40 protein-coding genes and 1 tRNA gene (2 of these 41 running past the window's edge) are annotated in these 57,671 nt (G+C 69.9%); 25 read left to right on the top strand and 16 right to left on the bottom strand.

The window, feature by feature from the left end; translation table 11 throughout:
* From ACZ6ZD_RS18860 to ACZ6ZD_RS18850, 3 genes are all read right to left on the bottom strand, one after another.
* Positions 1 to 577 carry the 5' portion of a creatininase family protein gene (locus ACZ6ZD_RS18860; RefSeq protein WP_465673729.1) on the bottom strand. Its footprint begins 152 nt before the window's first position, so the window shows 577 of its 729 coding nt (coding positions 1–577); it begins with the start codon at positions 575 to 577; its stop codon lies beyond the left edge, outside the window.
* A complete protein-coding gene (locus tag ACZ6ZD_RS18855) occupies positions 574 to 1,527 on the bottom strand; it encodes a Gfo/Idh/MocA family protein (protein ID WP_465673727.1) in 954 nt (317 codons plus the stop codon). The genes ACZ6ZD_RS18860 and ACZ6ZD_RS18855 overlap by 4 nt, the downstream gene beginning before the upstream one ends.
* 94 nt (positions 1,528 to 1,621) lie before the next feature.
* On the bottom strand, positions 1,622 to 2,146 hold the full coding sequence (locus ACZ6ZD_RS18850) for a GNAT family N-acetyltransferase (RefSeq protein WP_465673725.1): 525 nt from the start codon (positions 2,144 to 2,146) through the stop codon (positions 1,622 to 1,624).
* A 50-nt stretch (positions 2,147 to 2,196) separates the two neighbouring features.
* Between ACZ6ZD_RS18850 and ACZ6ZD_RS18845 the strand changes: the two genes are divergently transcribed.
* From ACZ6ZD_RS18845 to sfnG, 3 genes are all read left to right on the top strand, one after another.
* Complete coding sequence (locus tag ACZ6ZD_RS18845; RefSeq protein ID WP_465673723.1) at positions 2,197 to 2,298, top strand: putative leader peptide; 102 nt, start codon at positions 2,197 to 2,199, stop codon at positions 2,296 to 2,298.
* A 61-nt stretch (positions 2,299 to 2,359) separates the two neighbouring features.
* Positions 2,360 to 3,577 carry an acyl-CoA dehydrogenase family protein gene (locus tag ACZ6ZD_RS18840; RefSeq protein WP_465673721.1) on the top strand — a complete coding sequence of 406 codons (1,218 nt, stop codon included), beginning with the start codon at positions 2,360 to 2,362 and terminating at the stop codon, positions 3,575 to 3,577.
* A complete protein-coding gene (sfnG, locus tag ACZ6ZD_RS18835) occupies positions 3,577 to 4,689 on the top strand; it encodes a dimethylsulfone monooxygenase SfnG (RefSeq protein WP_465673719.1) in 1,113 nt (370 codons plus the stop codon). The genes ACZ6ZD_RS18840 and sfnG overlap by 1 nt, the downstream gene beginning before the upstream one ends.
* 99 nt (positions 4,690 to 4,788) lie before the next feature.
* Here the strand turns inward: sfnG and ACZ6ZD_RS18830 are convergent, their stop codons facing one another.
* Both ACZ6ZD_RS18830 and aceE read right to left on the bottom strand, forming a co-directional pair.
* Positions 4,789 to 5,991 (bottom strand): hypothetical protein, encoded by a 1,203-nt coding sequence (locus ACZ6ZD_RS18830; RefSeq protein ID WP_465673717.1) that lies wholly within the window; start codon positions 5,989 to 5,991, stop codon positions 4,789 to 4,791.
* Positions 5,992 to 6,166: 175 nt separating this feature from the next.
* Positions 6,167 to 8,935: a pyruvate dehydrogenase (acetyl-transferring), homodimeric type gene (gene aceE / locus ACZ6ZD_RS18825; protein WP_465673715.1), complete on the bottom strand. Its 2,769-nt coding sequence runs from the start codon at positions 8,933 to 8,935 to the stop codon at positions 6,167 to 6,169.
* A gap of 254 nt (positions 8,936 to 9,189) precedes the next feature.
* On the opposite strand from aceE, the gene ACZ6ZD_RS18820 reads away from it, so the two are divergent.
* The 6 genes from ACZ6ZD_RS18820 (at position 9,190) to ACZ6ZD_RS18795 (ending at position 22,642) form a co-directional block, all read left to right on the top strand.
* Entirely contained in the window at positions 9,190 to 9,630 is a 441-nt protein-coding gene (locus ACZ6ZD_RS18820) for a DUF3052 family protein (RefSeq protein ID WP_171670674.1), read from the top strand.
* 1 nt (position 9,631) lies between these two features.
* Entirely contained in the window at positions 9,632 to 10,096 is a 465-nt protein-coding gene (locus ACZ6ZD_RS18815) for a redoxin domain-containing protein (protein ID WP_465673713.1), read from the top strand.
* Between the two features lie 21 nt (positions 10,097 to 10,117).
* Positions 10,118 to 10,194 (top strand) — tRNA-Val (locus tag ACZ6ZD_RS18810).
* Between the two features lie 298 nt (positions 10,195 to 10,492).
* Positions 10,493 to 11,092 carry an ABATE domain-containing protein gene (locus tag ACZ6ZD_RS18805; protein WP_465673711.1) on the top strand — a complete coding sequence of 200 codons (600 nt, stop codon included), beginning with the start codon at positions 10,493 to 10,495 and terminating at the stop codon, positions 11,090 to 11,092.
* Positions 11,085 to 11,918: an aminoglycoside 3-N-acetyltransferase gene (gene aac(3), locus ACZ6ZD_RS18800; protein WP_465673709.1), complete on the top strand. Its 834-nt coding sequence runs from the start codon at positions 11,085 to 11,087 to the stop codon at positions 11,916 to 11,918. The genes ACZ6ZD_RS18805 and aac(3) overlap by 8 nt, the downstream gene beginning before the upstream one ends.
* Before the next feature lie 302 nt (positions 11,919 to 12,220).
* A complete protein-coding gene (locus ACZ6ZD_RS18795; protein ID WP_465673707.1) occupies positions 12,221 to 22,642 on the top strand; it encodes an amino acid adenylation domain-containing protein in 10,422 nt (3,473 codons plus the stop codon).
* A 322-nt stretch (positions 22,643 to 22,964) separates the two neighbouring features.
* Here ACZ6ZD_RS18795 and ACZ6ZD_RS18790 read toward each other — a convergent pair whose 3' ends face one another.
* A complete protein-coding gene (locus ACZ6ZD_RS18790; protein WP_465673705.1) occupies positions 22,965 to 23,918 on the bottom strand; it encodes an ROK family protein in 954 nt (317 codons plus the stop codon).
* Between the two features lie 198 nt (positions 23,919 to 24,116).
* Between ACZ6ZD_RS18790 and ACZ6ZD_RS18785 the strand changes: the two genes are divergently transcribed.
* Together ACZ6ZD_RS18785 and nagZ are read left to right on the top strand one after the other, a co-directional pair.
* Positions 24,117 to 25,046, top strand: a complete 930-nt coding sequence (locus ACZ6ZD_RS18785) for an ornithine cyclodeaminase family protein (protein WP_465673703.1) — start codon at positions 24,117 to 24,119, stop codon at positions 25,044 to 25,046.
* Positions 25,047 to 25,068: 22 nt separating this feature from the next.
* Positions 25,069 to 26,550 (top strand): beta-N-acetylhexosaminidase, encoded by a 1,482-nt coding sequence (nagZ, locus tag ACZ6ZD_RS18780; RefSeq protein WP_465673701.1) that lies wholly within the window; start codon positions 25,069 to 25,071, stop codon positions 26,548 to 26,550.
* Here the strand turns inward: nagZ and ACZ6ZD_RS18775 are convergent.
* A complete protein-coding gene (locus ACZ6ZD_RS18775; protein ID WP_465673699.1) occupies positions 26,534 to 28,069 on the bottom strand; it encodes an ROK family protein in 1,536 nt (511 codons plus the stop codon). The two genes, nagZ and ACZ6ZD_RS18775, sit on opposite strands and share 17 nt — an antisense overlap.
* A gap of 93 nt (positions 28,070 to 28,162) precedes the next feature.
* Here ACZ6ZD_RS18775 and ACZ6ZD_RS18770 point away from each other — a divergent pair, with 93 nt between their 5' ends.
* Genes ACZ6ZD_RS18770 through ACZ6ZD_RS18750 form a run of 5 tightly spaced genes read left to right on the top strand, consistent with a single transcriptional unit; the run spans position 28,163 to position 34,275 of the window.
* Positions 28,163 to 29,791: a glycoside hydrolase family 13 protein gene (locus ACZ6ZD_RS18770; protein ID WP_465673697.1), complete on the top strand. Its 1,629-nt coding sequence runs from the start codon at positions 28,163 to 28,165 to the stop codon at positions 29,789 to 29,791.
* 22 nt (positions 29,792 to 29,813) lie between these two features.
* The gene (locus tag ACZ6ZD_RS18765) at positions 29,814 to 30,947 is read left to right on the top strand and encodes a Nif3-like dinuclear metal center hexameric protein (protein ID WP_465673695.1); all 1,134 of its coding nucleotides are present in this window, start codon (positions 29,814 to 29,816) and stop codon (positions 30,945 to 30,947) included.
* 60 nt (positions 30,948 to 31,007) lie between these two features.
* Positions 31,008 to 31,721: a zinc ribbon domain-containing protein gene (locus tag ACZ6ZD_RS18760; RefSeq protein ID WP_465673693.1), complete on the top strand. Its 714-nt coding sequence runs from the start codon at positions 31,008 to 31,010 to the stop codon at positions 31,719 to 31,721.
* Positions 31,718 to 32,842: a bifunctional RNase H/acid phosphatase gene (locus ACZ6ZD_RS18755; RefSeq protein ID WP_465673691.1), complete on the top strand. Its 1,125-nt coding sequence runs from the start codon at positions 31,718 to 31,720 to the stop codon at positions 32,840 to 32,842. Before ACZ6ZD_RS18760 ends, ACZ6ZD_RS18755 begins: the two co-directional genes overlap by 4 nt.
* 5 nt (positions 32,843 to 32,847) lie before the next feature.
* Positions 32,848 to 34,275, top strand: a complete 1,428-nt coding sequence (locus ACZ6ZD_RS18750; RefSeq protein WP_465673689.1) for an RNB domain-containing ribonuclease — start codon at positions 32,848 to 32,850, stop codon at positions 34,273 to 34,275.
* Here ACZ6ZD_RS18750 and ACZ6ZD_RS18745 read toward each other — a convergent pair.
* Positions 34,264 to 34,830, bottom strand: coding sequence for a TetR/AcrR family transcriptional regulator (locus tag ACZ6ZD_RS18745; RefSeq protein WP_465673687.1), 567 nt, complete (start codon positions 34,828 to 34,830; stop codon positions 34,264 to 34,266). The genes ACZ6ZD_RS18750 and ACZ6ZD_RS18745 overlap by 12 nt on opposite strands.
* Before the next feature lie 46 nt (positions 34,831 to 34,876).
* Here ACZ6ZD_RS18745 and ACZ6ZD_RS18740 point away from each other — a divergent pair, with 46 nt between their 5' ends.
* Positions 34,877 to 35,353 (top strand): GNAT family N-acetyltransferase, encoded by a 477-nt coding sequence (locus ACZ6ZD_RS18740; protein ID WP_465673685.1) that lies wholly within the window; start codon positions 34,877 to 34,879, stop codon positions 35,351 to 35,353.
* On the opposite strand, the gene ACZ6ZD_RS18735 is transcribed toward ACZ6ZD_RS18740, so the two are convergent.
* Entirely contained in the window at positions 35,350 to 36,507 is a 1,158-nt protein-coding gene (locus ACZ6ZD_RS18735) for an alpha/beta hydrolase (RefSeq protein WP_465673683.1), read from the bottom strand. The genes ACZ6ZD_RS18740 and ACZ6ZD_RS18735 overlap by 4 nt on opposite strands.
* A gap of 68 nt (positions 36,508 to 36,575) precedes the next feature.
* Between ACZ6ZD_RS18735 and ACZ6ZD_RS18730 the strand changes: the two genes are divergently transcribed.
* Positions 36,576 to 37,064 (top strand): VOC family protein, encoded by a 489-nt coding sequence (locus tag ACZ6ZD_RS18730; protein ID WP_465673681.1) that lies wholly within the window; start codon positions 36,576 to 36,578, stop codon positions 37,062 to 37,064.
* On the opposite strand, the gene ACZ6ZD_RS18725 is transcribed toward ACZ6ZD_RS18730, so the two are convergent.
* The gene (locus ACZ6ZD_RS18725; RefSeq protein WP_465673679.1) at positions 37,061 to 37,963 is read right to left on the bottom strand and encodes an aldo/keto reductase; all 903 of its coding nucleotides are present in this window, start codon (positions 37,961 to 37,963) and stop codon (positions 37,061 to 37,063) included. The genes ACZ6ZD_RS18730 and ACZ6ZD_RS18725 overlap by 4 nt on opposite strands.
* A 90-nt stretch (positions 37,964 to 38,053) precedes the next feature.
* On the opposite strand from ACZ6ZD_RS18725, the gene ACZ6ZD_RS18720 reads away from it, so the two are divergent.
* Positions 38,054 to 38,551 carry an NUDIX hydrolase gene (locus ACZ6ZD_RS18720; protein WP_465673677.1) on the top strand — a complete coding sequence of 166 codons (498 nt, stop codon included), beginning with the start codon at positions 38,054 to 38,056 and terminating at the stop codon, positions 38,549 to 38,551.
* Here ACZ6ZD_RS18720 and ACZ6ZD_RS18715 read toward each other — a convergent pair whose 3' ends face one another.
* A complete protein-coding gene (locus tag ACZ6ZD_RS18715; protein ID WP_171669880.1) occupies positions 38,552 to 38,728 on the bottom strand; it encodes a hypothetical protein in 177 nt (58 codons plus the stop codon).
* Between the two features lie 63 nt (positions 38,729 to 38,791).
* Positions 38,792 to 39,484 (bottom strand): helical backbone metal receptor, encoded by a 693-nt coding sequence (locus ACZ6ZD_RS18710; protein WP_465673674.1) that lies wholly within the window; start codon positions 39,482 to 39,484, stop codon positions 38,792 to 38,794.
* Positions 39,485 to 39,777: 293 nt separating this feature from the next.
* Here ACZ6ZD_RS18710 and ACZ6ZD_RS18705 point away from each other — a divergent pair, with 293 nt between their 5' ends.
* Positions 39,778 to 40,386, top strand: coding sequence for a histone H1-like repetitive region-containing protein (locus ACZ6ZD_RS18705; RefSeq protein ID WP_465673672.1), 609 nt, complete (start codon positions 39,778 to 39,780; stop codon positions 40,384 to 40,386).
* A 53-nt stretch (positions 40,387 to 40,439) separates the two neighbouring features.
* Here ACZ6ZD_RS18705 and ACZ6ZD_RS18700 read toward each other — a convergent pair whose 3' ends face one another.
* Positions 40,440 to 40,628: a hypothetical protein gene (locus tag ACZ6ZD_RS18700; protein WP_465673670.1), complete on the bottom strand. Its 189-nt coding sequence runs from the start codon at positions 40,626 to 40,628 to the stop codon at positions 40,440 to 40,442.
* Positions 40,629 to 40,683: 55 nt separating this feature from the next.
* Between ACZ6ZD_RS18700 and map the strand changes: the two genes are divergently transcribed.
* The 5 genes from map (at position 40,684) to ACZ6ZD_RS18675 (ending at position 52,472) form a co-directional block, all read left to right on the top strand.
* Positions 40,684 to 41,532 carry a type I methionyl aminopeptidase gene (gene map / locus ACZ6ZD_RS18695; protein ID WP_465673668.1) on the top strand — a complete coding sequence of 283 codons (849 nt, stop codon included), beginning with the start codon at positions 40,684 to 40,686 and terminating at the stop codon, positions 41,530 to 41,532.
* Positions 41,529 to 41,912, top strand: a complete 384-nt coding sequence (locus ACZ6ZD_RS18690) for a GNAT family N-acetyltransferase (RefSeq protein ID WP_465673666.1) — start codon at positions 41,529 to 41,531, stop codon at positions 41,910 to 41,912. The genes map and ACZ6ZD_RS18690 overlap by 4 nt, the downstream gene beginning before the upstream one ends.
* 26 nt (positions 41,913 to 41,938) lie before the next feature.
* A complete protein-coding gene (locus ACZ6ZD_RS18685) occupies positions 41,939 to 42,223 on the top strand; it encodes a hypothetical protein (RefSeq protein WP_465673664.1) in 285 nt (94 codons plus the stop codon).
* 201 nt (positions 42,224 to 42,424) lie between these two features.
* Positions 42,425 to 48,484 carry an RHS repeat-associated core domain-containing protein gene (locus ACZ6ZD_RS18680; protein ID WP_465673662.1) on the top strand — a complete coding sequence of 2,020 codons (6,060 nt, stop codon included), beginning with the start codon at positions 42,425 to 42,427 and terminating at the stop codon, positions 48,482 to 48,484.
* A 64-nt stretch (positions 48,485 to 48,548) separates the two neighbouring features.
* A complete protein-coding gene (locus tag ACZ6ZD_RS18675; protein WP_465673660.1) occupies positions 48,549 to 52,472 on the top strand; it encodes an RICIN domain-containing protein in 3,924 nt (1,307 codons plus the stop codon).
* 42 nt (positions 52,473 to 52,514) lie between these two features.
* Here ACZ6ZD_RS18675 and ACZ6ZD_RS18670 read toward each other — a convergent pair whose 3' ends face one another.
* From ACZ6ZD_RS18670 to ACZ6ZD_RS18660, 3 genes are all read right to left on the bottom strand, one after another.
* The gene (locus ACZ6ZD_RS18670; protein ID WP_465673658.1) at positions 52,515 to 53,981 is read right to left on the bottom strand and encodes a S10 family peptidase; all 1,467 of its coding nucleotides are present in this window, start codon (positions 53,979 to 53,981) and stop codon (positions 52,515 to 52,517) included.
* 69 nt (positions 53,982 to 54,050) lie between these two features.
* Entirely contained in the window at positions 54,051 to 55,178 is a 1,128-nt protein-coding gene (locus ACZ6ZD_RS18665) for a ThuA domain-containing protein (protein WP_465673656.1), read from the bottom strand.
* Between the two features lie 8 nt (positions 55,179 to 55,186).
* Positions 55,187 to 57,671 carry the 3' portion of a carbohydrate-binding protein gene (locus ACZ6ZD_RS18660; protein WP_465673654.1) on the bottom strand. 329 nt of this gene lie beyond the right edge of the window, so only the last 2,485 of its 2,814 coding nucleotides appear in the window; the start codon falls outside the window, past its right edge; its stop codon occupies positions 55,187 to 55,189.

Raw genomic sequence — 57,671 nt, 5'->3', positions numbered from 1 at the left:
CGTCCACTGCTGCGACGGTCGGGGTCTCCGGCCTCGGCTGTCGCTCGGCGACGAACTTCTCGTCCTGGGCGAGCATCAGCGCCGTCTCGAAAACACCTGCGTGCCCAGGGACTGGGGCATCGGTCTTGTGGGCCAGCCGCCAATAGTCGACGTGAGCGACCTGGACGGCGTACCGGTTGCTCGCCGCTGCTGCGGCAGCCTGGCAGACGCCGACGTTGCCGCCGTGACCGTTGACGAGCACGAGTCGTCGGCCGCCGCAGGCGTGCAACGACCGGGCCAGGTCGAGCAGGATGCCGAGCAGCGTCTCGGGGCTCAGCGACAGCGTGCCCCCGAAGGGGAGGTGATGGTCGGAGGCCCCGAATGGGAGCGGCGGGGCGAGGACGATCGGGCGGGCCGCCTGCTCGTGGGCGATCGCCGCGGCCCGTTCGGTGACGGCCTGCGCGATCATCCAGTCCGTCCCGGTGGCCAGATGCGGTCCGTGCTGCTCGGTGGCGCCGATCGGCAGGACGACGATTGCCTCCGGCAACGTTTCGGTCAGAGTGGCGCGGTTGCTGTGGTGCCAGTGGAGCAAGGTCATCCGGCCCTCCCGGCGAGGAGTTGAGCAGTGGTCAGCGCGGCGATGCCGTCGTCCAGGGACGGCTCGGCGGGCGCGCCGATGGACAGGGCGACGAAGCGGTTGAGCTGACGCTCGAAACAACGCGTCGTCCGGTCGCCGGGGAAGCGGACGACGCGTTCGCCCTCCGCTGTGGCCAGCCGCAGGTCGAAGGTGAAGCCGTCCAGGACGGCCAGACCGCGGTCGCCCAGCACGGTCAGCTCACAGCGGGGGAGCGAGCTGGTCAGCCAGCCGAACTCGACCAGCGCCTGGTGCCCGCCGGGGTAGCTCAGGCGTCCGCCGACCAGGTTCGGCGCGGGCAGGCCCGGCCGGGTCCGGACCGACCAGGCGTCGTCCAGGCCGGTGGGCGGGCCGCCGAGCAGGTGAGTCAGCCAGTCGAAGAGGTGCGCGCCCTCGTGGACGACCGGCATCCCGTGTTCGAGGGTCGCGGTGATCCGGGCGGTGTGTTCGGCGTCGTCCGGACGAAACTGCTCGTCGTAGATGTGCGCGCGGACCAGCACCGGCGAGCCGAGCGTCCCGTCCGCGATCCACGCGGTCAGCTGCGTGATCGCCGGATCGTGCCGGTACGTCAGCCCGACCTGCACCCGCGCCCGCTCCGCCGCGCTGAGCTGCTCGTAGATCTTCGCCGCCTCGATCGAGGTCGCCACCGGCTTCTCGGCCAGCACGAACAACCCCTGCCGCGCGAACTCGACCGTCAGCTCCGGCGTCACCCATGGCGGCGTGGCCAGCACCACCCCATCCACAGCCCCGACGTCGACAACCTCCCCAACCGGCACCCCAAGCCCCGCCACCGCCGCACGCCGGCCCGGCTCCGGGTCCACCAGCTGCACCAACTCCACCCCCGGATGCGCCGCCAACGCCGGCAGATGCGCCGCCCGGGCAATATCCCCCAGCCCCGCCAGTGCGATCCGCATCGTCACCTATCCTTCGAAATATCGTAGATGCTTTCTGTTTCCCGAAGTTTAAGCGATCTCCCGCCGTCCCGGCAACGGGGCCCGGGGCGTTTCGTCAGAGCGAGATCCAGTACCGCCGCGTCATCCCGAGCCAGGTCTGCCGCACGTCCGCCAGGACGCCGCCGTTGCGCTCGATCGTCCGGGCCGACGCCGGGTTGTCGTCGTCGCAGGTCACGAGCACTTTCGCGAGCCCCTGCTCGCGCGCGTGGATCAGGACCTCGCCGAGTGCCCAGCCGGCCAGTCCGCGGCCGCGCGCCGACGGGCGAACGCCGTACCCGATGTGCCCGCCGCCGTCCAGGAGCTTGTCGGTCAGCCGGTGCCGCAGCGTGATCGCGCCGAGGTACTGGTCGCCCTCGACGATCCACCAGTACGTGGCCGGCACGGATCCGGGCGGCAGGGGAGTGTCGTCGTCGCTGCGCTCTCGCAGGTGGCCTACCCAGGCGGCGAACCCCTCCGGCGTGTCGACGTCGTGCTCGTCCTCGTGGAAACCGGAACCGGCCTGGGTGCCCGAGCCCCATTCGGCGCGGGATTCCAGCCAGGACTTTCGCAGTTCGGCGTTCGGTGCGATCAGTGTTGGCATGGATCGAGCGTAGGTCCAGGGGGTGAGACGGGACAGCGACTTGTTGACGAATGTCTAGTTCGTCGGTCGACAATGGGGTCATGACTCGCGAGTTGATCCTGGTGCAGCGGCGCCATATCGACCTGCTGCGCGTCGCCTCCCAGGCGTGTTGATTCCAGCGGTCGGCCCCAACCCCACCCTTTCGGAATCCCCTGGGAACAAGGAGAAACACGTATGTCCACGTCAGAGCTTCGCCCTGCGCTGTCCGATGTCACGCCGAGTACGCCGCAGGAGTGGGTCCAGCGGGCCGCTGAGGTCGCGGCGGTGCTCGCGGTCGACGCCGCGGAACGCGACCGGGCCGGCGCCACGCCGTACGAGGAGGTCCGGCTGCTGAAGGAGTCCGGGCTCGTCACGCTGCTCGGGCCGAAGGAACACGGCGGTGGCGGTCAGGACTGGCCGACCGCCTATCAGGTGATCCGCACGGTCGCGGCCGCCGACGGCTCGATCGGGCAGCTGCTCGGCTACCACCTGCTGTGGTTCTGGGCCGCGCGGCTGGTCGGGACCAAGGAGCAGATCGCGGCCGTTGAGGAGCAGGCGACCGCGAACAAGTGGTTCTTCGGCGGCGCGGTGAACCCGCGGGACGCCGATGTCGTCGTCACCGACGAGGGCGACACGCTCAGCTTCAACGGCCGCAAGAGCTTCTCGACCGGGAGCAAGGTCTCCGACGTGACCGTGCTCGAAGGCACCCTCGACGACAGCGGGACGCACGTCTTCGTGATCGTCCCGTCGGATATCGACGGCCTGACCTTCCACGACGACTGGGACAACATCGGCCAGCGGCTGACCGAGAGCGGGAGCGTCAGCCTCAACCAGATCCGCGTCGGCTGGGACCAGGCGGCCGGCTTCGTCGGCAAGACCTTCCAGCCGCGGGTCTACAACACGCTCAACGTCCCGACCATCCAGCTGGTGTTCGTGAACTTCTACCTCGGCATCGCCCGCGGCGCGCTGGAGACCGCGGTCACCTACACCCGCGAGAAGAGCCGCTCCTGGCTGCACGGCGGCCATTCCCAGGCCGTCGACGAACCGTACGTGATCGACGCGTACGGCGACCTCCAGTCGAAGCTGTGGGCCGTCGAGGCGCTGGCCGACGCGGTCGCGCTGGAGGCCCAGGTCATCCACGACAACGCCTGGGAGGTCACCGAGCAGCAGCGCGGTGAACACGAGGTCCGCGTGGCCGCGGTGAAGGCCCGGGCGACCGACGTCGCACTCGAGGTGACGAGCCGGATCTTCGAGGTGACCGGCGCCCGGTCGACGGCGAGTATCGAGGCGCTCGACCGGTTCTGGCGCAACGTCCGGACGCACACCCTGCACGACCCGGTCGCCTACAAACGCCGCGAGGTCGGCCGCAACCTGCTCGTCGGCGAGCTGCCCGAGCCGACCTGGTACTCCTGATGTCGACCGAGCGCGTCACGGACGCGATCAAGTTCGCCTACTGGGTGCCGAACGTCAGCGGCGGCCTCGTCACCAGTGACATCGAGCAGCGCACGAGCTGGGACTACGAGTACAACAAGCGCCTCGCGCAGACGGCCGAGCGGGTCGGGTTCGAGTACGCGCTGAGTCAGGTCCGGTACACGGCGAGCTACGGCGCCGAGTTCCAGCACGAGTCGACCAGCTTCAGCTTGGCGTTGCTGTTGGCAACCGAACGGCTGAAGGTGATCGCCGCCGTCCATCCGGGGTTGTGGCAGCCCGGCGTCCTGGCCAAGTTCGGCGCGACCGCGGACCATTTATCCGGCGGGCGGTTCGCGGTGAACGTCGTCAGCGGCTGGTTCAAGGGTGAGTTCACCGCGCTGGGCGAGCCGTGGCTGGAGCACGACGAGCGGTACCGGCGATCGGCGGAATTCCTGCAGGTACTGCGGAAACTGTGGACGGAGGACGCCGTCGAGTTCGCGGGCGACTTCTACCGGATCCGCGACTTCACGCTGAAACCGAAGCCGGGCGTCGTCCCCGAGCTGTTCCAGGGCGGCAACTCGACCGCCGCGCGGGACAACGCGGGCCGGCACTCGGACTGGTACTTCTCCAACGGCAAGGACTTCGACGGCGTCACCGAGCAGCTGCTCGACGTCCGGCGCAGCGCGCGGGACGCCGGCGGGCGCGAAGTGAAGTTCGGGCTGAACGCCTTCGTCATCGCGCGCGACACCGAACGGGAGGCGCGGGACACGCTCCGCGAGATCGTTGCCAAGGCCAACAAACCGGCCGTCGAAGGGTTCCGGGACGCCGTCACCCAGGCCGGTCGCTCGGCGCCGGACGGTAAGGGCATGTGGGCGGACTCGTCGTTCGAGGATCTCGTCCAGTACAACGACGGCTTCCGCTCCCAGCTGATCGGGACGCCGGAGCAGATCGCCGAACGGATCGTCGCCTACCGCCGGCGCGGAGTCGACCTGATCCTCGGCGGCTTCCTGCACTTCCAGGAGGAGATCGAGTACTTCGGCGCTCGCGTGCTCCCGCTGGTCCGTGAGCTGGAGGCCGCCGAACGCACCGCCGAGCTGGAGCTCGCCGCGGTGTAGACCGGCCGCGGAGCGCCCACTGTCGCCAGCGCTCCGCGGCCCGAAAATTCTCTCTGGTTGCGGGCCCGCCTTCCGGTGCACGGGAAGGCGGGCCTGCGGTTACGGCTTGACCGGGGCGCCCTTGGCGTCGGCGGCGGTGCTGCTGAAGCGGAAGTTGCCTTCGAAGCGGGTGAAACCCGGGCCGGAGGGGACGGCCAGCGGGCCCCAGCCGGTGGACCGGAAGCGGTTGTTGACCGCGCTCACGTTCCCGTACGACGCCTTGCCGGTCTTCTCGACGTACAGGTTGTAGCCACCGCCCTCGATGTAGTTGCCCTCGATGTGGACGTTGTGGATCGGCAACCAGGTCGGCTGGACGAACAGGCCGCCCGTCTCGTTACCGCTGGAGCAGTCCAGCCGGTTGTTGACGAACTTCACCGTGCGCCCGGGCGCGTCCCGGAAGTCGCGGATGGTGGCTGCCTCGTTGTGCGACTCACCGTGCGAGCGCAGTCCGTAGACGTAGTTCTGCTCGGCCAGTGCGGAGTGCGTCGTCCCGGTCTCGAAGAAGCAGATGCCGGAGCCCATCCCGTGCATCAGGTTGCGCTGCAGGGTGCCGACGCCGAGGAAGGCGCAGGACCCGGCGATCTTGGCCGCCGGCAGTTGCGAGGCGTCGATCTCGGAGTCGCGGATGACGACCTGGCCGTCCTTGGTCGCGCTGCAGTTCGCGGCGCAGACGGTCGTGGTGACGAGGAACGCGTTGTGGTAGCCGGTCGACTTCGGCTTGATACAGGACTTGTCGACGGTGATCCGCCCGTTGCTCAGATCCAGCGGCTGCTCGATCCGGACCTTGGACAGCACGCTCCCGGCGGCCGGTTTGGCGCTCCCGGTGTACAGCGGGAGGGAGGCGCAGCTCAGCCCGTGCGGCGCGAGCCCGACGTTCTTCGTGGTCAGCTGCCAACCCAGCAGCCCGACCGGTTTCGTCGTCGGCGGCACGGTCGGCTTCGTGGTCGGCGGCGGCGTGGGCTTGGTGGTCGGCGTGGCCGTCGGCTTCGGGGTCGGCGTGACCGTGGGCGGCTTCGTCGGCGTCGGCCGGACGGCCTCGTAGCGGCACGTCACGGTCTGCCCGGCGACCGGGTTCTCGACCTTGGGACAGACGAGCCGCAGCCGCGGCTTCGGGGTGGCCACCGCTTGCGCGGTCTGGCCGGTCTGGGCGCTCTGCGGCGCCGTTTGCTTGGACGCGGCGTTCGAGTTGAGAACCACCGCGGTGACTCCTGCGCCGGCGATCAGGGCGGCGATCAGCGGGAGGAGAACGAACTTCCTGGACAATCGAATGGCTCCGGTTCGAGGACGATAGTGCTTTTGACTCCCCGTATCCCCGTGCGTCCCGGAACCTAGCAGTGCCTGCCCGCGCAGTCATCTGGCTTCGATCCTGATCGAAGGGCAGGACAAACCACAGCGGCCCGCAGCACGAGGCTGCGGGCCGCTGGCAGGACGTCGGCGATCAGGCGCCGGCGCCCTCCTGCTTCACACCGGCGACCGCGGTCGGGTCGTCGATCCGGTACTTGCGGGCCGCCTCGGCGGCGACCTCCGGCTTCACGTCACCGCGCTTGGCGAGGATCTGCAGCGCCGCGACCACGACCGACTCGGCGTCCACCTGGAAGTGCCGCCGCGCGGCCGCCCGGGTGTCGGCCAGGCCCCAGCCGTCGGTGCCGAGCGAGGTGTAGTCGTTCGGGACCCAGCGCGAGATCTGGTCCTGCACCGCGCGCATGAAGTCGCTGACCGCGACGACCGGGCCCTTGGTGTCCTTGAGCTGCTCGGTGATGAACGGCACCTGCTCCGGCTCGTCGGGGTGCAGCAGGTTGTGCTCCTCGGCCGCGACGGCGTCGCGCCGCAGCTCGTTCCACGACGTCACCGACCAGATGTCGGCGGCCACCGAGTACTCCTCGGCGAGGATCTGCTGCGCCTTGCGGATCCACGGCAGCGCGACACCCGAACCGAGCAGCTGGACGCGCGGCACGTCGTCACCCGAGGCCGTCTGGTACTCCTCGAAGCGGTACATCCCCTTGAGCAGGGCCGCGACGTCGAGGTTCTCCGGCTCGGCCGGCTGCGCGACCGGCTCGTTGTAGACGGTGAGGTAGTAGAAGACGTCCTCGCCGTACGGCTTGTCCTTGTCCAGCCCGTAGCCGTACATCCGGCGCAGGCCGTCCTTGACGATGTACGCGACCTCGTAGGCGAACGCGGGGTCGTAGTGCACGGCCGCCGGGTTCGACGAGGCGAGCAGCGGCGAGTGACCGTCCGCGTGCTGCAGGCCCTCACCGGTCAGCGTCGTCCGGCCCGCGGTGGCGCCGATCACGAAACCGCGGCCGAGCTGGTCGCCGAGCGCCCAGAGCGAGTCGCCGGTGCGCTGGAAACCGAACATCGAGTAGAAGATGTAGAACGGGATCATCGGCTCGCCGTGCGTCGCGTACGACGTCCCGGCCGCGATCATCGAGCCCATCGCGCCGGCCTCGCTGATGCCCTCGTGCAGCAGCTGGCCCTGCGGCGACTCCTTGTAGGAGAGCAGCAGGTTGCGGTCGACGGCCTCGTACTGCTGCCCGTGCGGCGAGTAGATCTTGGCCGTCGGGAACATCGAGTCCATCCCGAAGGTGCGGTACTCGTCGGGCGCGATCGGGACGATCCGGTTGCCGATCTCCGGGTCCTTCATCAGGTCCCGGAAGAGGCGGACGAGCGCCATCGTGGTCGCCACCGGCTGGTGGTTGCCCTTGCTGAGCGGCTTGTAGACGTCGTCGCCCGGGAGCTTCAGCGTCTTCGGCTTGACCCGGCGCTCGGGCAGGAACCCGCCGAGCTGGGAGCGCCGCTCCATCATGTACTGGTACTCCGGCGAGTCCTTGCCGGGGTGGAAGTACGGCGGGTTGTAGGCGTCCTCGAGGTCCTTGTCCTCGATCGGCAGGTAGAGCCGGTCGCGGAAGGTCTTCAGGTCGTCCGAGGTGAGCTTCTTCATCTGGTGGGTCGCGTTTCGGCCCTCCAGCGCCTCGATCGTCCAGCCCTTGACGGTCTGGGCGAGGATGACGGTCGGCTGGCCGACGTGCTCGGTCGCGCTCTTGAACGCGGCGTACACCTTGCGGTAGTCGTGCCCGCCGCGGGGCAGTTTGCGCAGGTCGTCGTCCGACAGGTTCTTGACCATCTGCGTGAGCCGCTGGTCGCCGCCGAAGAAGTTGTTCCGGATGTAGTCGCCCGACTCCACCGAGTAGGTCTGGAACTGGCCGTCCGGCGTGGTGTTCATCTTGTTCACCAGGGCGCCGTCGTGGTCCTGCGCGAGCAGCGCGTCCCACTCGCGGCCCCAGACGACCTTGATGACGTTCCAGCCGGCGCCGCGGAAGTAGGCCTCCAGCTCCTGGATGACCTTGCCGTTGCCGCGGACCGGGCCGTCCAGCTGCTGCAGGTTGCAGTTGATCACGAAGGTGAGGTTGTCGAGCTCCTCGCGGGCCGCCAGGCCGATCGCGCCGAGCGACTCCGGCTCACCCATCTCGCCGTCCCCGAGGAACGTCCAGACGTGCTGCTGGCTGGTGTCCTTGATCCCGCGGTGGTGCAGGTAGCGGTTGAAGCGCGCCTGGTAGATCGAGTCCAGCGCGGCGAGCCCCATCGAGACCGTCGGGTACTCCCAGAAGTCCGGCATCAGGCGCGGGTGCGGGTACGACGACAGGCCCTGGTGCGGGCCGCGGGAGACCTCCTGGCGGAACCCGTCCAGCTGGTCGGCGGTCAGCCGGCCCTCGAGGAACGCGCGGGCGTACATACCGGGGGAGGCGTGCCCCTGGATGAAGATCTGGTCACCGCCGCCGGGGTGGTCCTTACCGCGGAAGAAGTGGTTGAAACCCACCTCGTACAGGCTCGCGGCGGACTGGTAGGTGGCGATGTGACCGCCGACCTCGAGCCCCTTGCGGTTGGCCTTGCTCACCATCACCGCGGCGTTCCAGCGGATGAAGGCCCGGATCCGGCGCTCGATGTGCTCGTCGCCGGGGAACCACGGCTCGCGCTCGGGCGGGATCGAGTTGATGTAGTCGGTGCTCCGCAGCGCGGGGACGCCGACCTGTCGCTCCCGGGCTCGCTCGATCAGCTTGAGCATCAGGTAGCGCGCTCGCGCCTTGCCGCGTTCGTCCAGCACGGCGTCGAGCGACTCGACCCACTCGCGTGTCTCGTCGGGGTCGATGTCGGGGAGCTGGGTGGGCATCCCCTCGGTGATGATGGCTGGTGGTTCGTGTCCGGAAGCCACGGTGTCCTGCCGTTCTCTCTGGTTGTCTTCACCGCAATCCTGTCACCTGTTCGGAATGCGTTCTACTTCGGTCCTCCCCGAGGCGTGAATACGGTTGCCGGAGCGTGAACTGAGCGGACACGGACGGTACCCACCACGCGGATACCGGACACGTCACGGATACCTCGTGCATACTTGCGCGACGCGGTACGTCACGATGGACTACTGCTACTGACGTCTACCCCCGGGCAATCGGGGACCACGGAGGAGGACCTGTGAGCGCGACCGCGGACCACGCGGACGGCAAGGAGCAGCCGAACATGGCCGCCCGGCTCGGCCTGGAGGCCGGCTGGATCGTCCAGGAGATCGGCTACGACGACGACTGCGACGACGATCTGCGCGACGCGATCCGGGAGGTGACCGGCGAGGAGTTCGTCGACGAGGACACCGACGAGGTGGTCGACGTCGTCCTGCTCTGGTTCCGCGAGGAGGACGGCGACCTGGTCGACGCCTTCTTCGAGATCCTCACCGACCTCAAGGCCGGTGGCGTCGTCTGGCTGATGACTCCCAAGGTCGGCCGGGACGGGTACGTCGAGGGCAGCGAGATCGCCGAGGCCGCTCCGACCGCCGGGCTGTCCACGACGAGCACGCTGAGCGTCACCGACGACTGGTCGGCCACCAAGCTGGTGGTGCCGAAGTCCGGCCGCCGGGGCTGAGGTGACCGCTGCCGTCGGCAGCCGGGCACGCGACTTCACGACCCGCAACCAGCACGGCGAGCAGATCCGGCTCTCGCAGTACGCCGGCCGCCCCGTCGTCCTGGTGTTCTACCCGTACGCCTTCAGCGGCGTCTGCACGAGTGAGCTGAGCGCGCTCCGGGACCGGCCCGCCCTACTCGGCGCCGCCGAGTTCCTGGCCGTCTCGTGCGACCCGATTTTCACCCTGCGCGCGTACGCCGACGCCGAGCGGCTGGAATTCGGCCTCCTGACCGACTTCTGGCCGCACGGCGCCATCGCCACCGCCTACGGCGTCTTCGACCCCGCCCGCGGCGCCGCCCGCCGCGCCACCTTCGTCATCGACGCCGCCGGCGTCATCCGCTGGACCGTCCTGAACCCGAACCCCGACGCCCGGAACCCGGACGACTACGCCGCGGCGCTGGCCAAACTCGACGCCGATCTCTTGTAAGCTTCTCCGGTCGCATCACGCGGGCTGTTAGCTCAGTTGGTTAGAGCACCTCGTTTACACCGAGGGGGTCGGGGGTTCGAGTCCCTCACAGCCCACCACGCCAGTTCAAGCAGCCGTCGCGCTCGCGGGTGGAGTTGCCGCCGCCTTCCCCGCCGCAAGCCCCAACTCCTACGACAGCAGCAGTGCGTGTGGAGCCAAAGCTCGTGCCCTGGCCAACAGCGACTCCATCACCGAATGGGAGTGCAAGCAGCGCGGCAATCTGTGGGACCTGTACGTGACCTGGGCCTGACCCGCCCCGACTTTCCGGCGACCGCCCGCGCCGGACTGTTCGGCGTACGCCAGCTATGCTGACGGTTAAATAAGTCATTCACCGTCAGTCGAGCTGGGAGGTGTTGCGTGCGCCAAGAGGTGGCCGAGCTGCCGTTGCTCGGCGAGACGTTCGCGGTCGAGCTGGCGAACACGCTCTATCGCGAGGGGCAGGACGAGTTCGACTTCCTCGCCGACGGTGCGGCCGTGGCGACGTGGTTCCGGTATGCGGCGGATGCGGCAGGCATCGTCGTACCGGCGGATCTCGCGCCCGATGTGGCTGCGGCGATCCAGCGGGTCCGGGACGCCGCCCGGCTGGTCCTCGGCGAAGTCGCGGACGGCGTCCGCTCATCCGATCGGGACGACGCTGCCGACGTACTACGTCATGCGGCGGGCCATGCTGGCGCGTATCTCGCGCTCGACGTCGGGAGTGACGCGCCGTCCTGGTCCCTGCGCTACGAGGGCAGCGACCCCGACGTGTTCGTGGCCGCGACGGCAGGTCGTTGCGTGCTTTTCCTTGGAAGTGCCGACGTCAGCCGCGTTCGTCGTTGCGAACGCCCGGCGTGCTCGATGTTCTTCGTGCAGCGGCACCGCGCCCGCCGCTTCTGCCACGAATCATGCGCGCACAGCATCCGCCAGGCGCGCTACTACCGGTCCACGCTGCAGCTCCCGAGGAAGACTCATGACTGAGACCGCATTTGTCACTCGGGCCGATCTGGCCGCGGACCTTCGTCGACTCGGCCTGCGGCCTGGTGACAGCGTGCTGGCACACGGCGCGCTCAGCCGGGTCGGCCGGCTGCTCAACGGTCCGGACGCCGTTGTCGGCGCTCTCCTCGACGCCGTCTCTCCCGGTGGCGTCGTACTCGCCTACACCGATTGGGACGCGCGCTACGACGAGCTGCTCGATGCTGACGGGCGGGTGCCGGAGCGCTGGCGTCCGCACATTCCGCCATTCGACCGGCAGGCGTCCCGCGCGTCGAGGGACAACGGCGCGCTGCCCGAGTTCCTGCGCACCTGGCCACAGGCATTGCGCAGCGGATCGCCGGGCGCCTCCTTCGCCGCCCTCGGCGCGCGAGCTGACTGGTTCACCGAGGATCACCCGATCGACTACGGCTACGGCCCCGGCTCGCCGCTGGCGAAACTTGTGGCCGCCGGTGGCAAGGTCGTCATGATCGGTGCGCCCTGGGACACGATGACGCTGCTGCACCACGCCGAGCACCTGGCCGAGCTGCCGGGCAAGAAGGTGATCCGCTACGAGGTGCCGTTCGCGACCGCTGACGGTGTCGAGTGGCGACTGGTCGAGGAGTTCGACACCAGTGATCCCGTGGTCGACGGACTGGACGACGACTACTTCGCCGATATCGTCACGTCGTTCCTCGGCACTGGGCAGGGTGTCCGCGGCACTGTCGGCGCCGCGGACAGCATCCTGGTCGAGGCCCCGGCGATCTGCGCGTTCGCCGTGCGCTGGCTGGAAGAACGCCTCGGGGCCGTATCCGAAGGGCTCGCGACTCGTTGAGAACGGTGTCGGCGGGGCGGTGGAATTCTTAACTCTTCGCTGCCTGGAACGGGCTCGGTTTCGGCCCGTCCCGGCTGGTAGGGTTCACGGCTGTCGGTCGGCACGATGACGCACTGGGTCCGCCTGGTCACGCCGTCGGTCCGGCAGTCCGAAAGTTCACGGGGCAACGTGTCGGTGAGAGCGAGACGGGTGTGCCCTGAGCCCGGCTCCGTCCAGTTGGGGAGGCGCTTGTCCGTGGGTCATCGACCGGCTCGCGTCGTCGTGGTGGGCGCTGAGATGACTCCGTTGGCGGTGCGTCGGGCGTGGTGAGGAGCAGTGCGGACCGGCCGGCGATCAGCACCGGGCCGGCGTTGATGATCCCCGCGGGTTACCCGCGTGACCTGCCGAGCGCGCTGCTGCGCGCGGCCCGCGATTTCAGCGGCGCCGGCGTGGTCGAGATCGGCGCCGACGGGCGCGAGACCAAACTCGATTTCCCGACCCTGCTCGAGCTGGCCGCCCGGATCCTGGCCGGCCTGCGGGCGAACGGCGTCCGGGCCGGCGATCCCGCGGTCGTGCACTGCACCGAGCCGGTCGGGTTCTTCGCCGCGTTCTGGGCCTGCACACTCGGCGGCATCCGGCCGCTGCTGATGGCCCCCTCGCTGGAGGGCGACCGGACGGAGTCCGGCCGGGAGCGGCTGCGGACCGTCACCGACCTGCTCGGCTGGACGGTGCTGATCGGCCGCCCGTCCGACCTGCCCGACGACCTGGGCCTCCCGGTGCTCGACCCGGACGCCCTGGCCGGGCACGAGCCGACCAACGAGTTCCACCGCCCGGCCGCGGACGACGTCGCCGTCCTGATGCTGTCGTCGGGGACGACGGGCGCGCCGAAGATCGTGCAGCTCACGCACCGCGGGCTGGTCGAGTTCGCCGCGGGGACGCCGGCGATGCTGCCGGTCCGGCCCGGGCAGACCACGCTGAACTGGCTGCCGCTGGATCAGAGCGGCGCGTTCCTGCTCTACCACCTGCTGCCCGTGTTCACCGGCTGCACGAACATTCACGTCAACACCCGCTGGGTGCTCGACGACCCGCTGCGCTGGCTCGACCTGATGGACCAGCACCGGGTCAACCACTCCTGGTCGCCGAACTTCGGCTACCGGCTCGCCACCCACGCGATCGCCGGCGAGCCGGATCGGCACTGGGACCTGTCCGCGCTGCGCAGTCTGGTCAGCGGCGGGGAGCAGATCACGGTCCCGGTGATGTCGGAGTTCCTCCGGCTGACGAACCGGTTCGGCGTCGTCCCGGAGACGTTCGTGGCGGCCTGGGGGATGACCGAGACGGTCACCGGGATCACGTTCGCCCGGCCGGGGCTGACGCCGAACGTGCACCGCGTTCGCGTCCCACCGACAGGTGTCGTCGAGTGGGTCGACCAGCGCCCGTCCAGCGGGAAGGTCGCCGTCGCGCGCCCCGGCAAGCAGCGCGCGGAGGCGCCCGGCGTCCTCAGCCTGGTGTCGGTCGGCGCGCCCGCCCCCGGGACGACGGTGCGGATCGTCGCCCCGAACGGCGCCGTCCTGCCCGAGGGCCGGATCGGCCAGCTGCAGGTCGCCTCCGCGCGCGTCACCCCCGGCTACCTGGGCAACCTCGAAGCCGACCGGACGGCGTTCCCCGTCGGCAACTGGCCGGCCCGCAAATGGCTGTCGACCGGCGACCAGGGCTTCATCACCGGCGGCCAGGTCGTCATCACCGGTCGCGACAGCGAACGCGTCATCATGAGCGGCAAGCTCTACTACGCCCACGACATCGAAGCCGTCGCCGCGACCGTCGTCGGCGCCGAACACGGCCTGGTCGCCGCCTGCGGCGTCGCCGACACCGAAGCCGGCACCGACCGCCTGGTCGTCTTCTACGCGCTCACACCCGACTCCGTCCCCGGCATGGACCAGGCGATCCGCTCGCTCATCCAGTCCCGCCTCCAGCTGGCCGCCGAGGTCGTCGGCGTCCCGCGCCGCGACTTCCCGACCACCCCCGGCGGCAAAGTCCTCCGCCCCCTCCTCAAACAACGCTGGCTCGACGGCACCCTCGAAACCCCGCCCCACCCCCACATCGAACCCGCCGGCGCCACCCCCTTCTCCGGCCCCACCGGCCAAGGCCCCGAGTCCGCCACCGCCCACACCCAAACCACCCCCGCCGACGAAGACCCCACCGAACGCACCACCGAACTCCCCGTAGTCCGCCTCGCCTGGCAACGCACCCTCGCCAACTCCATCCCCACCCCACCCCAACGCCCCACCCAACTCCTAACCCCCACCGAGCACCCGACCCCCACGGACGTCGACACACCTCCGGCCGAGGCCCCCGCCGCAGATCAGCCCGTAACAGCCGAGTCCGCCGTCGCCGAGCAGCCGCCCGCCGCAGACGAGCCGGCCCCGTCGACGAAGGTCGAGTCGGCCGAGGTCGCGAATCCGTCGATCGCCCAGCCTGAGGCCGCCGCCGGTGAGTCGCCCGTCGCGCAGGAGCCCACCGCCGACGTCGACGCACCTCCGACCGAGGCCCGGGCCGATCAGCCGGTAGCAGTTGAGTCTGCTGTCGCCGCGGAGTCGACTGTCGTGGACGACCAGGCCGCGTCCACGGACGTCGAGTCGGCTGAGGCCGCGGCTCAGTCGGTCGACCAGCCCGAGTCGGTCGAGTTTGCCGCCGCCGGGGAATCGCCCGTCGCGCAGGATCCCACCGCGGACGTCGACCCAGCTCCGGCCGAGACCTCCGCCGCCGACCAGCCCGTAGCAGGCGAGTCTGTCGTCGCCGAGCAGCCGCCCGCCGCGGACGAGTCGGCCGTCGAGCAGCCCCCGTCCACGGACGTAGAGCCGACCGAGGTCGCAGATCCGCCGGTCGACCAGCCCGAGGCCGCCGACGGGGAATCGCCCGTCGCACAGGAGCCGGCCGTGGACGGCGAGTCCGCTGCTGGGGAGTCGCATGTCGTGGACGAGTCGGCCGTCGAGCTGGTCCCGTCCACGGGCGTGGAGTCGGTCGCGCATCCATCGGTTGACCAGCCCGAGGCAGTCGAGTCCGCCGCCGGTGAGTCGCCCGTCGCGGGAGAGTCGACCGTCGACGTCGAGTCTGTCGCGGGCGTGGAGTCGGGCCAGGACGTGGATCCCGCCGTCCGCGCGCCTGAGGTAGTCGAGTCAGCTGTTGCGGAGGAGCCGACCGACGAGCCGGCCCCGTCCGCAGACGTGGAGTCGGTCGCGGGCGTGGATCCGTCGGTCGACCAGTCCGAGGCGGCCGAGTCTGCCGCCGCCGGGGAGTCGCCCGCAGCGGATGTCGACGCACCGGCTTCGGCCGAACTCGCCGACCCTGCCGTCGCCTACCCCGAGTCCGCTGACACCGATGAACCGACCGCAGCGGACGTCGACGCGGATCCGACCGAGGCCGCAGTCTCTGCCGTCGACCAGCCGATGGAAGTTGAGTCTGCTGTCGCCCCGGAGCCGACTGTCGCGGACGAGCCGGACCCGTCCTCGGACGTGGAGTCGGCCGAGGCCGCGGATCCATCGGTCGACCAGTCCGAGGCGGTCGAGCCTGTCGCCGCCGGCGAGTCGAACGTCGCGCAGGAGCCGGCCGTCGAGCTGGACGTAGATGGCGAGTCCGCTGCTGGGGAGCCGCCTGTCGCGGGCGAGTCGGCCGTCGAGCAGGCCCCGTCCACGGACGTGGAGTCGGCTGAGGTCGCGGATCCGTCGGTCGACCAGCCTGAGCCTGTCGCCGCCGGGGAGTCGAACGTCGCGGACGTCGACGCGGATCCGGCCGAGGCCGCGAGCCTCGCCGTCGATCAGCCGGTGGCAGCTGAGTCTGCTGTCCCCGAGGACGCCGCTGTTGCGGAGCCGGACGCCGAGGCGGATCCGTCCGCGGACGTCGACTCTGTCGCGGGCGTGGAGTCGGGCCAGGACGTGGATCCCGCCGTCCGCGCGCCTGAGGTAGTCGAGTCCGCTGCCGGGGAGTCGCCTGTCGCGGAGCAGTCGGCCGTCGGGCCGGACGTGGAGTCGGTCGAGGTCGCGGATCCTGCAGTCGGTCAGAGCGAGGCGGTCGAGTCCGCTGGTTCGGGGGAGCTGGCCGTCGAGCAGGCTTCGTCCGCGGACGTCGAGCCAGTCGCAGGCGTGCAGTCGACGGTGGACCAGCCCGAGGAAGGCGAGTCTGCCGCCGGGGAGTCGCCCGTCGCGGAGGAGTCCGCCGCGGATGCGGATGCGGATGCGGATGCGGATCCGGCCGAGGCCGCGGTCCCGGCCGTCGATCAGCCTGGGGCGGTCGAGTCCGCCGTCGTGGGGGAGTCGGCCGTTGCGCCGGACCCGATCGCGGACGCCGAGCCTGTCGCGGGCGTGGAGCCAGGCCTGGCCACGGATCCGTCGGTTGGCCAGCCCGAGTCTGCCGTCGCCGGGGAATCGCCCGTCGCGGAAGAGTCGGACTCGGACGTGGAGTCGGTTGAGGTCGCGGGCCTTGCCGCCGACCAGCCCGAGCCGGTTGCTGTCGCCGAGGACGCCGCTGTCGCGGAGGAGCTGGCTGCCGCGCCGGACGTGGAGTCGGTCGAGGGCGTGGATTCTGCGGTCGGTCAGGCCGAGGCGGTCGAGCCTGCTGTTGCTGGGGAGTCGACGGTCGCGGAGGAACCGGGCGTCGAGCCGGGCCAGTCCGCGGACGTGAAGCCGGTCGAGGTGGCGGGCTCTGCGATCGGTCAGCCCGAGGCAGCTGAGTCTGCTGGTGCGGGGGAGTCGGCTGTAGCGGACGAGTTGTCCGTCGAGTCGAGCCTGGTCGCGGACGTCGGGTCGGTCGCGGGTTCGGCGCGGGGCGCGGGTTCTGGTGTCGACCGGCCGGTGGCTGTTGAGTCTGGTGTCGCCGGGGAATCGGCCGACGCGGAGGATTCGGCTGTCGGGCCGGGCCCGTCCGCGGGGGCTGTCGTCGGGCAGGCTGCGGCTGTTGAGCCGGGAGCGGTTGTGGGCGCGGGGGCGGCTCAGGTTGCGGGGGCTGGTGTGGGGCGGGCTGTGGGGGCTCGGGGTGGGAAGGCGGGGGTTGACGGGGTTGCGGTGGTGGGGTTGGCCGGGAGGTTCCCGGGGGCGGAGACGCTCGAGGGGTTTTGGGACAACCTGGTCGGCGGGGTCGAGAGTGTGGGCCGGGCCGGTGGGGTGCTGGATGATGTGGAGTCGTTCGACGCGAAGTTCTTCGGGTTGAGCGACCGTGAGGCCGAGTTGATGGACCCGGCGCAGCGGTTGTTCCTCGAGGTGTGTCACCAGGCGCTCGAACACGGTGGTTACGGCGGTACGACGAATCGGGTCGGTGTGTTCGCCGGTTCCGGGATGAACCTGTACGGACGCCAGCCGCAGCCGCGTGATTCGCTCGCGGCGCGGGTCGCGTACCGGCTCGGTCTTACTGGCCCGGCCATCGGCGTCCAGTCGGCGTGGTCGTCGTCGTTGGTCGCGGTGCATCTGGCCTGTCAGGCCCTTCGTTCCGGGGACGCCGATCTCGCGCTCGCCGGTGCCGCCGCCGTCCAGGTGCCGCAGGCAACGGGTCCGGAGCCGAGTGACGTGCTGTCGCCGTCCGGCCATGCGCGCGCGTTCGATGCGGCCGCCGACGGCACGGTCGGGGGGAACGGCGTCGCCGCCGTCCTGCTCAAGCGCCTCGACCAGGCTGTTGCGGACGGCGACACCGTGTACGCCGTCGTCCGCGGCACCGCGGTCAGCAGCGAGGACACCCCGGGTGGCAACCAGGCCGACCTGATCGAGCGCGCCCTCCAGCGCGCCGGCTTCGCGGCCGACTCGCTCAGCTACCTGGAGGCGAACGCGATCGGTAGCGGTCCGGCCGACGCCGCCGAGGTCCGCGCGCTGTCGGCGGCCCTGCGCCGGCACACCGACAAGATCGGTTTCTGCACGATCGGCTCGGTGAAGCCGAATATCGGCCACCTCGACAGCGCCGCCGGGATGGCCGGCCTGATCAAGACGATCCTGATGCTCCAGCACCGGATGCTGGTCCCGACGATCAACTACCGCGAGCCGAACCCGGCGCTCGGCCTCGACGGCAGCCCGTTCACGATCGGTACCGAGGCCCGCGACTGGGAGTCCGGGACGACGTTGCGCGCCGGCGTCAGCGCGCTCGACGAGGGCGGCACGAACGCTCACGTCATCCTCGAGGAGCCGCCGCGCCAGGTCCGCCGCGGTGACGACGGCCCTGTCGTCCTGCCGCTCTCAGCCCCCGACCCGGATGCCCTGACCGACCTGGTCGAGCTCTACCGCACCGACCTCGGCCACGGCACCGGCCACCGCCTGATCGACCTCGCCGGGACGACGGCGCTCGGCCGGTCCGCGCACCGGCACCGCATCGCCGTCGCGGGCGCCACCGAGGCCGAGCTCGTCGACGCGCTCGGCTCGGCGCAGTCGACCGAGGCCCCACGCGGCGGCCCCGGCCCGCTTGGCTATGCCTTCACCGGCCAGGGCGCGGCTCGCCGCGGGATGGCGGCCGGGCTCGCGGCCCGCTTCCCGGTCTTCCGCGCCGTCCTCGACGAGTGCGACCGCGTGTACGCCGAGGAGACCGGCGGCAGCCTGCTCGAGCTGCTCCTGACGCCGGCCGGTTCCGACGGCGTCTGGCCGACCGAGACCGCGCAGCCCGCGCTCTTCGCGTTCGAGCTGGCGCTGGCCCGGCTCTGGCAGTCGTTCGGCGTCCAGCCCGCGCTGGTCGTCGGCCACAGCGTGGGTGAGTACGCCGCGCTCTGCGTTGCCGAGGCGCTCTCCCTCGCGGACGGCGTCCGCCTGACCGCCAAGCGCGGTGAGCTGATGCAGCGCGGGACGGCGCCCGGCGCGATGGTCTCGGTCCGCGCCGATGCCGACCGCGTCCGCGAGCTGGCTCGCGCGTCCGGCGTGGAGATTGCCGCCGGCAACGGTCCGCAGTCCTATGTGCTGAGCGGCTCCGAGGTGATCGTCGGTCAGCTGGCCGAGCAGCTCGACCAGCTGCAGGTCGCGTACCAGCGGCTGGACGTCGATCGCGCGTTCCACAGCTCGCTGGTCGAGCCGATCCTGTCCGACTTCGCGGAGATCGTCCGCGGGATCACGCTGAAGCCGTTGCGGACGCCGATGGTGTCGAGCTGGTCGGGTGAGCTGCTCGAGTCCGGCACGGTCCTGGACAGCGAATACCTGGTCGGTCAGCTGCGTCAGCCGGTGCTCTTCGGCGACGCCGTCGAGGCGGTCACCGCCGCCGGGTGCCGCCGTTTCCTGGAGCTCGGCCCGGATGCCGTCCTCAGCCCGGCCGGACGCCGAATCGCGCCGAACAGCACGTGGATCCCGGCCCAGCGGCTCGGGCAGGACGCGGTGCTCGCCACGATGAACGGTCTGGCCGAGCTCTACGAGCAGGGCACCGAGATCAACTGGTCGAAGGTGTACGCGTTCAGCGGTCGCGTCCCGCTGCCGACGTACCCGTTCCGCCGCGTGCACCACTCGATCGAGACCCCGGCGCCGACGGCCGCCGCGGCGCCCGAGGGCCGCAGCCAGGTGAGCGCGTTCGAGCGCGCCGCCCGGGCGCAGACGGTCGGGTCGACGGCCGCGGTGAAGCGGATCCCGCTGGACCCGCCGGCCGAGGTCGCCGAGGTCGAGGCCGCCGACGACCACCTCGACGAGGAGTCGCCGTTCGCGCTGCCGGCCGAGACGCATTCGGTCGACGCCGACTACCTGGCTCAGGCCGGGTCGCTGTCGGGGGACGAGGTGTCCGCCGAGCGGTACCGCGACGCGCTGGACGCCGTCCTCGATCTGACCTGTGAAGAGTTGCGGCTCGACCCGTACGACCTGACCGTTGACCACACCTTCGCGGAGCTGGGCGCCACGCCGGAGTCGATGGCGCCGGTGATCGACCAGATCAACGAGCGGTTCACCGTCGAGCTGACGCCGGGTGAGTTGTTCGGCGCGTTCACCACACCGCACAAGCTGGCCACCGCGGTCGCCGTCCAGACCGCGCGGGCGGACGCCGAAGAAGAAGTTGCGGAGAGCAACGAAGAACCGGAAACCCCTGTCGCAGAAGCGGTTTCGGTGCCGGTGGTCGAGCTGGCCGTGGCCGAGGTCGGCGCCGACACGCACGATCCGAGGACGGCGCTCGCCGTCCTCGGGTCCGGTCTCGCGGAGCTGGCCGCGAAGGTGGACGAGGCCGCGGCCGCGACGGGTGCGGCCGAGCTGCCGGGCAGCGGGATGGCCGCCTTGATGTCGCAGCAACTGCGGGTCGCGGGTCAGCTCGTCGAGGGCGTGACCAAGCTGATGACCGAGCAGCTCGCCCTGCTGAACGACGTGCAGACCGCGCAAGCGGTAGCGCCGGCTGACGAAGAAGAGGCCGAAGGCAACGAAGCGGACCTCGAGAACGAAGCCAACGAAGCCAACGACGACAGCGCCCCGGTGGCCGTGGTCGCCGTGCCGGACGACGAGCTGCCCGGCCTGGTCGACGAGGATCCGCGGGAGCGCGAGCTGCGGCGGGTGATCGTCGAGCAGGAGGTCGCGCCGTCGGTCGCCGGCTGGCGCCGCGATCTCGGCTACTGGCAGGTGGCGCTCGCGGGCGCCGAGCCGTTGGTGTTGCCGGCGGACGGCGTCCGCACGGGCAAGGTCGCCTCGGTGAAGCTGGAGCTGACCGACGAGCTGGGTGACGAGGTGTTCGTCTTCAGCCGGGAGCGCAAGGTCAGCCCGCTGATGACGATGCTGGCCGCCGTCGGCACGGTCCTCGGCCGGTTCGCGGCGCAGGACGACGTCACGATCGGCTCGGCCCTGATCCGCCCGCAGGGCGACACCTCCGCGGCCCCGCGGCGTGCGTTGCCGATCCGGATCGACCTGTCCGGCGAGCCGGATCTGGGCGAGCTGGCGCACCGCGTGCGCGACGTCACGACCGGCGCGTTCGAACACGCCGGTACCGATCTCGCCATCCTGGAGCGCGACCCGCTCTTCCAGGTCCTGGTCGAGTTCGAGGACGGTGACGACGACCTCCCCGAGCCGCTCGACCTGCGCCTGCGCCTGACCCACCACGGCGCCGGGATCACCTGTACGGCGGACTATCGCGAAGGTCTGCTGCATCGCAGCACGATCGACCGGCTGCTCAACTACCTGCAGGCCGTGTTGCACCGGGCAACCAATGAGCCCCGGCTGCGGCTGCCGCAGCTGATGCAGCCGATCGCCTCGGATCTCGAAGCGCTCCGGCGGCTGGAGGGCGATCTCGAGCCGGTCGGCCCGATCGGCCGGAGCCGCCGGGACGCCGTCGTCGCCGGTGAGCTGAGCGGTCTGCACACGCTCTTCGAGCAGCAGGTCGCCCGCACGCCGGACGCCGTGGCGGTTGCCCAGGGCAACCGTGAGCTCACTTACGCCGAGCTCGATCGGCGCGCGAACGCCGTCGCCTGGCAGCTCGCCGATCTCGGCGTGAAACCTGGCCAACTGGTCGCGGTCCGGGTTGCCCGCGGCACCGAGCTGGTCGTCGCGGTGCTCGCCGTCCTCAAGTCCGGCGCGGCGTACCTCCCGCTGGATCCCGGCGTACCCGAGTCGCGCTGGGCCTTCATGGTGAACGACGCTTCGGCGGTCGCCCTGGTCGGCGACGACGCCGCGCTCGCGGACCGGCTCGGCCTGACGCTCGTCCCGGTTGCGGCCGTCGACGGCGACCCGCGGGCCCGGCAGGCGCCGCCCGTCCAGGCTGCGGCCGACGACATCGCCTACTGCATCTACATCTCCGGTGCGAACGGCAACCCGAAGGGCGTCCTCGTCCCGCATCGCGGCCCGGTCAACCTCGTCCGGCACTACCTGCGGACGCGCAGCTCCCTGCGCACTCTGCAGTGGACGTCGTTCGGCTTCGACGTCCACGTGCAGGAGATGTTCACCGCGCTCGCCTCAGGCGCCGGGCTGGTGCTGATCGGCGAGGACGACCGCTACGACCCGGACGCCGTGATCGCCGCGCTGCGCGACCACAAGGTCGAGCGGCTGTTCATGACGTTCAGCCCGCTGACCGCGCTGCTCGCGACGATGCGCCGGCTGCCGGAGCTGCCCGCGCTGCGCGAGATCGTCGCCGGCGGTGAGGCGATGGTGCTCACGCACAAGGTGCGCGAGTTCCTCGACGCGCATCCGGCCTGCCGGTTGTTCAACGAGTACGGCCCGGTCGAGGCGTCGATCGTGACCACGATCCACGAGGTCGACCCGGCCGAGGACCGGCCGTCGATCGGCCGCCCGGTGGACGGCGTCGCCGTCCGGCTGCTCGACCAGGCGCTGCGCCCGGTGCCGGTCGGCGGGGTCGGCGAGATCCACCTCGGCGGCGCGGCCGTTGCCCAGGGCTACCTCGGCCGGCCCGAGGAGACCGAGCTGATGTTCGTGCCGGACCCGGTGCACCCGGGCGGCCGGCTCTACCGCACCCGGGATCTGGGCCGCTGGCGGCCGGACGGCACGCTGGAGTACCTCGGCCGCGCCGACGACCAGGTGAAGATCCGCGGCCACCGCGTGGAGCCGGGGGAGACCGAGCACGTGCTCGCCGACCAGCCCGGCGTGATCGACGCGGTCGTTGTCGCGAACAACGACCCGGGCGGTGACACCTGCCTGATCGGGTACGTCGTCCTGGAGGACAGCGACCCGGCGGTGCTGGCCCGGCTGATGCTCGACCTGGGCAAGGAGCTGCCGATCTACCTGGTCCCGGCGGACCTGATCCCGATCGAGGAGCTCCCGCTCGACGACAACGGCCGGCTCGATCGCGGCCGGTTGCCCGAGCCGGAGTGGCTGCGCCCCTAGGGCAACGAGTAGAGCGGTCCTCTACCCTCCCGAGGACCGTTCGCACTCACCTGCGGGGCTGCCGGGCATGGCGGCCCCCGAACGCGGGGGCGGCGGATGGTCTCCCCTCCGCCGCCACACGCGTTCCGGTCGGTCCACGGCCCCCCATCGACCGACCTTGCCCGGTTGGTCCAGGCCCCCCTCGACCAACCGTGGATGACGTGCCCCCACCCCATCCATCCGTTGCATCGTGGGGAACGCAGTCGTCGTTACACGAAACGCACTAATTGGTAAGAATTGCGCAAAATTGCGCGCTCAAACCTTTGCCGGACGAGGCGGCTGTTCAGCCGATCGAGGCCCACGCCTGGTGGGCCGCGCCGAGCAGACCCGCGTTGTCGAGCTGCGCCGGGACGACGCTCAGCTCGGTCACGAACGGGAGCTGCGCGAGCCGCTTGACCCAGGCCTGCACCGGGTCGAACAACACCGGGCCGGCCTTCGAGACGCCGCCGCCGATCACGACCGTGGTCAGGTCGACGGTCACGGCGGTCGCGATGATCCCGGCCGCGAGGGCCTGCGCGCCGTCGTCGAAGGCAGCCAGGGCGAGCTCGTCCCCGGCGGCGGCGTCCGCAGCCAGGACGGCGGCGTCCACCTGCTCGCTGGAGCGCCAGCCGCGGCGCTGGGCCCGGGCGACCATCCGCGGGCCGCTCGCGTAGGTCTCGACACAGCCGAACGAGCCGCAGGCGCAGGCTTCGCCGTCCAGGTCCACGACGACGTGGCCGATATGAGCCGCGTTCCCGGACTGGCCGAGCAGGGGCCGCCCGTTCAGGACGATGCCGCCGCCGACTCCGGTCGAGACGACGATGCCGAGCAACGTGTCGGCGTCCCGGCCGGCGCCGGTCCAGAATTCGCCGAGCGCGAAGCAGTGCCCGTCCACGCCCAGCGTCACCGGGACGCCGGCCAGCTCGCGGACCCGGTCCACCAGCGGGAAGTTGCGCCAGCCGGGGATGTTCACGGGCGAGATCAGGCCGTGGACGGCGTCCAGCGGGCCGGCCGAGCCGATACCGACCGCGATCGGGCTCGCGTCGCCGCGCACCCGCTCGACCAGGACGGCGAGCGCCGCGAACACCTCGGCGCCGCTGCCGGCCGGGGTCGCGATCCGGTCCTGGACGAGGATCGTCCCGTCCGCGGAGACCAGCGCGGCGGCCATCTTCGTGCCGCCGATGTCGATCCCGAGAACCGCATCCGGTCCGTGCGGGGACGACTCCGGGCCGGAGTGGCGGGTGCGCTGCGCTGTCACGTGATGGGCTCCGTCGGGGGCGGCCAATGTCGAGAGACAACGTTATCTGTAGTCGGCCAGATCGGCGAGTGGAGATCGGAACCAATCTGCGCCGAACCTGCATAAACGAGCGTTCGCCTGCCCTTGACATGGCCTGACAACGATGGCGTTCAGACCACTTCCGAACCGGTTGCGGCGCGGCTGTGAGACCGTGGTCGCGTGACAGGACTGGGGACGCCGGCGCAGTTCACCGCGGACGACGTCCGGGCGGTGCCGCCGGAGCGGATCGTGGCGGGAATCCGGGCGGCGGCGGCCGATCCGGCGACCCTGGAGCGGAGCGCGCCGCGGTCGGCGTTCCCGGCGCCCGGCGGCGAGCTGCTGCTGATGCCGGCCACCGACGACCAGCTCACCGGGGTGAAGATCGCGACCATTGCCCCGGACAACCGCACGCTCGGATTGCCCCGGGTGCAGGGCGTGTACGCGCTGTTCGACGCGACCACGCTGACTCCGGTCGCCGTCATCGACGCCGTCGAGCTGACCGCCGTCCGGACGGCGGGCGTGTCAATGGTCGGCATCGAGGCCCTCGGCGGCGCGTCCGGCCGGACGGCGATCGTCGGGACCAGCGTGCAGGCTCGCAGTCACCTGCGTTTGCTGGCCGAGCTGGGCTGGTCGCGCGAGTTCACCGTGCACGGACGCCGGGCCGAGGCGGTCGATGAGCTGGTGAGCTCTGCGAGTGCTCTCGGCGTCGACGTCCGAGCTGGTACGCCGGACGACCTCGCGCGGGCCGGTCTGGTCGTCTGCTGCACCTCAGCGAGCGCTCCGGTGGTGGGCGAGCTGGCGGACGACGTACTGGCTGTTGCCGTCGGCTCCCATACGCCGACGGCCGCTGAGCTGCCTGCGGCGCTGTTCAATGGAGCGCAGGTGGTGGTCGAGGCGCGGGCCACGCTGGCGACCGAGGCGGGGGATGTGATCCAGGCGATCGAGGCCGGTGCGTTGACCGCGGCGGAGGTCGTCGAGCTGGGGGCTGTGCTGCGCGGCGACGTCCAGCCTGATCGGGGCCGGCGGCGGATCTTCAAGAGCGTCGGGATGGCCTGGCAGGACCTGGCCGTCGCGACGGCGGTTTTCCGACATGGGGTGGCGAACGCGTAGGCCGCCGGGAGAGGGTGTGGGGATGACCGATCACCTGGCACGTGATGCCGCCGGCGCGCTCATCGTCGGCCTCCCCGGGACCACCGCCTCCGACGACCTCCGCCGCGCGGTCGCCGGCGGGCTCGGCGCCGTCATCCTGTTCACCCGCAACGTCACCGACACCGACCAGGTGATCGCGCTGACGTCCAGCCTGCGGGCCGAGCGGCCGGACCTGATCATCGCGATCGACCACGAGGGCGGCGAGTTCAGCCACCTCGCGCCGGCCGACCGGTGGCCGCTGTCCTCACCGCGGACGCTCGGCGATCTGGACGACGTCGACCTGACCCGCGCCTCCGCGCGGGACGCGGCCGCGACGCTGGCCTCGCTCGGTATCGACCTGATGCTGTCGCCGTCGGTCGACGTGAACAGCAACCCGGCGAACCCGATCATCTCGACCCGCTCGTTCGGTACGACGGCCGATCGGGTCGCGCGGCACGGCGTCGCGTTCATCGAGGGCGTCCTCGAGGCCGGGATCGCGGCCTGCCCGAAGCACTTCCCGGGGCACGGCGACGTCGCCGTCGACTCGCACCTGGACCTGCCGCGGGTGGATCGGTCGATCGCGGAGGTACAGGCGGTCGAGCTGGCGCCGTTCAAGGCGGCGATCGCGGCCGGGGCCGACGTCATCATGAGCGCGCACATCGTCTTCTCGGCGTACGACGACCTGCCGGCGACGCTGTCGCACCGGATCCTGACCGGGTTGCTGCGCGACGAGCTGGGCTTCGGCGGCGTGATCACCACCGACGCGCTGGAGATGCAGGCGATCACCAAGACGCAGTCCATCGAGGACGCCGCGGTCGCGTCGATCCGCGCGGGTGCGGACCTGGCGATGATCGCGACCGGGACGGCGGACGCCGCCGCGCTGACCGCACGCATTGTCGATGCCGTGGGCAACGGTTTGCTGCCGGGGGAGCGGGTCGCCGAGGCGGCCGGGCGGGTGCGGGCGCTGGCCGCGGCGCTCGCCGAGCGCAAGCGGCAGCCCGGGTTCGACGGGGCGCCGGTGCGTGAGGTGGCCGAGCGGGTGGTCGCCGGTCAGACGTTCCCCGCGCTGGGCGGCGCGCCGTACGTCGTCGATCTCGCGCAGGGGCTGCACCCGGCGTGGCACCCGTACTTCAGCGGCCTGCCGGAGATCTTCGCCGAGGTCATCCCGTCATCGGACGGCGTCGTCCTGCGCGGCCGGCATCACGCTGAAGGCGCGGAGTCCGCCGACGGCGTCGCAGCCGCGATCGCCGCGGCCTCGGGCCGTCCACTGGTGGTCGCCGTCCAGGACGCCGTCCGGACGCCGTGGATTCGCGAGGCGCTCGGCGCGCTGCTCGAAGGGCGTTCGGCCGCCGACGCTTTCGTCTTGTGCACCGGCATCCCCGAGGACCAGGCCCTGGTCCCCGACGGCATCCCGTCGGCGGTCACCACCGGCCGCAACGTCGTCGTCCTGCAAGCCGTCGCTCAGGCGCTCAGCCGCCCGGCCTGAGCTCCAGATCGAGCGCATGCGCCTCCACGTAGTTGAGCGCATGCCGCACCGCCCCCACCGAAACGATCGCATCCCCCAACGACGACACCGCCACCCGCGGCGGTGTCGTCGTGAACCCACTCAGCTCCTCCTCGATCTCCGGCACCAACACCCCCGCGGCCGCCGCCACCCCACCCCCCAGCACCACCAACTCCGGATTGAACAAGATCCCCAACGTCGCAATCACCCGCGCCGTCCGCCGAGCCACCCCCCGAAGGATGCCCAAAGCAACAACATCCCCACCCGCCGCCGCCGCGAACACGTCCTCAGCCGAAACCCCCGACACCGCAACTCCCACCGACCCAGCCAACTGTGTCGAGACGGAGGAGTTGTCCACCAGGCCCGCTCCCTGGGCGACAGTTCCACCGGTGCCGGCCCCGGCTGCAGCTTCAGCCGTCGCGCCCTGGGCGAGAGCTCCACGGGTGTCAGCCTCGGCGGCACTTCCACCCCCCGACGCCGCAGCTGTTGTCGACCCAGACAGCTGTGTCGAGGCGGAGGGGGTATCCACCAGGCCTGCTCCCTGGGCGACAGTTCCACTGGTGCCGGCCCCGGCTGCAGCTCCGCCGGCGGCTGCGGCGGCTACTGCGTCCTGGGTGGCTGTTCCACCGGCGTCGGCTGGGGCTCGCAGCTGTCGGAGGGTTGTTTGGGTGGTGGGGTCGGCGAGGGCTTGGGCGGCGGCGGTTCGGATGGTTCGGGCGATGCCGTGGGTGGTGCCGACGCCTTCGACGAGTTTGAGGTAGAGCATTTCGCCGGCGCCGCCGCGGGAGCCGTGCAGGAGGCGGCCGGAGTCCATCAGGCCGGAGCCGAAGCGTTCGCCGGCGAGGAGGACGGCGAGGTCGTCGACGTTCTGGGCGACGCCGCGCCAGTGTTCGCCGAGGGTGGCGAGGTTGGCGTCGTTCTCGAGCAGGGCGGGCCAGTGATGGCGGGCGCTGAGGTGGGCGCCCAGGCCGGGGTCGAAGAGGCGCCAGAACTCGTCGTCGGCGAGGATGTGCCCGGCGCGGTCGACGGGGGCGGCGACGCCGATCCCGGCGGCGAGGACCTGGGCGTGGGTGACGCCGGCGGCGGCGAGCGCTTCGCCGATGGCCTCGTCGACGAGCTCGGTGCGCTCGGCGGGAGTTTTGACCGCCGCGAGGGAGCGGCCGGCCTTGGCGACGGTGGCGCCGCGCAGGTCGGCGAGCAGGACGGTGCTGCGGGCCGCGCCGATGTCGATCCCGAGGACGTACCCGGCCCGGCTGTTGAACTCGAACCGCCGCGACGGCCGCCCGACCGTGGAGTGGCCCGGGTCCAGCTCGACGACCCAGCCCATCTCGATCAGGTCGTTGCAGACCGCGTGCACGGTGGCCCGGGTCAGCCCGGTCGCCTCGATCAGGCCGGTCCCCGTCATCACGCCGGCCCGGGACAGGACGCCGAGCAGTTTCGCCGCGTTCACCCGGCGGAGCAGCGGCGGTGTCGCCGCCGCGGTGATCGAATCCGTCGCCATCGCCGCCTCTTGACCTCGTCAGGAACCACGCGCAGAATACTGCAGAGTCTAAATTTAGAGTCTATATAAACAACTCGGCAAGGTGAGGCCCTCGTGACGAGTCCGCAGACGACCGACCCCGACTGGTGGCGGCAGGCCGTCGTCTACCAGATCTACCCCCGCAGCTTCGCCGACTCCGACGGCGACGGCATCGGCGACCTGCCCGGCATCATCAGCCGCGTCCCGTACCTGGCGGAGCTCGGCATCGACGCCGTTTGGCTGAGCCCGTTCTACCCGTCCGCGCTGGCCGACGGCGGGTACGACGTCGACGACTACCGCAACGTCGACCCGCGCCTGGGCACGCTCGACGACTTCGACCGCCTGGTCGAGGCGCTGCACGCGGAGAACATCCAGCTGATCGTCGACATCGTCCCGAACCACACCTCGGACCGGCATGCCTGGTTCCAGGAGGCGCTCGCCGCCGAGCCCGGTTCGCCGGCCCGCGAGCGCTACATCTTCCGCGACGGCGAGGGCGACGAACCGCCCGCCGACTGGGACTCCGTCTTCGGCGGCTCCGCCTGGGCGCGGACGGACGACGGCCAGTGGTACCTGCACCTGTTCGCCGCCGAGCAGCCCGACCTGAACTGGGATCACCCCGAGGTCCGCGCCGACTTCCTGACCACGCTGCGGTTCTGGTCCGACCGTGGGGTCGACGGCTTCCGCGTCGACGTCGCCCACGCCCTGGTGAAGGACCTGAGCGAGCCGTTCAAGTCCAAGACCGAGCTGCCCCGGCAGTCCGAGTCGAACGGCGTCCACCCGCTCTGGGACCGGGACGGCGTCCACGAGATCTACCGCGAGTGGCGCGCTGTGCTGAACGAGTACGACCCGCCCCGCTCGGCCGTGGCCGAGGCGTTCGTCCCGGCCGCTAGGCGGGCGCGGTACGCGAGTGCGGAGGGGCTCGGGCAGGCGTTCAACTTCGACCTGCTCCAGGCGGACTGGGACTACGCCAAGTTCCGCCAGGTGATCGAGGCGAACCTCGCGCTCGCCGAGCAGAACGGCTCCTCCTCGACCTGGGTCTTCTCCAACCACGACGTCGTCCGGCATGCGACCCGGTACGGCCTGCCGAAGGATCCGTCCGGTCTGTGGCAGGACGGGAAGGCGTGGCTGCTGAGCAACGGGACCGAGCCGACGGTCGACGTCGAGCTCGGCCTGCGCCGGGCCCGCGCCGCCGTCCAGCTGATGCTTGCGCTGCCGGGTTCGGCGTACCTCTACCAAGGGGAGGAGCTCGGCCTGCAGGAGGTCGGCGAGCTGCCCGCGGCCAACCTGCAGGACCCGGCGTACTTCCGCTCGAAGGGCGCCGAGAAGGGCCGGGACGGGTGCCGTGTGCCGATCCCGTGGACGGTCGGCGGGCTCTCCTTCGGTTTCGGCAGCGGCGGCTCGCACCTGCTGCAGCCGAAATGGTTCGGCGCGTACTCCGTCGAAGCACAGGAGTCGGACGCCGAGTCGACGCTGAGCCTCTACCGCAAGGCGCTCGCCGTCCGCCGCGGCCTCCAGACCGCCAACTCGCTGACCTGGAACGAAAGCCCCGACGCGGTCCTGCACTTCACCCGCCCCGGCGGCTGGCAGTCCATCACCAACTTCGGCCAAGCTCCCGTCGAGCTGCCCGACGCGGCCGTCGTCCTGTCCAGCGGCCCGCTCGAAGGCGCGAAACTCCCGAGCGACACCACAGCCTGGCTGATCTAGCGGGTTTGCGAAGATGGGCCTCGTGAACCCGAGGCTCGCCGACGTCATCGCCGTACTCGACCACCTGTACGACCCGTCCTGGGCCGAGTCCTGGGACGCGGTCGGACTGGTCACCGGCGACCCCGACCAGCCCGTACGCCGGATCCTGTTCGCCGTCGACCCGATGCGCGAGGTCGTCGACGAGGCGATCGCCGGCGACTACGACCTGCTCGTCACCCACCACCCGCTCCTCCTCCGCGGGGTCAACTCCGTCGCCGCCACCACCCCCAAAGGCCGCATCCTCCACGACCTCATCCGCGCCAACACGGCCCTGCACGTCTGCCACACCAACGCCGACAACGCCAACCCCGGCGTCAGCGACGCCCTCGCCCACGCCCTCGGCCTCACCAACCTGCGCCCCCTCAACCCCATGCCCACCGACCCCATGGACAAACTCGTAGCCTTCGTCCCGGTGGAGGATGCCGAGAAGGTAGTAGACGCTCTAGCCGCCGCGGGTGCCGGTCAGATCGGCCAGTACGACCGGGCCGCATGGATCTCGCGAGGTGAAGGAACCTTCCGCCCGCTGGAGGGTTCTGCACCTGCGATCGGGCGCGTCGGTGAAGTGTCGCGCGTGCAGGAGACGCGGGTGGAGATGGTGTTGCCGCGTTCTAAGCGTCGGGCGGTGTTGGCGGCTTTGCGGGCGGCTCATCCGTATGAGGTGCCGGCGTATGACTTGATCGAGCTGGTGGCTGAGGCGGGGGAGCGTGGCGGTGGGCGGGTTGGGGTGCTTGCGGAGCCGATGGCGTTGCGGGAGTTCGCGCAGCGGGTGGCTGATGGTCTGCCGCGGACGGAGCACGGCGTCCGGGTCGCGGGGGACGGCGAGCGGATGATCAGGACGGTGGCTGTGGTTGGCGGGTCGGGGGACTCGGAGTTCGCGCGGGTGCGGGCCGCGGGGGTTGATGCTTATGTGACGGCTGACCTCAGGCATCACCCGGCGACGGAGGCGGTGGCGTACGCCGGGGCCCCGGCGCTGGTGGACGTCGCGCACTGGGCGAGTGAGTGGCCGTGGTTGCGGGATGCGGAGCGGCTCCTGAGGGAAGGGTTGGCAGCTCGAGGCAGTACGGTGGAAACTCACATCTCGACGCTCTGTACTGACGCATGGAATCTGCGGCTCTGAGCGCAAACTGAACGAACTAAGGAGCCGACTCTGAACGCCGAGCCCGCCGTCCAACGCCGGTTGCTGGACCTGCAGGATCTCGACCTGCAGCTGGATCAGGTCGCCCACAAGCGCAAGTCGCTCCCCGAGCACCAGGCTCTGACCGAGCTGATCGCCGAGAAGTCGGTGGTGGACCGCGAGCTCGTCACGGCCGACACCGCGGTCGACGACCTGCAGCGGGAGCAGAAGAAGGCCGACAGCGATGTCGAGCAGGTCCGGCAGCGCCGGGCCCGTAACCAGCAGCGCATCGACTCCGGCCAGATCAGCTCGCCGAAGGACCTGGAGAACCTGCAGCACGAGATCGGCTCGCTGGAGCGCCGGATCTCCGACCTGGAGGACGCCGAGCTCGAGGTGATGGAGAAGCTGGAGGCGGCCGAGGCCGTGCAGGCCGAGTTGCGCGGTCGCGCGGAGGCCTTCGCCGGTAAGCAAGCCGAGCTGGAGGGCAGCCGCGACGGCCAGCTCAAGGAGCTCGACGAGCAGCGCGGCGGGATCGCCGAGCAGCGGGCCGGTGTGGTCGGCGAGCTGCCCGAGGCGCTCGTCACGCAGTACCAGCGCCTGCGCGAGCACAACGGCGGCATCGGCGCCGCGCCGCTCGTCGGCAAGCGCTGCATGGGCTGCCGGATGGAGCTCGCCCCCTCCGACCTGACCGCGATCAAGGCGGCCGCCCCGGACGCCGTCCTGCGCTGTGAAGAGTGCGGACGCATCCTGGTCCGGACGTCGGAGAGCGCGGTATGAGCCATTCCCACGTGATCGTCGAGGCGGACGGCGGCTCCCGGGGGAACCCGGGGCCGGCGTCGTACGGCGCGCTCGTCCGCGACCCGGCGACCGGCCAGGTGATCGCGCAGGACGGCAAGACGATCGGTATCGCGACCAACAACGTCGCCGAGTACTCCGGGCTGATCGCCGGCCTGGAGCTCGCCGCGGAGTATGCGCCGAACGCCTCGATCGAGGTCCGGATGGACTCCAAACTCGTCATCGAGCAGATGGCCGGCCGCTGGAAGATCAAGCACCCGGACATGAAGCCGCTGGCGATCAAGGCGCAGGGCCTCGCGCCCTTCGGCACCGAGTGGACCTGGGTGCCCCGCGCGCAGAACTCGGCCGCCGACGCGCTGGCCAACAACGCGCTGGACGGCGTCCCGATCCCGCTGGTGCCCGAGGTCGGGGCGCCCGCGCCCGCGGCCGCCAAGGAGCCGTCGGATCTCGCGAAGGCCATGCAGGGCTGGGGCGCCCAGCTCGAGCCGCCGACGCAGCTGATCTTCCTGCGCCACGGCGAAACCCCGCACACCGCCGAGAAGCGCTTCTCCGGTTCCGGCGGCGACGACCCGTCCCTGAACGACAACGGCCGGGCCCAGGCGGAGGCAGCGGCGACGTTCCTCGCCCGCCGCGGCGGGATCGACGCGATCGTCACCTCCCCAATGCGCCGCGCCCGCGAAACCGCCGCGACCGTCGGTGCGAAGCTCGGCCTCGACACCGTGGTCGATGACGGCTGGATCGAGTGCTCCTTCGGCGACTGGGACGGCCACACCTTCGCCGACGTCCAGCAGAAATGGCCGGAGGCGCTCAACGCCTGGCTCGAGACGACCACGGTCGCGCCACCCGGCGGCGAGTCCTTCGACGCCTGCGCCCGGCGCGCCCGCTCGGCCCGCGACGGCCTGCTCACCCGGCACCCGGGTAAGACCGTCCTCGTCGTCACCCACGTGACGCCGATCAAACTGATGGTCCGCTCGGTCCTGCAGGCCCCGATGGCCTCCATCTTCCGGATGGAGCTCCGCCCGGCCACGCTGACCGAGATCCACTGGTACGCCGACGGCCTCGCGTCGCTGAGGTCCTTCAACGTCCAACCCTCGCTACTCTGACCCCCATGCCATTGCAGAAGGTGCGGTTCGCGGACGACGTCCCCGAGGTCTTCCGGAAGTCGCTGCAGGACATCCGGCGTGAGCTCGAAGTACCGGCCGAGTTCCCGCCGGCGGTGGTCGCGGCGGCCGAGGCGGCGACGCCGCGGCTGCCGGAGCTGGACCGCACCGATCTGGAGTTCGTCACGATCGATCCGCCCGACTCGATGGACCTCGACCAGGCCCTGCACATCGAGCGGGCGGGCGACGGGTACGTCGTCCACTACGCGATCGCGGACGTCGCCGCGTACGTCACGGCCGGCGATCCGATCGACGCGGAGGCCCGGCGCCGCGGCGTGACGCTGTACGCGCCGGACAAGCGGACGCCGTTGCACCCGCCGGAGCTCTCCGAGGGCAAGGCGTCGCTGCTCCCCGACCAGGTGTGCCCGGCCGTCCTGTGGACCATCCCGCTGGACGCGCGCGGCGAGCGCACCGGCGTCACGTGCGAGCGCGCGCTGGTGAAGTCGCGCGCCAAGCTCAACTACGCCGGCGTCCAGCAGGAGCTCGATGCCGGGACGGCGTCCGAATGCCTGCAGCTCCTTCGCGAGGTCGGCAAGCTGCGTGAGCAGCTCGAGCTCGAGCGCGGCGGGGTGAACCTGCCGATCCCCGACCAGGAGATCGTCACGGCCGACGGCAGCTGGAGCTTGGAGTTCCGTGCGCCGCTGCCGGTCGAGGGCTGGAACGCGCAGATCTCGCTGCTCACCGGGATGGCCGCGGCCGGCCTGATGATGCAGGGCAAGATCGGCATCCTGCGCACGCTGCCCGAGGCCCGCGACGACCTGCGCCGCAAGCTCGAGCACACCGCGAAGGCGCTCGGCATCGCCTGGGCGCGGGAGACGTCGTACGCCGAGTTCATCCATGGGCTGGAGCCGAAGGTTCCGGCACACGCGGCGATGCTCGCGGCCTGCACGGTGCTGTTCCGCGGCGCCGGCTACACGCCGTTCATCGACAGCGTGCCGGAGCGTCCGCAGCATGCGGCGATGAAGGCGGAGTACGCGCACGTCACCGCGCCGCTGCGCCGGCTCGTCGACCGCTGGGGCAGCGAGATCTGCCTCGCGCTGTCCGCGGGGGTGGAGGTGCCCGCCTGGGTGCGCGAGTCGCTCGACGAGCTGCCGAAGCTGATGGAGGAGGCCGACCGGCGGGCGAACGCCTACGAGCGCGCGATCGTCGGCATGGTCGAGGCCGGCCTGCTGCACGAGCAGCTCGGCGCCGAATTCGACGGCGTGATCACGGACGTCGACGACCGCGAGCCGGGCCGGGGCGTCGTCGTCCTCTCGAAGTTCGCCGTCGAAGGGCGCGTCACCGGGGCGAATCTGTCGCTGGGTAAGGCCGTCCGCGTCAAACTCACCGAAGCCGACATCGCCAAGCGCACGGTCGCCTTCGAGCTAGTCCCGTAGGTAGTCCTCGACCGCGGCGGTCGTGCGCTCGAGGTCGCCGGTCGCCAGCAGGTCGAGCAGCGCGCCGCGCAACATCGCGAGGACGGCGGTACGCCGAGCCGCACTCGAAGCCGTCGTCGGTTCGCTCTGACTCGCCTTGAGCAGCTCCAGCCAGTCGTCGACCGTCGAGCGCGCGTAGTCGGCCCACGGCCCGTCCGGCGCGACCAGCGACCGGCCGTACGCCTCGACCCAGAACTTCATCAACGGACGCCGCTCCGGCGCGGCCAGCCACGTCCACAGCTCGCGCGCGACCACGGTCAGCCCGGGCGGCTCGGCGTACGCGGTATCGATCTGCTGCAGCAGCGCCAGCTCGTCGACCCGGGCGCGTTTGAGCAGCGCGCGGATCAGACCGTCCTTGCTGCCGAAGAGGAAGAGCAGCACCCGCGGGCTGGAGCCGATCGCAGCCGCGAGCGGCCGCAGCGACAGATCGGCCAGGCCGTGCGTGAGCGAGTACTCATACGCGCGCTCGAGCAGCTCCTGCTCGCGCGCGGACGGGGCTGGCTTCGTCGTCGGCACGGGTCTAGTATCTCCTACTGAAACAGTCGTGTCAGTAGGAGGCGTGATGATCAGGAAACTGGGAAAGCCGGGCGATCTGGGCTGGGTCGTGCAGTCGCACGCGGAGCTGTACGCCGCGGAGTACGGCTGGGGGCAGCCCTACGAGACGCTGATCGCGCAGATCGTGGCGGCGTACGCGACCGACCACGACGAGACGCGCGAGGCGGGCTGGATCGCCGAGTTGGACGGCGAACGCGTCGGCAGCGTGTTCTGCATGCGCGGCCCGGACGAGGCGACCGCGAAGCTGCGGCTGCTCCTGGTCGCGCCGGCCGCGCGCGGGCGACGGCTGGGGGCCGAGCTGGTCGACACGTGTCTCGCGTTCGCGCGCGAGGTCGGCTACAAGCGGATGGTGTTGTGGACGAACGATCCGCTCGTCGCCGCGCGGCACATCTACCTCGCTCGCGGGTTCAAGCTGACCAGCGAGGAGCCGCATGAAGCGTGGGGTGAATCAGTGGTCGGTCAGACCTACGAGGTCGATCTTTAGGACGGGCACGCGGGTGCGCCGGGGGCCGGTGTCTGGAAGAGCGCGTGCGAGAGGAACGTACTGACGTAACCGTTCTGCCGAGTCAGCGCGCGAGCGCCGTCCGTGCTGCCGAGGGGGAGCGATCTACGCAGCGGCCAGGCCAGGTAGTAGCTGCCGTAGTCGGTGAAGTTGTAGTGCCGCGTGTCCGGAATGGTCGCGCACCAGGAGGTGTTGGTGCTTGCCCTGAGCAACGACAAGGCGCGGTCGCGATCGGCGTCGCTCTTGGCGTCCGGCCCGCAGATGCTGGTGATACAGGAGTCGTCCGCGCCGAGCAGCATGATCGGCGCCTGGACGCCCTTCGTCACCACCTGCCCGAACTGACGCCCGTCCAGGTCGACCGCGGCGGCGCAACGGGTGTCCGTCCGGCATGCTTCCAGTGACGCGGCCCCGCCGAACCCGTGACCGACGTACGACGCCCCGACCGTCGTGTTGACCGAATTCGGGAACTGCTTGGCCACCTGGGCCGCCGCGAAGCGCGCGTCCCCGGCCCAGGTCGTGACGAGTTGGTCGCCGGCCTCCTGGATCCCCGGACCGTCGTCGTCCAGATTGCCCGGACTCGCCTCGGGTTTGCTGGTGATCGTCTGCCCGTCGATCACGGTCAGCTTCGCGCTGTACGTCGGCGTCACGCCCGCGACCAGATAGCCATGACTCGCCAGGTCTTCCGCGAGGGCGGCGTACGTCGGCGCCGCCAAACCCATGGTGGGCATCAGCACCACCACGGGGAATCGCCCCGGCGCGATCGCGGCCTTGTCGAGCGCAGGGTCGCGCACGACGTCGAACTGTCCCTGCAGGACCGACCACGGCTTCTCGACTCGCAAGCCGTCCCACTGACGAGGCGCGTACTCGACCTTCCGTGCGGTCACGCCCTTGGCGACCGGATACCAGACCCAAACCGACAACCGCCGGGAGTTTTCGGAGAACGGGTCGCGGCGTGCGTTGTCGGTCCAGTCGTACGTCCGGCGTCCGACCTGCAGGTCGCCGCTAGGCGCCGGCAGACTCACCGGCTCCGAGCGCTGCACCAGCACCCACCCGACGTATCCGCCGCCGCCGACCAGCACGAGCAGCAACAGGATCACGATCCCGGTCCGCACTTTCCGCACACCCCGCCATGCCATACCGCTACCTTTTCACGGGCTGAGGTAGCGGACACAAGCTGGCCGCTTCTTCCGGCAGACTTTCCGACATGACCAAGAACCCCGGTGGTAAGTCGACTGTGACCCCCTACATCGTCGTCCGCGGCGCGGAGCGCTTCCTGACCTTTGTCGAGCACACCTTCGCGGTGTCCAGCTCACTGCGGGTGCCGAACCCGGACGGCACGATCGGCCATGCGGAGATCACGGTCGGCGACTCGGTGCTGATGACGTTCGACGCGCAGCCGGACTGGCCGGTGACGCCGAGCTTCCTCAGTGTGTACGTCGACGACGTGAACGTGACGTACGAGCGGGCGCTCGCCGCGGGCGGCACGGTCGTGACGGAAATGGCGGAGTCGCGGATCACCGGCGATCGGGGCTGCCGGGTGAAGGATCCGGTCGGCAACATCTGGTGGTTGCAGACGCACCTGTACGACGTCGACCCGGCCACGATCGGCCCGCTGTTCGCCGACCCCGAGGAGGCCGCCAAGATGCAGGTCGCGCAGGAGACGTTCGCCGTGGAGATGCGCTCGCGCGCCTAGATCCAGGGCAGGGCGGAGCGTTCGGTCCAGTACTCGTCGGGTCGTTGGGCGAACTCGGCGAGTGGGCCGTCGGCCTGGGCTGCGAGGTTGCTGGCGAGTTGTTCGGCGGTGGTCGCGCCGCTGAGGACGACGTCCGCCCAGGGCTGGGCGGCAGCGGCGCCGAGAGCGAGTGCGTCGGGGGCGAGGCCGTGTTCGCGGGCGAAGACGTTGAACGGCGTCTCGCCCGCACGGGTGGTGAGCCGGCCGTTGGCGACCGCCTCCTTGATCGTGACGAGCCAGCCGGCCGCGTGCGCCTCGGCGAGCGCCGGGCCGGCCGACGGCTCGAGGACGTTCCAGGTGGACTGGACGGCGGTGAAGGGCGTGTCGAGGGCGAGCGCCCTGCGCAGCGTCGCGGCCTGGTGCGGGCCGCTCGTCGACAGCCCGACGCGGACGCCGTCGTCCGCCAGCTCGCGTAACCGGTTCAGCAACTCGGCGTCGTCGAGCGCCGGGCTGTCCGCGGTCAGGCTGTGCACGAGGTAGAGATCGGGCGGGCCGCCCAACGCCTGCAGCGTCTCCGGCCACTGCCGCTCGAAGGTCGCGAGCGAGTGGTCCTTCACTTCGTGTGTCGCGGCATCGTGCCGCCAGTCGGCGACGTACGTGTAGCCCCACTTGGAACCGATGGTGACCTGACTGCGACGCTCCGGCGTCAGCCACTCGCCCAGGAACAATTCGGCAAGCCCGTACGAACGCGCGGCGTCGAAGGACCGAACACCGGACTGCCACGCCTGCTCCAGCAGCTGATGCGTTCGTTGCCGTAGGTCGTCGATCGCGCGACCGGGCGGCAGATCCTCGTCGTGCCCGAGGTTGATGTAGCCCGGACGTCCGAGCGCGGCCAGGCCTAGACCGATACGAGCCACCATGCCGTCCAGCGTAGGTGTCGGCAGCAACAACTCCGGGACGCGCCGGGTGAACACGCGTCGGTCGCGAGAGGTCGCCTACCGTTTTGTGGTGTGAGTGAATCTCGGTTGCCGCCTCCAGGAACCGTCGTCCGGCGGACGACGGCCCGTGTGCTGCCGGTGCGTCCGGACGGCAAGGTGTTACTGCTGCACGGCTGGGATCCGCTGAAACCGCAGGTGCCGTACTGGTTCACGATCGGCGGTGGCGTGGAGACCGGCGAGACGGTCCTGGACGCCGCCTGCCGCGAGCTGCGCGAGGAGGTCGGCATCGTGCTGCCGGCCGACGCGCTCGGGACGCCGGTCGCGACCAACGAGATCGAGTTCGACTGGGGCGGCGCGCGGATCATCCAGGCGCAGACCTTCTTCGCGATCGCCGTCGACGCCGTCGACGTGACGTTCGCGAACCAGGAGGAGCTGGAGCTGCAGACGATCAGCGCCCACGGCTGGTGGTACGGCCACGACCTCGAGGCGACCGGTCAGGCGGCGCACGTGACGATCCCGGGGCTGCTCCAGCAGGCGGCCGACGCGATCACCCTGCGCCGGGCGTCCTGATCAGCGCGAGCGCGCCTCCTTGAGCACCTTCTTCGGGACCTTCTTGTCGACCTTGTAGTGCGTCCGGTCGAGCCGCTCCGCGCAACCGGCATCAGCCAGCCGCTTGAGGACCACCGGGCACTTCTTGCACCTCGGCTTGTCCTTGCAGCATTTCTTCTTCGCGGTCATCGACGGCACGCCGCAACTGTAGGTGAGGCAAACCTAACCGTCTACCTGAGATGGCAACGATCGTGTCGCAGGTCACGCCAGCTGTTCGCTGAGCACCGTCCGCGCCGCGGTCAGTGACGGTCCGTACCAGGTCAGATGCCGTCCGGAGACGCACTTCGACGGCTGCCGGAAAACCTCCGGCCCGTCGTCGGGGCTAAACAGATAAGGCTCGTCCGGAAGGACGGCCAGGTCGTACTCCGGCAATGTCTCCGGGTCGAACTTCGGATAGCGCTCGGTGGAATCCGCGAACACGTTGTCGACGCCGATCCGGGACAACAGATCACCCGCGAACGTGTCCCGGCCCAATGCCATCCACGGCCGCCGCCAGATCGGTACGACGGCGCGCCGGCGCGGCCCGGAGTACGGCGTACTCCACACCGCCCGCGCTTGCCGTAACCACTCGGGGAGTTCGCCGGTGATCGCGACGAGCAGTTCGTCGAGTTGGTCGAGTGCTTCGTCGACGGTCGTCATCGACGTCGTGATGATCGCGAACCCGCGCTCGCGCAACGCGTCCAGATCGGCGCCGCGATTCTCTTCGGCGTTCGCGATCACGACGTCCGGAGCGAGTGCTTCGATGCGGGCGAGATCGGGATTCTTGGTACCGCGAATCCGTGTCACGTCGAGGCCCGCGGGGTGTGTGCACCAGTCCGTCGCACCGACCAGCAGCTGCGCGTGCGTGACCGCGATCGACTCCGTCAACGACGGTACGAGACTCACCACGCGCATCGTCTGCAGCCCTCCGTTCGAAGTCCGTTGCCAACGACAACACTGCGCCAAACGGCCGTTCGACACGAACTTTGCGCGCGTGTCGTGAAGAATTTATCCGGCCGTCCGGCGCGCCACTTGACCCGGTGGAAACCCTTCTGTACAAGGATTTTCGCTGATTCGGCCCGGCTTTGCGATCAGGTCGCCTTAACCTGCAGGCGTTTCAGGTGCTTTACGAAGGCACCAAGTGTTGTCATCATCGTGACGACGAGGAATCCACCGTGGTTTTCCTCAGCCGCACCAAGGAGGCAGAAGTGCCAGCCAAGAAGGCAGCCGCAGGGAAGGCGACAGCCAAAAAGGCTTCTCCCGCCAAGAAGACTGTCGCGAAGAAGGCCCCCGCCGCGAAGACGACCACCGCGCGGAAGGTCACCGCGAAGAAGACAGTCGCCAAGAAGGTGAGTGCGGCGAAGAAGACCGCCGTCAAGAAGACGGTGGCGAAGAAGGCGCCGGCGAAGAAGGCTCCCGCGAAGAAGGTCGTCGCGAAGAAGGCCGTCAAGAAGACGGTGGCCAAGAAGGCACCGGCGAAGAAGGCCGTCGCGAAGAAGACCGTGGCGAAGAAGGCCCCGGCCAAGAAGGCTCCCGCGAAGAAGGTCGTCGCGAAGAAGGCCGTCAAGAAGACGGTCGCGAAGAAGGCGCCGGCGAAGAAGGCTCCCGCGAAGACCGTGGCGAAGAAGGCCCCGGCCAAGAAGGTCGCCGCCAAGAAGGCCCCGGCCAAGACCGTCGCCAAGAAGGCTCCGGCGCGGAAGGTCGCGGCGAAGAAGGCGGTCAAGAAGACCGTGGCCAAGAAGGCGCCGGCGCGTAAGGCCCCGGCCCGTAAGGCACCGGCTCGCAAGACCACGACCGCGCGCCGTACCGCTCGCTGACAAAAGCTGAGGGGCGCCACCGGATTCCGGTGGCGCCCCTCACGCGCGTGCGGTCAGTCGTCGTTCCATTTCGGGTCGTTGTCCCAGGATTCGTTGCGTTCCTCGACTTTTTCCAGCGCCCGCGCGGCTTCCTCGGGTGAGTTGTACGGCCCCAGCCGGTCGGCCGATTTCGCGCCGGAGTACGGCTCGACCTGACCGGTCCTGGTGTTGTAGTACCACTCGTTGCTGTGATCGTCGCTCATCTCGGGCTGACCACCTCTCCGGAGTCCATGGTCTCGTCATTAGAATGTTCCCACCATGTCGATCCTCACTCCCGGCGGCATCTCGCCGCGCCGCGAAGTCCCTGCCGCCATTCCGCGCCCCGAGTACGTGGACCAGCCGGCGCCGACGCCGTACGACGGCTCGTACGTCACCGCGCCGGAGCTGATCGAGAAGATGCGCGTCGCGAGCAAACTCGCCGCGCAGGCGTTGCAGGCGGTCGGCGCCGCGGCCAAGCCGGGCGTGACGACCGACGAGCTGGACGCGGTCGGCCACGAGTACCTGATCGAGCGCGGCGCCTACCCGTCGACGCTGGGCTACCGCGGCTACCCGAAGTCGTTGTGCACCTCGGTCAACGAGGTCATCTGTCACGGTATCCCCGACGACCGCCCGCTCGAGGACGGCGACATCGTCAACGTCGACATCACCGCGTTCCTGGACGGCGTCCACGGTGACACCAACGCGACCTTCCTGGTCGGCAACGTCGACGAGGAGAGCCGCCTGCTCGTCGAGCGCACGCACGAGGCGCTGCTGCGCGGGATCAAGGCCGTCAAACCCGGCCGCCAGGTCAGCATCATCGGCCGCGTGATCGAGTCCTACGCCAAACGCTTCGGGTACGGCGTCGTCCGCGACTTCACCGGGCACGGCATCTCCACGTCGTTCCACTCCGGCCTGATCATCCCGCACTACGACGACGAGCGTTTCGACGACGTCATCGAGCCCGGGATGACCTTCACCATCGAGCCGATGCTCACCCTCGGCAGCTACGACTACGACCTCTGGGACGACGGCTGGACGGCCACCACCAAGGACAAGTCGCGCACCGCCCAGTTCGAGCACACGCTCGTCGTCACCGACACCGGCGCCGAGATCCTCACCCTGCCGTGAACCTCCAGCGCTACGACCACGCCCACCTGGCCGGCATCGTGGCGCTCTGCGACGCCGAGGGCTGGCCCAGCCTCGGCGCCGACCTGCACCGCGCCCACGCCACCCTCACCGCCCCCGGCGTCACGACAGTCGTAGCCCTGGACGGCGACCTGGTCGTCGGCTTCGCCTACCTCCTCAGCGACGGCCACCTCGCCTCCTACCTCTCGATGATGGCCACCCACGCCGACTACCGCCGCCAAGGCATCGGCCGCGCCCTCATCGACTACGCCCACCCCCTCACCGGCGCCCAGCGCATCGACCTGGTCACCGACACCGCCCAGGACTTCTACGCCTCCTACGAACACCACCGAACCTTCACCGGCTTCCGCATCCACCCATAGGCCCCACGAGCTGCCACACTGCACCCATGAACCAGGGTGGGGAACGCACAATCTCGATACCGCCGGCCTCCGTGATCTTCCGCAGGCTGTTCGACTTCAACGACTCGGACGGCTGGGGCTGGCGCTGGTTCATCGTCCGCATCCTCCTGATCGGCCTCGGCCGCGCCGCCGGCTCAGCCCTCTGGAAACTCACCACCGGCGAAGAAGTCGGCCTGGGCTGGTTCGGCGAACACGTCCTCGTCAACCTCTACCTCTGGGCCTCCCTCCTCGCCACCGCCCTCTACGCCCTCCACGACCGCCGCCGCGCGTGATCCTTTCTTGACCGGGGAAGTCAAGCAATTCGATCCTGGTCAGGGTTTACATCGATTGAGGTCGAATTGGCTGTGACGCGGCCGGAGGCTTCCTAGCCTGGCCGGATGACAGCTGTTCAGGGGAGCTCCGAAGAACGACCACGTCGACACCATCGACGGATCATGCGGCCACATCCCAACCCCACAAGGGTTTCGCGGGGCGTGGCGGTGGTCACCGCGCTGGCCTTGGTGGCCACGCTGACCGGTCCGGCGACCGAAGCCGCCGCCGAGCGGGCCGCCGAACCGGATCGCCGGACGGCGAAATCCACGCCGGTCAAGGGGAAGTTCGTCGACCCGCCGCGACCGCCGAGCACGAGCAATTCGACCACGGTCGACAAGTCGTCGCCGGTGTCCTGGCCGAAGCCGGCGACCGCCGACGTCCGGCTGCCCGCTGCGGACTGGCGGACGGCCCTGGCGGGTACGACGTCCCGCGCGCCCGCTGCCGGTACGCCGATCTCGATCGGCCGGGCCAAGGACACGGCCGGTACGCTCGCCGACGTCCGGGTCGAGGTCCTCGGCCGCCGGGACGACGCCCTCCTCTTCCGGCTCAGCCCGAAGTCCGGCGCCGCCAATGCCGCCAAGGCCGCCGGTAAGGTCTCGGTGGCTGTCGACTACCGCGCCTTCCGGCACGCGTACGGCGGCGACTGGGCGTACCGTCTCGGTGTCGTCGATCTGACCGCCGGACGGCGGCTGCCGAGCCAGAACACCGCGAACGGCCAGGTGACAGCCGACGTTCCTGCGACCGGTCTGTTCGCCCTCGAGGCAGCTGCTGCCGGGCCCGCGGGTGATTTCGGCGCGACCTCGCTGTCGCCGTCGGCGACCTGGCAGGTCGGCGGTTCGTCCGGGGACTTCAACTGGTCGTTCCCGATGCGGACGCCGCCGGCGACCAACGGCCCGGCGCCCGAGGTCGCGCTGAGCTACTCCTCCGGCAGCGTCGACGGCCGGACGTCGAGTACGAACAACCAGACCTCCTGGGTCGGTGAAGGGTTCGACCTGCAGCCCGGCGGCTCGATCGAGCGCCGCTACGCCTCCTGCGGATCGAAGTCCGAGGAGAAGGGCAACAATGCCGGCAAGCAGGTCGGCGACCTGTGCTGGGCGACGGACAACGCCACCCTGACCTTCAACGGCAAGGGCGGCGAGCTGATCCTGGACGACGCCACCAAGACGTGGCGCCCGATCCGCGACGACGGCAGCCGGTTCGAGCGGCTGACGCGCTCCGACGGCGGGCAGTACTGGGTGATGACCGACAAGCGCGGCGCCAAGTACTACTTCGGTCTCGACAAGCTCGACAAGCTCGACGAGCCCGGCGCGACGGCGACCAAGTCGGCCTGGACCGTTCCGGTCGCCGGCAACCACGCGACGGAGCCGTGTCACAAGCCGGGGGATTTCAAGGGGTCCTTCTGCGACCAGGTGTACCGCTGGAACCTCGACCACGCGGTCGACCCGCACGGCAACACGATGACGTTGTTCTACGACACCGAGGAGAACAAGTACGGGTACGCCGGTGACACGAAGGCCCTGAAGCCCTACACCCGGGCCGGCAACATCAAGCGGATCGAGTACGGCCAGGCCAAGGGCGCCGTCTTCACGAGCAAGCCGGTCGCTGCGGTCGACTTCACCACCGCGGAGCGTTGTTTCAATGCCTGCGCGCCGCAGGACTACGACGACACCCCGCTCGACACCGATTGCAGCACCAAGAGCACCTGCGACCACGGTACGCCGAGCTTCTGGACCAAGAAGCGGCTGACCAAGGTCACGACCTCGGTCTGGCGCGCCGAGAAGAACGCGCTGGAGCCGGTCGACAGCTGGTCGCTGCGGCACACCTTCGAGAACCCGGGCGACAACACCTCGCGCCGGCTCGGGCTGGTCGCGATCACGCACAGCGGCCACGTCGGCTCCACCCTGAACACGCCCGAGGTCACCTTCGGCAGCGTGCAGCGGAACAACCGGGTCAAGGACAACACCAACGAGTCGCTGCTGCAGTGGTTCCGGATCAACCGGATCAGCTACGGCACCGGCGCCGACCTGGCCGTCGAGTACAGCGACGAGCAGTGCAAGTTCGGCAGCCTGCCGGCGCCGGACCAGAACACGATGCGCTGTCACCCGATGAAGTGGACGCCGCCCGCCGGCGCCGAGAAGCAGGACTGGTTCCACAAGTACGTCGTCACCAAGGTCACCGAGACCGACCGGGTCGGCGACAGCGCCGTCCCGATCGTCACGAGTGTCGAGTATCCGGGCAAGGCGGCCTGGCGGCACGACGACGAGGACGGGCTGGTCGAGATCGGCCAGAAGACCTGGGCGCAGTGGCGCGGCTACGACAAGGTCGTGGTGAAGAAGGGCGACCCGCAGGGCGTTCAGACCGTGACCGAGCACAACTACTTCCAGGGCATGGACGGCGACAAGAACTCCAGCGGGCCGGCGAAGGAGCGGTCGTGGACCGGTTCGAAGGGCCAGCGGATCGCCGACGCGAACGCGTTCTCGGGGCACGAGCGGGAGACGGTCAAACTCGTCGACGGCAAGGTCGTCGAGCGATCGCTGTCCGACCCGTGGCTGTCGAACCCGACCGCGACCAGGGTCCGGGACTGGGGGACGACGCGCGCCTTCGCGGTCGAGGAGGAGAACGTCCGGCAGTGGGAGGCCAAGAACGGCGGCGGCGCCCGCGAGAGCGCCTCGGCGAACAAGCTGACCGGCACCGGCCAGGTCGCGTCGACCACCGACTACAACGACCTGTCCACCCCGAAGGACGACACCTGCACCACGTTCGCCTACACCGCGAACGCGGCCGGTATGGCCGACCTGCCGATCCACCAGCGGACGGTCGCCGCGGCCTGTGACCAGCCGGCCGGCAACGACAAGGTGATCACCGACCAGCGGTTCTACTACGACGGCAGCGACGAGCTCGGCAAGGCGACCAAGGGCGATGTCACCCGGGTCGACCGGCTGGCGAAGTTCGAGGCGGACGGGACGCCGGCGTACGAGACCGTCGTCCGCAACGGGTACGACGCGCTGGGCCGCAAGGTGTCGACGACGAACGCGCTCAACCAGACCACGAAGTACGGCTTCAGCCCGGCGCGTGGCCCGGTGACCGCGAAGTCGATCACGCACCCGAACAACCTGACCAGCACGTCGGCCGTCGAGCCCGCGTGGGGTGAGGAGAAGTCCGTCGTCGACGTCGCCGGACGCACCACCGTCTCCGAGCGCGACGGCGTCGGGCGGCTCACTAAGATCTGGCTGCCCGGCCGTTCGACCGGACAGACGCCGAGCGTCCAGCACACCTATCGGGTCACCGGGGACAAGGCCGGCCAGGTCGAGACCAAGACCTTGCGCAGCGATGGCAGCTACCAGACCGCCTACACGTTGACCGACGGCATGCTCCGGAAGCGCCAGCTGCGGCAGCCGGCCGCGGACGGCAGCTCGGGCACGATGGTGACCGACTTCCACTACGACTCTCGCGGCCTGCAGGTCCGCGAGGACGGCCCGTATTACACCAACGGCTCACCGGGGTCGGCCAAGATCTTCGACGCGGTGGACGCCGAGATCCCGATCAAGAAGAGCACGGTGTACGACGGCCTCGAACGGCCGGTGACCGAGAAGACCACGCTGATCGACGGGCGTGAGCTGGTCACCCGGCATCAGCACGACGCGGATCGGCAGACTGTCGACCCGCCGACCGGCGAGCAGGCGACCACGAAGATCACCGACGTCCAGGGGCGGCAGACCGAGCTGCTGCAGTACAAGACCGATGCGCCCGGGACGAGCTTCGACAAGACCAGTTACACCTACACGCCGTCGGGTCAGCTGGACACGGTGACCGATCCGGCCGGCAACGTCTGGAAGTACGAGTACGACCTGCGCGGTCGCCGAACCAAGTCCGTACATCCCGACCAAGGGGTGACGACGTTCACCTACAACCCGCTCGACCAGCTCGAGTCGTCGAAGGACGCGAAGGGCGACGTCCTGTTCTACGAGTACGACGAGCTGGGCCGCAAGAAGCAGTTGCGGGCCGGGAGCAAGGAAGGCGCGATCCAGGCCCAGTGGAGCTACGACGCCGCGGCCAAGGGTTCGCCGAGCAGCTCCACACGGTACGTCGGCGGCAAGGCGTACACGATCCGGGTGAAGGGCTACGACACCACCGGCAACCCGACCGGGACCGAGTTGGTGCTGCCGGACTCCGAGACCGGGCTACCGAAGACGTATTCCGTCGATCAGACCCACGACCCGAAGACCGGCAAGCTGCTCACCACCACGTTGCCCGGGGTCGGCGGGCTGCCGCAGGAGCGGCTGGAGCTCGGCTACAACGCCAACGACCTGCCGGTGAGCCTGAAGAGCAATCTCGGTACGTACGTGACCGACGCGCAGTACACCGAACACGGTGAGCTGAAAGACCTTCGGCTCGAGCGCAACGGGCTGGGGATCAACCAGCAGTTCGGTTACGAGGAAGGCAGCCGGCGGCTGCTGAACTCGACCACGCTGCGGGACTCCGGCGGCCCGGCGACGATCGCGAACACCAGCTACGAGTACGACGACGCCGGCAACGTCACCAAGATCACCGACGAACCGGCCGGTGAGGCTGCCGACACCCAGTGCTTCCGGTACGACGAGTACCGGCGGCTGACGAACGCCTTCACCCCGGGCAACGGCGACTGCGCCGTCGACCCGACGGTGGCCGCGAACCTCGGCGGCCCCGCGCCGTACGGACACTCGTGGACGTTCGACGCGACGGGCAACCGGACGTCGGAGAAGCGGGTCAGCGCGGCCGGGAACACCGAGAGCACCTACGCCTATCAGGCCGGTAAGGCCCACGCGGTCAGCAAGGTCACCACGACCGGGCCGGGCGGGACGAAGGTGGACGAGTACGGGTACGACGCCAACGGCGCCCAGACCGATCGCAAACTCGCCGGGGCCGGGGAGAAGTTCCACTGGAACGCCGAAGGCCGGCTCGACCGGGTCGAGAAGAACGGCAAGACCACGGCGTCCTTCGTCTACGATGCCGACGGCAACCGGTTGATCCGCCAGGACGACACCGGCCGGACGCTGTACATCGGTGCGACCGAGCTCCTGCTCAAGCCGGACGGCTCGCTGGTCGGTACCCGCTACTACCAACAGGGCAACCAGACGGTCGCAGTCCGGACCGGCGACCAGCTGCACTGGCTCGGCGCGGACCACCACAACACCGGCACCCTCAGCGTCGACGCGAAGACGCTGTCGTTCCAGCGCCGCCGGACCACGCCGTACGGCGAGACCCGCGGCGCCACGCCGACGGCCTGGCCGACCCAGCGCGACTTCGTCGGCGGCACCAAGGACCCGTCCACCGGCCTGGTCCACCTGGGCGCCCGCGAGTACGACCCGAGCACCGGCCGCTTCATCTCGGTCGACCCGGTCACCGACTTCGACGATCCACAACAGCTGAATGCCTACGCGTACGCCAACAACAACCCGGTCAGCTTCAGCGACGCCGACGGCCTGCGCTACGTCTCCCAGCTCGTCACCGAACTACGCACCCAGATCAAGACCATCACCAAACGCATCGTCGAGACCTACCACGCCATCGTCGTCGTCCGCACCGCGATCTATGCGATGGGCGTTTTCGCCAAGCTGGCTGCCCGCTTCGGGATGCACGACCTCGCCCGCCAGATCACCGGCTACATGGACGAGAAGGTCAAGGTCCTGCGGAAGCTCGTCCGCACGGTCAAACAACAGGTCCGCGTCCTGACCAGAGTCACCAAGAAGATCAACAAGTACGTCGGCCCCCGCGAACGCCGCGCCTACGCCGCGCAGCTGTCCGCGATGCGGACCCTCGCGACCTCGGCAAGCTCCCTGCAGGCGTCGACCGAGGCGATGCACGCGGAGACCAAACGCTTCGTGGCCGAGAAGGAGGCCGCCGAGATCGCCAAGGCCAACCAGAAGGCCTGGGAGGAGAGCAAACAGCGGGAAGCCGAGACCCGGGCCGAGTACATGAACGAGCAGCGCATCGACCGCGAAGCCCAGGCGGCGGTCGACTTCTACAAGTCCGACACCGGCCAGGTCTTCACCTGGGTCTTCGACAAGACCTGGGGCTGGTTCACCGGGCTCGGCGGCAAGAAGTTCGAGCAGGCCGCCGACCTCGGCCTGGAGACCATCGTCGATCACGGCACGGACAAGGAGTGGCACAAGCAGCGGATCAAGAACTGGGAGAAGAACCCCCAGCCCAACCCGTGCGAGAGCATCTACGCCGGCTGCTGAGCCGGAGGACCGCGGTGGCCGGCTCTTCGGGGCCGGCCACCGGTGGTTGAGGAGAGGAGGAGTGATGAGGCGAGTGCGGTGGGTTGGGCTTGGCGTTGCTGGGGTGCTGGTGGCTGGGGCGTTGGGGGTGGCGCCGGTTGCGGCGGTGGGGGAGCAGGCGCCGGCGGCGGAACTGGTTGAGGTAGTGGGGGAGCGGAGCGAGACTCGGCGGGTGTTTGTGAAGCCGAGCGGGGAGAAGGTGCTGGAGGAGTATGTGGAGCCGGTTCGGGTTCGCAAGGGGAAGGGCTGGGTGCCGGTTGACACCACGCTGGAGGTTGGACCGGATGGGGCGGTGCGGCCGAAGGCTGCGGTGGCGGGGGTGCGGTTCTCGGCCGGCGGGGACGATCCGATGGTTGCGTTGAGCAACGAGAAGACGACGTTGCGGATGGGCTGGAAGGGGAAGCTGCCGAAGCCGCGGGTCGATGGGGACACGGTGACCTATCCGGAGGTGTATCCGGGGGTTGACCTGCGGTTGCGCGCGCAGGTGGCCGGGTTCTCGCAGGTGCTGGTGGTGAAGACGCCGGCGGCCGCGAAGAACCCGGCGCTGCGCCGGATCCGGTTCCCGATGAGCGGTACCGGACTGTCGTTCCAGACGCGGGCGGACGGTACGTCGGTGGCCAGGAACGCGGCCGGTAAGACGGTGTTCGCCGCGGGGAAGGCGGCGATGTGGGACAGTTCCGCGGCCGACGCCCAGTTACCGACGACCAAGGACGGGCGTGACCTCCTCGTCGAGCCGGACCAGCGGCTGCTGAATGCTCCGGCCGACCGGTTCCCGTTGTACATCGACCCGACCTGGTCGAGCTGGCAGTACCTGTGGACCCATGTCAACGAGATGTCGGCCGACACGCCGTACTGGGATCGCGATCGCGAGGAGGGGGCGAAGGTCGGGTTCTCCTACGATCGCGCCGTCCGCTACCGGTCCTTCTTCCGGATGAAGACCGACCTGGTCGGCGGCGCCCGGATCAAGGACGTCACGTTCAGCATCACCCTGCACCACTCGCCGAGCCGGACGCCGACCCCGGCCGCGCTGCACGAGACCGACGAGATCCGCCGGGAGGACAACGTCACCTGGAACCGCACCCGGAACAGTTGGCGGGAGCCGGCGCTCGACGTCCAGAGCGGAGCGTCGTACTCGGAGCAACCGGACGACGAGATGGAGTTCAAGTCGGCGGCGCTGAACCAGGTCGTGCAACGGGCCGCGGACGGGCGGCTCGAATCGGTGACGCTGGGCCTCAAGGCGGCGGACGAAGGGAACAACTTCCAATGGAAGAAGTTCCGCGCCGAGACGGCCCGGCTGGTGATCACCTACAACAACGTGCCGCGGGTGCCGCGGGAGGTGGGGATTCGGGGGGTGCGGAGCTGTGGGACGGCGGCGGCGCCGGCGATGATCGCGACGCCGGAGCCGCAGTTTCGGGCTGTGGTGGCTGATCCGGACAACGAGAACGTGAATACGAAGCTGACCGTGCGGCGGGTGGCTGACGGGCAGGTGGCGTACGAGACGTCGCCGACGCTGACGACGTCCGGTACGGCGTTCTCGTGGTCGCCGGTGCCGGCCGGGGCGCTGGCCGAGGATGTGCCGTACTACTACGTCGCGCGGAGTCACGACACTGTCGATGAAGGTCCGGAGAGTCAGCGCTGCTACTTCCAGATCGACAGCCGGCGTCCGGGCACGGCGCAGCTCGCCTCCCAGGACTACCCGAAGGGTGACCGCGGCGTCCCGGCCCGAACCGTCGGGATGATCCAGCTGCGGCCGGCCGCGACCGACACCGACGTCGTCGAGTACGTCTACGGCTTCGAGAGCGGGAAGGTGAACCAGCGCATCAAGGCCGGCGCCGATGGCAGCGCCCAGCTGCCGATCAGCCTGTGGCAGAAGGACGTGGCGAGTCAGCCCGAGGCTCCGACGGTTTACGTGAAGGCGGTCGACAAGGCCGGTAACACCAGCCCGACGGCTGCTACCTGGAAGCCGTTGGCGACGAAGCTGACCACGCTGCCGCCGCTGAAACGCGGTGACGTGGACGGCGACGGCCGGGCCGACATCGTCACGGTCCTTGACCATGGCAACGAACGGACCGGCATCTGGAACCTGGCCGGCAAGCCGGGCGGTGGATTCGCCACCGCGAGTATGAACTGGGACAGTGACGAAGGCGGCGGCTACGGGCTCAACACCACCCGCAGCGCCCAGGGCGACTTCGACGGGGACGGTCGGCAGGACGTCGCGATGCTGCGCGAGTTCGCCGGCCGGGCGATCGAGTTGCGGGTGTTCCGCTGGGAACGCAACCAGTACTTCAGTGCGGCCGCGCCGAGCTGGTTGAGCGAGCGGGGCGCGTTCGGGTTGAGCAGTGCGCGGCTGCTGGCCGGCGAGGTCGACGGGGACAACAAGGCGGATCTGGTCGTCCAGGTCAACACGCTCGATGGTGGCTGGCGCGCGATGGTCTTCCGGGGCGCGCAGCCTGGTCAGCCGGTCGATTGGGTGCGGGTACCGGCCAACGGCGGTGAGTGGTCGCTTAGCGCGCCGGTGCTGGCCGATGTCGACGGCGACGGCCGCGACGATCTGGTCGACCAGCGGAACCTCGGCAATTGCCGGACGAGCACGTTGCTGTTCCGCTCGACCGGCGTCGGCTTCGAAGCCGCGGACGCACCGCTGTTCGACAGCGGGGACGGCGGGCATTGTTGGGAGAAGTCGATGACCACCGCGGCCGACGTCGACGGTGACGGCCGGGACGACGTCGTTGCGGTCTACGAGCACAGCAACTCCGACACCGCGCTGCGGGTCTTCCGATCCACCGGTACCCGGCTCACACCGTCCGAGTGGTGGCGGCAGCCGGACCGGTTCGATCCGGCGAAGGTGCAGCTGCGCGGCGGTGACTTCACCGGGGACGGCAAGGACGACGTCGCCCTCGTGCACACCCTGCCGGGCGGCGGTCGGGAGGTCTACACGCTCACCTCGTCCGGGACGGCGTTCGCGGACCCGGTCCGGGTCTGGACCGAGCCCGGAGTCGGGGCCAACACCGGGGCGAAGGTGACGATCCAGCGCCGTACGTACGAGCTGGTGAACCGGCAGACCGGTAAGTGCCTCGATGTGTTCGACTCGGCTCAGGCCGATCCGGCCGAGCTGGTCCAATGGGAGTGCAACGGCGGGCTGAACCAGCGGTTCCGGATCAACGAGGTGGCCGGGACGACGCAGTACGAACTGCACACCGTGCACCGCAGCGGCGTCCGGTCCGACCCGAAGCCGCGGTGTCTCGACATCGGCAACCAGTCCACGGCGGACGACGTGCCGCTCGTGCAGTGGGTCTGCACTGGGCGCGGCAATCAGCAGGTGCAACTGGAGTACCTGGAAGGCACCAGCTACGACGCCGTCGTCCGGCTGCGATTCGCGCACAGTGACAAGTGCCTGGGGACCGGCGTCAACGGTCGTGGTGACCATGCGCCGTACCAGAAGACCTGTGCCGAGGACGGCGGTCAGCAGTGGTTCCTGCGCCCGGCTTTCAACGGTTCGCAGCTGACCGGCAAGCATCGGATCCGGCCGCTGCACACTGACAACGTGCTCGACGTCGAGCACTGCTCGCAGCAGGACCCCGAGGCGCCGATGCGGATCTGGCACTGGATTCCGACCAGCCCGTGTCAGCAGTGGGAGTTCAAGCCGCTGGGTGACGACGTCTACACGATCGTGGACCCGAGCACGTCGGAGGTGATCGACGTCCTCGGCTGTTCGGTCCAGAACCTCGGGAACGTCCATACCCAGCCCGAAGGGGACTCGCCCTGTCAGCGCTGGCGGGTCGAGAAGGCACCAGGCGACGAAAAGAGCCCTACCGCCTGGAGCATGATCCAGACCAGGTCGGGGAAGTCGATGGATGTCTCCGGATGTGAGCCGGCCGAAGGCACCCGGCTCATCCTGTGGGACTACTGGAGCGGTCCCTGCCAGCGTTTCGAGTTGCGGCAGTTCTAGCCGGATCGGCCCGGGCCGAGGGTGGCCCGGGCCGATTGTCGGTCAGCGGTTGGAGGCGGCTTGGATGAAGGCGGCCAGGTCGGCGGCTTGCTGGATGCGGGACGGTTCGTGGACGTACATCATGTGGCCGGCCGGGTAGTACTTGACCTCGATGTTGGCGGCCAGGTCGCGGGGGATGTTGAGCCGGGCGAGGGTGTGCTCGGTGGCGAAGTACGGCGTGGCGCCGTCGTAGTAGCCGGAGGCGACGTGGATCTTCAGGTGCGGGTTGGTGCGCAGGGCGTCGGCGAGTTTGTCGGCGACGGTGATCTGGGCGCCCTCGAACTCCTTGAACGACCAGTTCTTCGCGGCGTCCGAGCTGAGCGTCTCGTAGTGCAGGTCGTTGCTGTAGCCGAGTTCGGCGCGGACGTAGTGGTTGAGGGCGGCGGCGTACGGGCCGATGATCGCGGCGAACGACGGATCCTTGCCGCTGGCATCGATCGCGTAGTCCTGCTCCCAGCCGAGGAAGCGGCCGTCCAGGCGGCCGACGGTACGGCGCTGGGAGCGGAGCAGCTCGGTGTAGAAGCGCTGGTGCTCGATCCGCAGGTCGACGCGGTCGATGTAGTCCTCGGACAGGCCGGTCAGCTCGGCCAGCCGGGTGACGACCTCGGCCCGGTAGTCCGCGGGAATTCGATTGCCCTGGGCAAGCGCATTCGGGTAGCGGCCGGCCGCGAAGCGCTCGGCGTCGGCGATCACCTCGTCGAGGGTCCGGTCCGGGATCAGGCCGTGGTAGTGCGCGATCGCGGCGTACGTCGGCAGGAACAGGGTGTACGGCAGGTCGTTCCCGGCGTAGAAGTCGAGCGTGCCGAACTCGAGGACGACGGAGATCAGCATCACGCCGTTCAGGTACATGCCGTAGCGGCTCTGCAGATGATCGGCCAGCCCGGCGGCGCGGGTCGTCCCGTAGGACTCGCCGGCCAGGAACTTCGGCGAGATCCAGCGTCCGTGCCGCGACGTCCACAGCCGGATCACCTCGCCGACCGACTCCAGATCCCGCGTGAAGCCGTGGTAGTCACCCGGCTTCTCACCCTCGACGGCCCGCGAGTACCCGGTCGAGACCGGGTCGATGAACACCAGGTCGGTGTACGGCAGCAGGCTCTCCGCGTTGTCGACCAGCTCGTACGGCGGCGCCGCCACCGACCCCGCGTCACCCGAAACCACCCGGCGCGGCCCGAGCAGCCCCAGGTGCAGCCAGATACTCGACGACCCCGGCCCGCCGTTGAACGCGAAGGTCACCGGCCGCTCCGCCGCGTCGGCGTCGTCCAGCGTGTACGCCGTCACGAACACTTCGGCCTTCGGCTGGAAGCCCTCCGACTTACCGTCGGTGAGCACCTCCTCACGCAGCACGATCCGGCCGGTCGTGGCGGTGTAGTGCAGCTCCTGCCCGCCGATCGTCACGCTGTGCCGGGTGGCCACCAGGTCGTCGGTCGGCGCGGCCGGCTTCGTGGTCTCGGTGCTCTCGTCGTTCGCCATGTCAGGCACCCTAAACGACCTCAGGTGTACGGCGACCCGGACCGCCTCCGGGCCGCCGTACACCAGCTCCTAACTCAGCGAGAAGTTGTCGACGTCGAACAGCGCGCCCGACCCGCCGCTGAAGGTCAGGAAGAGCGCACCGGTGCCGGACGCCGTCAACGCGGTCGTCACGGTCTGGTAGTTCTCCCAGCCGCCAGTGACCGGGACGGCGACCGATCCGAGGATCGGCCCGGTGGCCGAGCCCGAGCGGACCCGGATGGTGCCGCCGATGCCGCCGGACGAGATCCGCGCGGTGAACCGTGTTGCCCCCGCCGTACTCACCTGCGAGTATCCGGCCCAGTCGCCGTTGTCGATGTAGCCGAGCGTCCGCCCGCCGGTCGCGCCGTTGTGCGGAGCGATCTGGACGCCGGACTGCGACGTGAACGCCTCACCCTCGATCGGGATCACCGGGGGAGTGGAGGTGGCGCCCGCGGCGTACTGGATGCCTCCCAGCAGGTGTTGCCGGAAGGCGGGCTCGGAGTACGACGCGATCGTGTGCCCGAAGCCGGTGTAGAACGAGCGGCCCGAGCCCTGGGCGTGGTACCAGGCGATCGGATGGTCGCCCATGTTGCCGCCGCTGTAGGTGGATTCGTCGAGGTTGATCAGCACCCGCACGTTCGGCCGCGGGTTGGTCCCGTAGTTGTACAGCTCGTCCGACCGCACCCAGGTCGTCCCGAGATGCGCCGTCGACTGATGCGTGCGGTCCTCGACCCGGGCGGTGACCTGCTGGATGTGCGGGTGGCTGTGGAACCACGCGCCGACCAGCTGCCCGTACCAGGGCCAGCCGTACTCCGTGTCCGCCGCCGCATGGACGCCGACGTACCCGCCGCCGCCGTTGATGTACGACTCGAACGCCGTCTGCTGCGCGGCGTTCAGCACATCTCCGGTCGTACTGAGGAAGACCACGGCCTTGTACGCCGCCAGCCCGGCCGTGGTGAACGCGTTGGCGTCCTCGGTCGCGGTGACCGTGAACCCGTTCGCCGCGCCGAGATCGCGGATGGCCTGGATCCCGGCCGGGATCGAGTCGTGCCGGAAGCCGGCCGTCTTGCTGAAGACGAGCACCTGGTACGGCGCCGCCGCGCACGCCAGTTCGGTGTTCAGGCCGGCCACGATCAAGCCACCGGCGATGAGTGCGGTACGTCGGGAGAAGGTGGTCATGATGCTCCTCAAGGGGTGACGGTGAAGGTGTCGACGTCGTACAGATTTCCCGCGCCGCCGACGAAGGCCAGGAACAGCGGCCCGCTCGCCGAGCCGTTCAGCGTGGTCGAGACGTTCTGGAAGTTCTCCCAGCCGCCGGTGACCGGGACGGCGACCGACCCGAGCAGGGTCCCGGTCGCCGAGCCCGCGCGAATCTGGAGCGTGCCGCCGGCGCCGCCGGACGAGATCCGCGCGGTGAAGCCGCGCATCCCGGCCGTGCTCACCTGCGAGTACCCGGCCCAGTCGCCGTTCTCGATGTAGCCGACGGTCGCTCCGCCGCTCGCGTTGGTGTGCGGCGCGCGCTGGACGCCGGACTGCGACGTGAACGCCTCACCCTCGGTCGTCGTCCCGCCGGAGCCGGTCGTGTTCAGCGTGAACGCGTCCAGGTCGAACAGGTTCCCGCCGGTCGGGCCCTTGAACACCAGCACCAGGGTGGTGGTTCCGGACGGCCGGTTGCTCAGGTTCCCGCTGACGTTGACGAACGTGTCCCAGCTGCCGGTCGGTGCGACGGCGGCGCTGCCGAGCAGAGTGCCGTTCGGCGAGCCGACCCGGACCTCGAGCGTGCCGCCGACTCCGCCCGACGAGACGCGCGCGGTGAACGACGTCGCGTTACCGACGACATACGGCTGGAACGAGATCCAGTCGTTGTTGTCGACGTACCCGACCGTCTTGCCGCCCTCGGCCGGCGCGTGGTCGGCCAGCTGGATACCGGACTGCGCGCCGAAGTGCTCGGCCTGCCGGTGCCGCGGCTGCAGCTTGTGCTTGTCGACCGAGGTCAGCCCGCCGTTGTCGGTGTAGGACGCGGTGAAGACGCCGTACACGTTGGCCGCCGGGTCGTGCTCACCGTCCACCGGGACGTCGATCGATCCGCTGCAGCCGTTCTTCGCGGTGATCTCGTGTTCGTGCGAGTCGTGCCCGAGCAGGTAGGTCACCTTGACCCGGGAACAGTCGATCGTCCCGTCCTCGGGGTCGGTGACGGTCACCTGGAACGGCACGTTGTCGCCGAACGAGAACAGCTGCCCGTCGGCCGGTGTCTGCAGGGTGACCGTCGGCGCGGTGTTCCCCACGCTGATCTGGACGTTCGCCGATCCGGTCAGGCCGGTCGGGTCGGTGACGGTCAGCGTCGCGGTGAAGTTGCCGGCGGTGTTGTAGGTGTACGTCGGGTTGGCCTGGGTCGAGGTGCCGCCGTCGCCGAAGGTCCAGCGATACGTCAGCGCGCCGCCCTCGGGGTCGGAGCTACCGGCCGAGGAGAAGTTCACCGTCAACGGCCGTCCGCCGGACGTCGGCGTCCCGGCCGCCTTGGCGATCGGGTTGCGGTTCTGCGCGCCGATGTACTCGATTCGCCACAGCGCCTGGTTGTTCGAACCGGTGCCGTAGTCGAGGACGTAGAGCGCGCCGTCCGGACCGAACGCCATGTCCATCACCTGCGTGCCGGTCCAGGGGAACGCGCCGATATCGCCGACGCCGCCGGTTCCGGTCACCTCGATCGCCTTGATCCAGCGGCGGCCGAGCTCACCGGCGAAGTAGCGGCCGTTCAGCGAGGCCGGGAACTTGACCGGCGAGTTGAGGTTGGCGTCGAAGCGGTAGACCGGGCCGCCCATCGGGGACTCCGAGCCGGTGCCGAACTCGGGCGGCGTACCGGCGTCACCGGCGTACCGGATCCAGGCGGGCTGGGCCGGGGGCAGCGTGGTCAGACCGGTGTTGCGCGGTGAGTTGTTGGTCGGGCCGCCGGCGCAGTTGAACTTCGCGCCGGAAGGGCCGCTCGGGAAGACGTAGTCGTTGTAGGTCTCGGTGCTGGTGTTCAGGCCGGTGCAGTACGGCCAGCCGTAGTTGCCGGGGGCAGTGATCCGGTTGAACTCGACCTGGCCGTTCGGCCCGCGGTTCGGGTTGGTGACGCCGGCGTCCGGCCCGTAGTCGCCGAGGTAGACGATGCCGGTCGCCTTGTCGACACTCATCCGGAACGGGTTCCGGAAACCCATCGCGTAGATCTCCGGCCGGGTCTGCGCCGTGCCGGGCGCGAACATGTTGCCGGCCGGGATCGTGTAGCTGCCGTCGGCCTGCGGTTTGATCCGGAGCACCTTGCCGCGCAGGTCGTTGGTGTTCCCCGACGTCCGCTGCGCGTCGAACTGCGGGTTCCGGTTGGACCGCTCGTCGATCGGCGTGTAGCTGTCGGACTGGAACGGGTTGGTGTCGTCGCCGGTGGTCAGATAAAGGTTGCCAGCGGCATCGAAGTCGATATCGCCGCCGACGTGACAGCACTGACCGCGGTCGTTCGGGACCCGCAGCATGATCTTCTGGCTGGCGAGGTCGAGGGTGTTGTCGGTCTTCAGGAGGAACCTGGACAGGTGCAGCTCACCCTTCCAGGTGTCCCAGGTGGACTGCGTGCCCTCGGTCGGCGCGTCACCGCCCGGCGTACTCAGCTGTGGCGAGAAGTACAAGTAGACAAAGCGGTTC

It is taken from the genome of Kribbella sp. NPDC104218, assembly GCF_055584105.1.
The sequence above is the reverse complement of the archived record's forward strand: the minus strand, read 5'-3'. Positions and strand labels throughout refer to the sequence as shown.

What these genes read in the sequence shown, in the direction of transcription:
- ACZ6ZD_RS18855 (WP_465673727.1), bottom strand. Translation starts at nt 1,527, where the DNA reads ATGCGGATCGCACTGGCGGGGCTGGGGGATATTGCCCGGGCGGCGCAT.
- ACZ6ZD_RS18850 (WP_465673725.1), bottom strand. Translation starts at nt 2,146, where the DNA reads ATGCCAACACTGATCGCACCGAACGCCGAACTGCGAAAGTCCTGGCTG.
- ACZ6ZD_RS18845 (WP_465673723.1), top strand. Translation starts at nt 2,197, where the DNA reads ATGTCTAGTTCGTCGGTCGACAATGGGGTCATGACTCGCGAGTTGATC.
- ACZ6ZD_RS18840 (WP_465673721.1), top strand. Translation starts at nt 2,360, where the DNA reads ATGTCCACGTCAGAGCTTCGCCCTGCGCTGTCCGATGTCACGCCGAGT.
- sfnG (WP_465673719.1), top strand. Translation starts at nt 3,577, where the DNA reads ATGTCGACCGAGCGCGTCACGGACGCGATCAAGTTCGCCTACTGGGTG.
- nagZ (WP_465673701.1), top strand. Translation starts at nt 25,069, where the DNA reads ATGACCGATCACCTGGCACGTGATGCCGCCGGCGCGCTCATCGTCGGC.
- ACZ6ZD_RS18775 (WP_465673699.1), bottom strand. Translation starts at nt 28,069, where the DNA reads ATGGCGACGGATTCGATCACCGCGGCGGCGACACCGCCGCTGCTCCGC.
- ACZ6ZD_RS18755 (WP_465673691.1), top strand. Translation starts at nt 31,718, where the DNA reads ATGAGCCATTCCCACGTGATCGTCGAGGCGGACGGCGGCTCCCGGGGG.
- ACZ6ZD_RS18750 (WP_465673689.1), top strand. Translation starts at nt 32,848, where the DNA reads ATGCCATTGCAGAAGGTGCGGTTCGCGGACGACGTCCCCGAGGTCTTC.
- ACZ6ZD_RS18740 (WP_465673685.1), top strand. Translation starts at nt 34,877, where the DNA reads ATGATCAGGAAACTGGGAAAGCCGGGCGATCTGGGCTGGGTCGTGCAG.
- ACZ6ZD_RS18735 (WP_465673683.1), bottom strand. Translation starts at nt 36,507, where the DNA reads ATGGCATGGCGGGGTGTGCGGAAAGTGCGGACCGGGATCGTGATCCTG.
- ACZ6ZD_RS18730 (WP_465673681.1), top strand. Translation starts at nt 36,576, where the DNA reads ATGACCAAGAACCCCGGTGGTAAGTCGACTGTGACCCCCTACATCGTC.
- ACZ6ZD_RS18725 (WP_465673679.1), bottom strand. Translation starts at nt 37,963, where the DNA reads ATGGTGGCTCGTATCGGTCTAGGCCTGGCCGCGCTCGGACGTCCGGGC.
- ACZ6ZD_RS18710 (WP_465673674.1), bottom strand. Translation starts at nt 39,484, where the DNA reads ATGCGCGTGGTGAGTCTCGTACCGTCGTTGACGGAGTCGATCGCGGTC.
- ACZ6ZD_RS18700 (WP_465673670.1), bottom strand. Translation starts at nt 40,628, where the DNA reads ATGAGCGACGATCACAGCAACGAGTGGTACTACAACACCAGGACCGGT.
- map (WP_465673668.1), top strand. Translation starts at nt 40,684, where the DNA reads ATGTCGATCCTCACTCCCGGCGGCATCTCGCCGCGCCGCGAAGTCCCT.
- ACZ6ZD_RS18685 (WP_465673664.1), top strand. Translation starts at nt 41,939, where the DNA reads ATGAACCAGGGTGGGGAACGCACAATCTCGATACCGCCGGCCTCCGTG.
- ACZ6ZD_RS18675 (WP_465673660.1), top strand. Translation starts at nt 48,549, where the DNA reads ATGAGGCGAGTGCGGTGGGTTGGGCTTGGCGTTGCTGGGGTGCTGGTG.
- ACZ6ZD_RS18670 (WP_465673658.1), bottom strand. Translation starts at nt 53,981, where the DNA reads ATGGCGAACGACGAGAGCACCGAGACCACGAAGCCGGCCGCGCCGACC.
- ACZ6ZD_RS18665 (WP_465673656.1), bottom strand. Translation starts at nt 55,178, where the DNA reads ATGACCACCTTCTCCCGACGTACCGCACTCATCGCCGGTGGCTTGATC.